Source organism: Alkaliphilus serpentinus, from assembly GCF_009017255.1.
GTDB classification, from domain to species: domain Bacteria; phylum Bacillota; class Clostridia; order Peptostreptococcales; family Natronincolaceae; genus Alkaliphilus_D; species Alkaliphilus_D serpentinus.
In genome coordinates this window covers 57,672-115,342 of record NZ_WBZB01000014.1, presented here as the reverse complement: position 1 = coordinate 115,342, position 57,671 = coordinate 57,672, and the positions used below count along the sequence as shown (strand labels likewise).

The 57,671-nt window shown below is 37.1% G+C and carries 48 protein-coding genes, 1 pseudogene and 3 riboswitches (2 of these 52 cut by a window edge); of the genes and pseudogenes, 13 read left to right on the top strand and 36 right to left on the bottom strand.

Annotated elements, in window-relative coordinates; all coding sequences use genetic code 11:
- Positions 1-321: the final stretch of an aminotransferase class V-fold PLP-dependent enzyme gene (locus F8153_RS05815; RefSeq protein WP_151865427.1), read on the top strand. Its footprint begins 1,026 nt before the window's first position; 321 of the gene's 1,347 nt are visible here — the last part of the coding sequence; its start codon lies off the left edge, out of view; its stop codon occupies positions 319-321.
- Between the two features lie 73 nt (positions 322-394).
- A complete protein-coding gene (locus F8153_RS05810; RefSeq protein ID WP_151865426.1) occupies positions 395-871 on the top strand; it encodes a DsrE/DsrF/DrsH-like family protein in 477 nt (158 codons plus the stop codon).
- Between the two features lie 135 nt (positions 872-1,006).
- A riboswitch (SAM riboswitch) is annotated at positions 1,007-1,096 on the bottom strand.
- A 69-nt stretch (positions 1,097-1,165) separates the two neighbouring features.
- Here F8153_RS05810 and F8153_RS05805 read toward each other — a convergent pair.
- On the bottom strand, positions 1,166-1,975 hold the full coding sequence (locus F8153_RS05805; RefSeq protein WP_151865425.1) for an alpha/beta fold hydrolase: 810 nt from the start codon (positions 1,973-1,975) through the stop codon (positions 1,166-1,168).
- A gap of 1 nt (position 1,976) precedes the next feature.
- Positions 1,977-2,606 carry a TetR/AcrR family transcriptional regulator gene (locus F8153_RS05800; RefSeq protein WP_192929681.1) on the bottom strand — a complete coding sequence of 210 codons (630 nt, stop codon included), beginning with the start codon at positions 2,604-2,606 and terminating at the stop codon, positions 1,977-1,979.
- Between the two features lie 905 nt (positions 2,607-3,511).
- Here F8153_RS05800 and F8153_RS05795 point away from each other — a divergent pair.
- From F8153_RS05795 to F8153_RS16025, 4 genes are all read left to right on the top strand, one after another.
- The gene (locus F8153_RS05795) at positions 3,512-3,694 is read left to right on the top strand and encodes a hypothetical protein (RefSeq protein WP_151865423.1); all 183 of its coding nucleotides are present in this window, start codon (positions 3,512-3,514) and stop codon (positions 3,692-3,694) included.
- A 63-nt stretch (positions 3,695-3,757) separates the two neighbouring features.
- Complete coding sequence (locus F8153_RS05790; RefSeq protein WP_151865422.1) at positions 3,758-3,943, top strand: hypothetical protein; 186 nt, start codon at positions 3,758-3,760, stop codon at positions 3,941-3,943.
- Positions 3,944-3,970: 27 nt separating this feature from the next.
- A complete protein-coding gene (locus F8153_RS16030) occupies positions 3,971-4,138 on the top strand; it encodes a hypothetical protein (protein WP_192929680.1) in 168 nt (55 codons plus the stop codon).
- 100 nt (positions 4,139-4,238) lie between these two features.
- A complete protein-coding gene (locus F8153_RS16025) occupies positions 4,239-4,412 on the top strand; it encodes a hypothetical protein (protein WP_192929679.1) in 174 nt (57 codons plus the stop codon).
- A gap of 85 nt (positions 4,413-4,497) precedes the next feature.
- On the opposite strand, the gene F8153_RS05785 is transcribed toward F8153_RS16025, so the two are convergent.
- Positions 4,498-4,647, bottom strand: a complete 150-nt coding sequence (locus F8153_RS05785) for a helix-turn-helix domain-containing protein (RefSeq protein WP_243136907.1) — start codon at positions 4,645-4,647, stop codon at positions 4,498-4,500.
- Positions 4,648-4,837: 190 nt separating this feature from the next.
- On the bottom strand, positions 4,838-7,171 hold the full coding sequence (locus F8153_RS05780; protein WP_207707694.1) for an ATP-dependent DNA helicase: 2,334 nt from the start codon (positions 7,169-7,171) through the stop codon (positions 4,838-4,840).
- Between the two features lie 376 nt (positions 7,172-7,547).
- Here F8153_RS05780 and F8153_RS05775 point away from each other — a divergent pair, with 376 nt between their 5' ends.
- Positions 7,548-8,780 carry an aminopeptidase gene (locus F8153_RS05775; RefSeq protein ID WP_151865420.1) on the top strand — a complete coding sequence of 411 codons (1,233 nt, stop codon included), beginning with the start codon at positions 7,548-7,550 and terminating at the stop codon, positions 8,778-8,780.
- Positions 8,781-8,825: 45 nt separating this feature from the next.
- On the opposite strand, the gene F8153_RS05770 is transcribed toward F8153_RS05775, so the two are convergent.
- The 12 genes from F8153_RS05770 to F8153_RS05715 all read right to left on the bottom strand — a co-directional run bounded on the left by F8153_RS05770 (position 8,826) and on the right by F8153_RS05715 (position 25,342).
- Entirely contained in the window at positions 8,826-10,589 is a 1,764-nt protein-coding gene (locus F8153_RS05770; RefSeq protein WP_151865419.1) for a lytic transglycosylase domain-containing protein, read from the bottom strand.
- Between the two features lie 407 nt (positions 10,590-10,996).
- Positions 10,997-11,479 (bottom strand): peptide-methionine (S)-S-oxide reductase MsrA, encoded by a 483-nt coding sequence (gene msrA, locus F8153_RS05765; RefSeq protein WP_151865418.1) that lies wholly within the window; start codon positions 11,477-11,479, stop codon positions 10,997-10,999.
- Between the two features lie 282 nt (positions 11,480-11,761).
- Entirely contained in the window at positions 11,762-12,619 is an 858-nt protein-coding gene (gene lipA / locus F8153_RS05760) for a lipoyl synthase (RefSeq protein ID WP_151865417.1), read from the bottom strand.
- The gene (gene lipB / locus F8153_RS05755; RefSeq protein WP_151865416.1) at positions 12,619-13,302 is read right to left on the bottom strand and encodes a lipoyl(octanoyl) transferase LipB; all 684 of its coding nucleotides are present in this window, start codon (positions 13,300-13,302) and stop codon (positions 12,619-12,621) included. The genes lipA and lipB overlap by 1 nt, the downstream gene beginning before the upstream one ends.
- Positions 13,303-13,731: 429 nt before the next feature.
- Positions 13,732-15,186, bottom strand: coding sequence for an aminomethyl-transferring glycine dehydrogenase subunit GcvPB (gcvPB, locus tag F8153_RS05750; RefSeq protein WP_151865415.1), 1,455 nt, complete (start codon positions 15,184-15,186; stop codon positions 13,732-13,734).
- Positions 15,186-16,526, bottom strand: a complete 1,341-nt coding sequence (gene gcvPA, locus F8153_RS05745) for an aminomethyl-transferring glycine dehydrogenase subunit GcvPA (protein ID WP_151865414.1) — start codon at positions 16,524-16,526, stop codon at positions 15,186-15,188. Before gcvPA ends, gcvPB begins: the two co-directional genes overlap by 1 nt.
- Before the next feature lies 1 nt (position 16,527).
- Positions 16,528-16,917, bottom strand: coding sequence for a glycine cleavage system protein GcvH (gene gcvH / locus F8153_RS05740; protein WP_151865413.1), 390 nt, complete (start codon positions 16,915-16,917; stop codon positions 16,528-16,530).
- A 26-nt stretch (positions 16,918-16,943) separates the two neighbouring features.
- Positions 16,944-18,050: a glycine cleavage system aminomethyltransferase GcvT gene (gcvT, locus tag F8153_RS05735; RefSeq protein ID WP_151865412.1), complete on the bottom strand. Its 1,107-nt coding sequence runs from the start codon at positions 18,048-18,050 to the stop codon at positions 16,944-16,946.
- Positions 18,051-18,156: 106 nt separating this feature from the next.
- Positions 18,157-18,229, bottom strand: a riboswitch (glycine riboswitch).
- Between the two features lie 3 nt (positions 18,230-18,232).
- Positions 18,233-18,330: riboswitch (glycine riboswitch) on the bottom strand.
- Between the two features lie 251 nt (positions 18,331-18,581).
- Entirely contained in the window at positions 18,582-20,114 is a 1,533-nt protein-coding gene (locus F8153_RS05730) for a M14 family metallopeptidase (RefSeq protein ID WP_151865411.1), read from the bottom strand.
- A gap of 79 nt (positions 20,115-20,193) precedes the next feature.
- A complete protein-coding gene (asnB, locus tag F8153_RS05725; RefSeq protein ID WP_151865410.1) occupies positions 20,194-22,077 on the bottom strand; it encodes an asparagine synthase (glutamine-hydrolyzing) in 1,884 nt (627 codons plus the stop codon).
- Between the two features lie 82 nt (positions 22,078-22,159).
- A complete protein-coding gene (locus tag F8153_RS05720) occupies positions 22,160-23,314 on the bottom strand; it encodes a C39 family peptidase (protein WP_207707693.1) in 1,155 nt (384 codons plus the stop codon).
- 36 nt (positions 23,315-23,350) lie between these two features.
- On the bottom strand, positions 23,351-25,342 hold the full coding sequence (locus F8153_RS05715) for an amidohydrolase family protein (RefSeq protein ID WP_151865409.1): 1,992 nt from the start codon (positions 25,340-25,342) through the stop codon (positions 23,351-23,353).
- Between the two features lie 277 nt (positions 25,343-25,619).
- Here F8153_RS05715 and F8153_RS05710 point away from each other — a divergent pair, with 277 nt between their 5' ends.
- On the top strand, positions 25,620-26,675 hold the full coding sequence (locus F8153_RS05710) for a branched-chain amino acid aminotransferase (RefSeq protein WP_330577753.1): 1,056 nt from the start codon (positions 25,620-25,622) through the stop codon (positions 26,673-26,675).
- A 344-nt stretch (positions 26,676-27,019) separates the two neighbouring features.
- A complete protein-coding gene (locus tag F8153_RS05705; RefSeq protein ID WP_151865407.1) occupies positions 27,020-27,631 on the top strand; it encodes a superoxide dismutase in 612 nt (203 codons plus the stop codon).
- A gap of 111 nt (positions 27,632-27,742) precedes the next feature.
- Here F8153_RS05705 and F8153_RS05700 read toward each other — a convergent pair whose 3' ends face one another.
- The 9 genes from F8153_RS05700 to iadA form a co-directional block, all read right to left on the bottom strand.
- On the bottom strand, positions 27,743-29,425 hold the full coding sequence (locus F8153_RS05700; protein ID WP_151865406.1) for an ABC transporter permease: 1,683 nt from the start codon (positions 29,423-29,425) through the stop codon (positions 27,743-27,745).
- A 3-nt stretch (positions 29,426-29,428) separates the two neighbouring features.
- Positions 29,429-30,217 (bottom strand): ABC transporter ATP-binding protein, encoded by a 789-nt coding sequence (locus F8153_RS05695; protein WP_151865405.1) that lies wholly within the window; start codon positions 30,215-30,217, stop codon positions 29,429-29,431.
- Between the two features lie 159 nt (positions 30,218-30,376).
- Positions 30,377-31,582 carry a sugar ABC transporter permease gene (locus F8153_RS05690; RefSeq protein WP_207707692.1) on the bottom strand — a complete coding sequence of 402 codons (1,206 nt, stop codon included), beginning with the start codon at positions 31,580-31,582 and terminating at the stop codon, positions 30,377-30,379.
- A gap of 13 nt (positions 31,583-31,595) precedes the next feature.
- Entirely contained in the window at positions 31,596-33,134 is a 1,539-nt protein-coding gene (locus F8153_RS05685) for a xylose ABC transporter ATP-binding protein (RefSeq protein WP_151865404.1), read from the bottom strand.
- Between the two features lie 76 nt (positions 33,135-33,210).
- On the bottom strand, positions 33,211-34,266 hold the full coding sequence (locus F8153_RS05680; RefSeq protein ID WP_151865403.1) for a sugar ABC transporter substrate-binding protein: 1,056 nt from the start codon (positions 34,264-34,266) through the stop codon (positions 33,211-33,213).
- Positions 34,267-34,571: 305 nt separating this feature from the next.
- Positions 34,572-34,958 (bottom strand): hypothetical protein, encoded by a 387-nt coding sequence (locus F8153_RS05675; RefSeq protein ID WP_151865402.1) that lies wholly within the window; start codon positions 34,956-34,958, stop codon positions 34,572-34,574.
- A 204-nt stretch (positions 34,959-35,162) separates the two neighbouring features.
- Positions 35,163-36,827, bottom strand: coding sequence for a putative basic amino acid antiporter YfcC (yfcC, locus tag F8153_RS05670; RefSeq protein ID WP_207707691.1), 1,665 nt, complete (start codon positions 36,825-36,827; stop codon positions 35,163-35,165).
- Between the two features lie 130 nt (positions 36,828-36,957).
- Positions 36,958-39,021, bottom strand: coding sequence for a sigma-54 interaction domain-containing protein (locus tag F8153_RS05665; protein ID WP_151865401.1), 2,064 nt, complete (start codon positions 39,019-39,021; stop codon positions 36,958-36,960).
- A gap of 137 nt (positions 39,022-39,158) precedes the next feature.
- On the bottom strand, positions 39,159-40,340 hold the full coding sequence (gene iadA, locus F8153_RS05660; RefSeq protein WP_151865400.1) for a beta-aspartyl-peptidase: 1,182 nt from the start codon (positions 40,338-40,340) through the stop codon (positions 39,159-39,161).
- A gap of 216 nt (positions 40,341-40,556) precedes the next feature.
- Here iadA and F8153_RS05655 point away from each other — a divergent pair, with 216 nt between their 5' ends.
- A complete protein-coding gene (locus tag F8153_RS05655; protein ID WP_151865399.1) occupies positions 40,557-41,489 on the top strand; it encodes an EamA family transporter in 933 nt (310 codons plus the stop codon).
- A 67-nt stretch (positions 41,490-41,556) separates the two neighbouring features.
- Here F8153_RS05655 and F8153_RS05650 read toward each other — a convergent pair whose 3' ends face one another.
- The 7 genes from F8153_RS05650 to F8153_RS05620 form a co-directional block, all read right to left on the bottom strand.
- Positions 41,557-42,315, bottom strand: coding sequence for a transposase (locus F8153_RS05650; protein WP_151865398.1), 759 nt, complete (start codon positions 42,313-42,315; stop codon positions 41,557-41,559).
- A gap of 186 nt (positions 42,316-42,501) precedes the next feature.
- A complete protein-coding gene (locus tag F8153_RS05645) occupies positions 42,502-43,581 on the bottom strand; it encodes a sugar ABC transporter substrate-binding protein (protein ID WP_151865397.1) in 1,080 nt (359 codons plus the stop codon).
- A complete protein-coding gene (locus F8153_RS05640) occupies positions 43,582-45,183 on the bottom strand; it encodes a response regulator transcription factor (protein ID WP_151865396.1) in 1,602 nt (533 codons plus the stop codon).
- A complete protein-coding gene (locus F8153_RS05635) occupies positions 45,176-46,684 on the bottom strand; it encodes a sensor histidine kinase (protein ID WP_151865395.1) in 1,509 nt (502 codons plus the stop codon). The genes F8153_RS05640 and F8153_RS05635 overlap by 8 nt, the downstream gene beginning before the upstream one ends.
- 19 nt (positions 46,685-46,703) lie before the next feature.
- Entirely contained in the window at positions 46,704-47,705 is a 1,002-nt protein-coding gene (locus F8153_RS05630) for a sugar-binding protein (protein WP_151865394.1), read from the bottom strand.
- Positions 47,706-48,208: 503 nt separating this feature from the next.
- Entirely contained in the window at positions 48,209-49,267 is a 1,059-nt protein-coding gene (locus tag F8153_RS05625) for an oxidoreductase (RefSeq protein WP_151865393.1), read from the bottom strand.
- A 14-nt stretch (positions 49,268-49,281) separates the two neighbouring features.
- Positions 49,282-50,247, bottom strand: a complete 966-nt coding sequence (locus F8153_RS05620) for an ROK family protein (RefSeq protein WP_151865392.1) — start codon at positions 50,245-50,247, stop codon at positions 49,282-49,284.
- Positions 50,248-50,406: 159 nt separating this feature from the next.
- On the opposite strand from F8153_RS05620, the gene F8153_RS05615 reads away from it, so the two are divergent.
- The 3 genes from F8153_RS05615 to F8153_RS05605 all read left to right on the top strand — a co-directional run bounded on the left by F8153_RS05615 (position 50,407) and on the right by F8153_RS05605 (position 53,977).
- Positions 50,407-51,483: a M24 family metallopeptidase gene (locus F8153_RS05615; protein WP_151865391.1), complete on the top strand. Its 1,077-nt coding sequence runs from the start codon at positions 50,407-50,409 to the stop codon at positions 51,481-51,483.
- A 170-nt stretch (positions 51,484-51,653) separates the two neighbouring features.
- The gene (locus tag F8153_RS05610; protein ID WP_151865390.1) at positions 51,654-53,210 is read left to right on the top strand and encodes an ABC-F family ATP-binding cassette domain-containing protein; all 1,557 of its coding nucleotides are present in this window, start codon (positions 51,654-51,656) and stop codon (positions 53,208-53,210) included.
- Between the two features lie 143 nt (positions 53,211-53,353).
- Positions 53,354-53,977, top strand: coding sequence for a glycerol-3-phosphate acyltransferase (locus F8153_RS05605; RefSeq protein WP_151865389.1), 624 nt, complete (start codon positions 53,354-53,356; stop codon positions 53,975-53,977).
- A gap of 1 nt (position 53,978) precedes the next feature.
- Here F8153_RS05605 and F8153_RS05600 read toward each other — a convergent pair whose 3' ends face one another.
- From F8153_RS05600 to F8153_RS05585, 4 genes and pseudogenes are all read right to left on the bottom strand, one after another.
- Entirely contained in the window at positions 53,979-55,265 is a 1,287-nt protein-coding gene (locus tag F8153_RS05600; protein ID WP_151865388.1) for a class 1 isoprenoid biosynthesis enzyme, read from the bottom strand.
- A 107-nt stretch (positions 55,266-55,372) separates the two neighbouring features.
- Entirely contained in the window at positions 55,373-55,819 is a 447-nt protein-coding gene (locus tag F8153_RS05595; RefSeq protein ID WP_151865441.1) for a CBS domain-containing protein, read from the bottom strand.
- A gap of 254 nt (positions 55,820-56,073) precedes the next feature.
- Positions 56,074-56,202, bottom strand: a pseudogene (locus F8153_RS16720) (DUF2087 domain-containing protein); the annotation flags it as partial.
- 60 nt (positions 56,203-56,262) lie between these two features.
- Positions 56,263-57,671, bottom strand: partial view of a bifunctional GNAT family N-acetyltransferase/carbon-nitrogen hydrolase family protein gene (locus F8153_RS05585; protein WP_151865386.1) — the 3' portion only. It continues 136 nt past the right edge of the window; the window shows 1,409 of its 1,545 coding nt (coding positions 137-1,545); the start codon falls outside the window, past its right edge; it ends in the stop codon at positions 56,263-56,265.

The window sequence follows — 57,671 nt, the reverse complement described above, 5'->3', positions numbered from 1 at the left end:
CCCTTTAATATTCAAGGATTGCCCCATGAAGTTACAGCCAAGATATTGTCCTATGAAGGGGGAATAGCCGTAAGGAGTGGTTGTTTCTGCGCCCATCCATATGTTCAAAGGCTGTTGGAAATCCCTACAGCTGAAATGGAGAGAAGGATTCAATACCCCCACATGCCCCATCCTGGGATGGTGCGAATCTCCTTTGGGTTTTACAATACCCATCGTGAAGTTGATCAATTGACTGAAATGATTCATAAAATTGCCGAAAATAAGGGATATTATTATAACCTCTATAAGGATGCAGAGGATTTGTATTTTCCATCCCATTAGAAATAAAAGACCTAATAAATCCTTTAATATTTACAGATAATAAAGGTATAAAATTATGAAGGGATTGTTGGTCTTGAAAAAAAAGTTGAATCTAATTCTGTTTAGTGGCGAGTACGATAAGGCTATTGCCGCTTTAATTCTTGCAAATAGTGCTAAAGAAATAGATATTGATGTTACCATATTTTTTGCCTTCTGGGGATTGATGTTGGTTAGAGATCCAGAAAAAATGAGCCTTGAAGATAAAACCCTATTTGAAAAGATGTTTTGTGTAATGACACCAAAGGGCCCAGAAGACCTTCCCCTTTCAAGGATGAACTTCGCCGGTATGGGAAAGGAAATGCTTAAGGTTATGATGACAGATGATGATGCACCTACCCTTCCAGCCTTCCTAAAGGGAGCTAGAAATAAGGGCGTAAAGTTTTATGGATGCAAGCTATCAATGGAGGTAATGGGCTTTAAAAAAGAGGAGTTTATCCCAGAGCTAGAGATTGTAGATGCAAAGGACTATTTACAGGATGCCTTAACATCGGATGTACAATTATTTATTTAGAAATAAAAGACTGATTTACCCTCCACCTCTCTTGATAAGAATTTTATATAGTTTTTAGTGTAAAGGTAAAATAAGCAATAAAAAAACCTTCTTAACATCGCTAAGAAGGTTTTATTACAATAGAATTACGATTTCTTCTTATCGTTGTTAGCAGGACCACCTTACTATTTAGTAGGTTGGTATAGGATCACAGAGCCAACTCTCTCCCCTAGTTCTTGATAAGTTTTTATTAAATTAAATGCATTCTATCCTATTATTTTCTAGTGTAAATAGGTTTTTTAGTTAATGAAATTTTTAATCTTCCTTCAACAAAAACTTAAGAACTCTCTCGTTAAATTTTTTATCTTCTTCATATGCTCCATGGCCTAGGCCCTTAAGAAGAATCAGCTTACTGTCGCGAATCATATCTGCCATTTCTTCTGATGTGTTAGGGCCCACTACATAATCTTCATCTCCACCAATAATCAAAGTGGGAGCTTTGATTTTAGAGAGCTCTCCATAAGAATTATGCTCTATACATGCATTGGCTTGAACAATAAAGCTTACCAAAGACAAAGGCTTACCCATCCTTTTGATAATTGGATAAAAGGGCCGATACTTTCGTAAATGCTTTTGAGTAAAGGTTTTTTCCATAGTATCAAGGGTTAAAGCACCATAATCATCTTCTATGGCATATCGTATCCACTTACCAACCACCTTTTTAAGGGTTTCATTTGGCTTAGAAATAGAAATACCTATAACCAATTTTTTCACCCTTTCTGGGTAATCTATAGCAACATATTGAGCAATCATACCCCCCATGGAAAATCCCACAATGCTGGCTGCATTTTTATCCAGTTTATCCATTGCATATATAATATCCTTAGCCATATCCTTGGTGGTATAGCCTTGGGGGGTAGGCCTAAGTCTGCTGATAACATACACCCTATAATGTTCTGCATAAACCTTATAATACCAGGATAGTAAAAGACCTTTGTTCTTAACGGTTTGAATTCCATCTGATAGGCCAGGAATAATGAATAAAGCTTCCTTCCCTTTACCGAAGGCTACATAAGCCATCTCCCCTGTAGAACTTTCTATGGATCCATTATTAATTCCAAACATTCTAATCTCCTCCCTCACTATAAATTCCCCTTCTTAATACCTTCAAATACTCCTCTAAGCCCTTTATGTATTCTTCTTTTAGGCTTTCTATAGGCTTATTCATATTAAATGACTTAGCAAACTCCTTATTATATCCTTCAAGGATCCATTGAAGGGCCTTTATAGCTGTGGCTTTGTCTACCTTTAGAATAGAAAAGTCACAGCCCTCCATTAAACACATAAAGGTATCCTCTGCTCTAACTGAATATTTTGAGAGGAGTTTTTTTGACAGCTCTGAATTATTATCCATAAAGGCATCTTTAAAAATCTTGAAAAGATTAGGCTCTTTAATATAAGCATCTAACTCAACAGCAGCTAATAATACAACCCTTTCTATAAGATCAAGGGGAAGCTTCTTGATATCTACCTTTATTGTATTTAAAACTTCTTGTATGGCTAGATCTACTATGAATAAGTATAAATCTTCCTTGGTTTTAAAATATTTGAATAGACTTCCTTTAGAGATCCCCATTTCTTCTACCATTCTGTTTGTTGAACTATTTTCATAGCCATATTCAGCAAACTCCTTTATAGCCACCTGAATGATTCGATTTCTTTTGCTCTCCTTTATATTTAGGAATACATCATTCATTGAAATCATCTCCCTTTTCAACTTAATGACCACATGGTCATTTTAGTATACTTTATAGAATATGTCAACGGTTATTATTACATGCCAGATGATTCCAAATAATCTAAAAATTACAGTATTATTACAAATGCTTTTTAGGGGTTGCTAAAAAATCTATTACCAATTATAATGAAAAAGTAGTAAAAATTAGAAATTAAATTTCCGAAGGGAGGTCGTGCACAGATGATTATGTTAATGAGTAAGGGAAGAGATTTCTACGGTTGCCAATTAAATATTGATGCACGGCTTGTGTTTCTGACATAATATACAAGATAGTTTTGTTGTTGGAACCATGGGTCGTATCACTATGAACCTATGGTTTTGTTATGTTTTTGAGGAATTACCTTCAATACATACTTATTAATGGTGCTTTTGAAGCCATGGGTTCAACCCTGGCTTCTTTTTATTTGAATTTCTAAGTATAACAAACTGTTTTAAGGGAGATGATAGCATGGTGTTTCAAATAATGGCTTTAAGTAAAGGATTAAAAATAATAATTTAGTTAGGTTAATACATATTTTATCTAGGGGATTTTACCAAAAAATTAATAGAAATTAATAATCATTTAACCTTTCTAGTTATTAAATGTTGGATAATCATAGTATGTTATCTAAATAAGAGGAGGCTGATGAATGTGTCAGTAAAGAATTTTAGATTAAAAATGAGTTCAATTCATATAGATCTCGATATAAAGAAAAGCTTGAAGGCTGATATATGAAAAGACAAAAAGCTATTAAGGCTGGAGCATTGATAGGGGAAGCTCTAGAAAGAAAAGAAAGCTATATTTTAGATTCATCTATAAACCAAATATTGTAGTTTTCAGGGCCAAAGAAGTTTGAAAAAGGGTTATGGGAGGTAGATATAAAATGTCATTAGAAATAAAAATTCGTTCCTATAGTATAAGCTTAGACATTAAGAAGTATTTAAGGGAAAGTAGTTTAAGATTGAAGAGGGCCATCCAGGCTGAAGCTAGAGTAGATGAAGACTCTAGAAGAAAAGATGCTTACCTCAATGAGTTTACAATAAATTTTATTTCAGTAGCAAAATAGAACTTGAGGTAATATGCTGTAATTGGCCCAAGGGGTAGGGTGTAATAGAGGAGGTAGATATAAATGACAGCAATGAACTTATCATTAAAAATTAGCTCTTTTCATATGAACCTTGATATTAATAAATCTGTAGCAGAAAATCATACCAAGCAACAAAGAGCAATAGAAGCAGAAATCAATATCAATGAAGCTTTGAAAAGACAGGAAAGTTATTTAAAAGATTTTTCAATGGATTTTGTCAGAATGTAAAAATTAAAATAATGGAGGTAGATATAAATGTCTGTAATCAATTTATCATTAGGGATTATAAATTTAGATATAAAAAGAAATATAACTGAGAGAAATATGAAGCTGCAAAAATCCTTACAAACAGAGGAAAGAATAACTGAAGCCCTTAGAAAAAAGGATGAATATCATAGAAATATTGCTATGAATCTATTTTAATTACGGGAAAGGGTAAATACCATGAAGAAGAAAAGATTGAAAAATTATAAAACAAGACTCACATTTTTTAATGAGGATTTAATAATAGGAGGTTTTAATAATGAGAAATTTAAAATTTAAAATAGGATCTTATAACTTTAATATTAAGATTAATACTGCAACTAGTTATGACGAAGCTGCATTAGTAAAAGAACGGTTGCTTCACGAAGTTGAAGAAAGCCGACAAAAGGCCTTAGACAGCTATACTTCATTTAATCTGTCTAGGGTAATGTAAATAAAACTGTGCTTAAGCAAAAAAATTAGTTCTTTTCTATGCAAGAATTAAGTGCTTACCATAATGGTAAGCACTTGTTTTGTTTTTATTCTGCCTTTAGTATCAACTCATCGATCTTTGCTCCTAGCACCTCTGCGATGGATATCACTTTGTTTAAAGAAGGATTTATTTTGGTTCCCCTTTCCAGCTCTTCTATATAGCTTTTGGATATCTGTGTGAACTTCGAGACATCCAATGTGGTTTAACCTTTCATTCTTCGTAGTTCTCTAATCTTTAAACCATTTAGCATAATAACATCCCTCCGTAAATTTTAATAACCTGCGGGTAGTCAATCTTAAGGAGCAAATTTATTATATTAATTATATTGTATAACAAAAATCAATATGATTCATTACACAAATGTTAACAATTTTTTCTTTTTAACACTACACCTTCCAAAATTCCATAACATCCTTATTTACATTTGAAATATTAACTTCCTTCCTTCGTCTCCAGGCCTTAGGAAATAAGTTGTAATATCCCGGAGATATATACCGATCGTCTATTAATAAAACCATCCCCCGATCCTCTTCTGTCCGAATAACCCTACCGGCAGCCTGTAAAACCTTATTCATTCCTGGAAACTTATAGGCATAATCAAAGCCGCATCCCCTAGTATCATCAAAGTACTTCTTTATCAGATTGGTTTCAAAGGATAGCTGGGGCAATCCTACTCCCACCACCATTGCACCTATAAGCCGATCTCCCACCAAATCTATACCCTCTGAAAAAATCCCCCCTAGTACGGAAAACCCGATAAGAACCTCATGATTTCGGGGTTTAAATACCTCTAGAAAGGCCTCCCTTTCTTCTTCCTTCATCTCTGTTTCTTGCTTTATAATTTTATAATTGGGATACTTATTAACGAAAACCTCCATAACGGAATGCATGTATTTATAAGATGGGAAGAAGACAAGATAATTACCCATTCTTTCCTTTACCATATGATGAATGTATTCTGCAATTCCTTCATAACTTTCATGACGATGATAATATCTTGTAGAAATATCCTTTGCAACCAAGAGGCATAGATTCTCTTCCTTGAAGGGAGATTCTAGCATAAGGATGTTGTCCTCCTCCCTTCCACCCAATATATATTTAAAATAAGCCATAGGAGTTAAGGTTGCTGAGAAGAATACTCCACTACTTACACGTTTTAAAACGGATGCCAAAAGCTTTGAGGGATCCATGGCAAAAAGCTTTAGCTTCATGTCCTTATCCTCTGTAGAATAATAAGTAACATAACCCTCATGATAGAACTCTGCGATTCTTAAAAATGCCAAAATATCAAAATACAACTGAAGAAAATCCTCCTCAACTTCAATATCCTTAAGCTCTCCAAACCAAGTGTCACACTCTGTAATGAATTTCTTCATCAAAGGATAGAAGGCCACCGGCTCTTCCTTTTCTGCAACTTCTATTGTTGCCATGGATTTCTTTTTGTCTAGCATCAATGAATTAAGCTTATTTAGACTCTTAGCAATTTCTTTGTTTTTGGTTTTGATATACCTATTCCCTTCCAAGATCTTCCCTTTATAAATTTCAGCCGAATACATCATCCTAGCTCTATCCACTAGATTATGGGCTTCATCCACCAATAAAGTATATTTATTCCCTATAGGGTCCTCGAAGAAACGTTTTAGATATACTCTAGGGTCAAATACATAATTATAGTCACAAATAATACAGTCAGACCACAGTGTCAACTCTAAAGAAAATTCAAAGGGGCAAATGGAGTGTTTTCTAGCATATTCTTCGATTGTACCTCTGTCGTAGCTTTCTCTTTGGAAGATTTCCTTTAAAGCATCCTTTAATCGATTGTAATAGCCCTTTGCAAAGCTGCAATCCTGAGGATTACAGTTACTTTCCTTTTCAAAGCATATTTTATCCTTGGCAGTTAAGGTAACGAATTTAAGCCGTAAGCCCTTTTTAACCATTTTATATATGGCTTCCTCCGCCACCTGTCTTGTTATGGTCTTAGCAGTTAAGTAGAAGATTTTAGTCACCCTACCCTCAGCCATTGCCTTTACAGTCGGAAAAATACTGGAGATGGTTTTTCCTATTCCTGTGGGAGCTTGAATAAATACCCGCTTCTTCTCCTTAATGGTCTTATAAACGGCTACAGCCATTTTTCGTTGACCTTTTCTATAGCTTTCGAAGGGGAATTCTAGGTTTAATATGGATTCATCTCTAACTGTTTCCCATTGCTTAATGGTATCAGCCCAGTAAAAGTACTCTTCTAATAGCGAAAAAAAGAAGGTTTCCAGTTCTATTAATGTGTAGAGCCTCTTATATCTTTTTATTTCTTCAGTTTTAATATGATAATAAGTAAGCTGTATATTCATTTCAATGAGATTGTTTTGCAACGCATAAATATAGCCATAACATTTCCCTTGGGCCCAATGGAGTTGGTTATAGTTCTCATGAAGATCTTCTACAGGGATGGTGATGGTTTTGATTTCATCTATCACTAGACCCTCATCTCTCTTTAGTACACCATCTATACGTCCGGTTAAATTAAAAATGATGTTCTTATAATCAACACTATGCTTTATATAAACCTCTGCTTCATCCTGAGGTAGATAACATTTTTGTAGCTTTTGATGACCCCGTGTTCCCTCTTGGCCTCGATTGGGACCTTGGAAGGTTAAGTCCAAGTCTCCCCCCATGAGGACAAACTCCACTAGCTCTCTTATGGCGATGTTGATTTCTTTATTCATATCTATAGCCATTCCCTTCTAGGAATTAATTGAATAGGATCTTTTGTAGATTAATGAATCAGAGATTTGGTTATCTGCTTATTTTTCTCAATCCTTGAATTTGTTTTAGAGCTTCGAGGAATCGTAGCATCCATAATTCAACATTCAACATTTAACATTTAACATTCATTTTTTGTATATGAAAGCTTCCAATTTTTCAATTTTCAACTTTCAACTTGCAATTTCTATACTCCTTTAAAGTATATCAAACAAGTCTGTGTCGAACAAGTGTTTCTATAGCAGGGTAAATCCATGATTCGTATGGGTAATATTTGTTTTCTTATATAAACATGATACAATATATACAAATAAATTTTTTTATATGGAGGGAATAGAAATGGAAAATTTTAAGGCCATGCTAAAAAAGTATGCCCATTTAGCCGTGAAGGTGGGAGTTAATATTCAAGAGGGTCAAACTCTTATTCTACAAACCCCAACAGCTGCTACAGAATTTGCCAGAGAAGTAACCAGGGCTGCCTATGAAGCTGGGGCTAAAAACGTACATATAGAGTGGAACGATGAGGATTGTACATTAATAAGATATCTTTTAGCTCCTGAAGAAACCTTAAAGACGGTACCCCAATGGAAGATCAATGGATTATTAGAAATGGTTAAGGAGGGGGCTGCTTATTTATCTATTTCTGCTACCAACCCTGACCTTTTAAAGGAAGTGGATCCTGAAAGGGTAGCAATGGTAAATAAAGCATCTGCAGTTGCATCTAAGGAACTAAGAAGTTACATACAATCTGGCAATACATGCTGGGGAGTTGTATCAGTACCCACCAATGAATGGGCTTCGAAGGTTTTCCCAGAGGTTAACCCTCAGGATAGGGTTGATTTATTATGGGAAAAGATTTTTAAGATTACCCGAGTTAATCAGGAGGATCCCATTAAGGCTTGGCAGGATCATTTGGGGCTCCTTAAGGAAAGGCTAGAATACCTAAACGATAAATCCTTTAAGAAGCTCTATCTAAAGGCGCCAGGAACAGATTTAATCATTGAGCTTCCGGAAGACCATATATGGATAGGCGGAGGAATGCATAGCAACAATGACATAGAATTTGTACCAAATATGCCAACTGAAGAGGTATTTACAATGCCTTTGAAGGAAGGTGTTCATGGTGTCGTAACCAGTACAAAGCCTCTAAACTATGGTGGTAAGCTAATTGATCAATTCTCAATCACCTTTGAAAAGGGTAGAATTGTTGATTTCACAGCTGAAATAGGCTATGAAACCCTTAAAAAGATGATCGAAACCGATGAGGGCTCCCATTATCTAGGAGAAATAGCCCTTGTCCCTCATAATTCACCGGTTTCAAACTCAAATATTATATTCTACAATACTTTGTTTGATGAAAATGCTTCTAATCATCTAGCCATTGGTATGGCCTATCCCCTAAGCATTAAGGATGGCGGAAAGCTTAGCCATGAGGAATTAGAAAAGAAGGGGGCCAATACAAGTTTGATTCATGTAGACTTTATGATTGGTTCCCCAGATATGGATATAGATGGAGAAACCTCCGATGGAAGCAAATTACCTATTTTTAGAAGGGGTAATTGGGCAATATAATAAACTAAAAGCTACTGAATTAATTTCATTTCAGTAGCTTTTTTTCTACTCTTGATATAACCACTTATATGTGTAATAGGAGTTCTTTACCTTTGTTATATACCTTCTGGTTTCCAGGAAGGTTATTGCCGTCGGAAAGCCCTCTTTAGTTGAACCAAGATGGGTTCTACTCCACTTCCTAACATTACCCGGTCCACCATTGTAGGCAGCCAGAGCTCTATCCATGTCTCCCTCAAAGGAGTTTAACATTAATTTTATATAATAGGCCCCAAAACGTATATTAATTTCTGGGTTCAACAGGTGACTATCATTGAAATCTACCTTTAGCCTAGAAGCAATATCTTCTCCAGTTGCAGGCATAATTTGCATGAGGCCAACTGCTCCTACCCTCGAAAAGACCTCTGGTCTATAGTGGCTTTCCTCCCTCATAACAGCCCAAATAAGATAAGGATCTATTTGAAATTCCTCTGCAGCCTTCATAACCAATTCTTCAAAGGGTCTTTGGTAAGCTAATTGATATCCTTCAAGGGTGGGTTCCTCCCTTATGGCTCTAATTCCCCATATTACCCCTCTATAATACTGAGCTCTCTCTACATTTTCTCTTCCAAGGTATAGCTTTTCTTGATTAGTTGCAAATTTTTCTCCAATAGAATGTTCTATGTTTGCCATCTCCAATAAGCCCTCATCCAAATAATCTTCATAGCGTTGAAGGAATTCAGGTCTCCTGAAGGCAGAAGGCTGTAGACTTGGCCATTGTGGCTCCACTCCAATGGCAGCTGACCATGCTGGGGATTTCTTGAGAAGGTTTACAATCTCTTCATCTACGGGCTTCTGTAATTCCTTTTGGAGGATATAAGCCCTATAGGCCGAATCCTCGTGATAGGAACCTTCCATATAGGCTAGCCTTTTATATACCTCTAGGGCTTCCTCTTTACGATTTAGTTCATCTAGTAGTCTAGCTCCCCGCCAAAGAGAAACATCTGAATCACTGGTAACATATGCATTGGCAGCCTCTAAGTTTCTATTCAACCCTTCTAGGAGTAAACCAAAGCGATAGCTTCCCTTCCCATCAAGGTCTTCATATACAGCCATTGCCTCCTCCAGCTTACCAACTGTCTCCAAAGCCCTGCCGTACCACCAATAAATTTCTTTATCAGATATAATCACTTCCTTAATATCTTGAAAAATCTCTAGACCGGCATCATAATCTCCACTGGATGTCAATAGCAAGGCATACAAGCTTTTATACAAGGGATCATTCTCTGAATCCTGAAGCTCCTCTTGAAGGTATTCGGTAGCTGCAGTAAAGTGCTTAGCAACTATCAATTGTCTAGCAATTTCCCATTTATTCTTTCCCAATTGCAGCAGAGAACCAATGGCATCTTCAGCTGGCAAGAGGTTTATATAAGCCTCTATTGCTTCTTGGGTATATTCCCATTCCATTAAGCCTTCAGCTAAACTAAATTGAAGGTCCTGATTTACAAATAAATCCAAAGCCCTTTTGTAGTGTGATGTGTAATCCTCACCCCTACCTTTAAGCTTTTCTGCAAGGATGATATTAGCCCGGTAACCAGTGGCATTCTTTAAATCAACAAGGCTTTTTAGTTTTTCTATTGCTGCTTCACTGTTATCCTCCCTTAGCTTTTCTAGAAGCTGATATTCCTCAACTGCCCCCTTCACATCGTAGGAGTAGGGATCAGCCTGTACCTCTATGATATTTACACTTTGGATCCTATCTCTAAAAACCATAACAGCCAATACTATCACAATAATCAATAGGCATATGATCCCAGCCTTTAATAATTTCATAATTGAACATTCCCCTTTAATTGCTTTTTTATCACTAATTCTACATTCTTCATTCCTAATTCTTCATCGTTCTTTAACACTACTTTTTTTCACTACTTCTTCATTCTTCATTTTTCATTCTTCATTCTTAATTCATTCTTAATTCTTAATTCTTAATTCTTAATTCTTAATTCTTAATTGTTCTTTAATACTTATTCTACAAATAGTTTTACATCCCTTGCTTTTTAGACTTAAAAAAACAGGGAATAGTTCCCTGTTCAGATTGAAGACAAAATGTTCAAGATGTAGACTGATCAAAAACTGTCAGATGGGAGGCGTAAAAAAAGTCAGCGATTGCAGCGTATACAGAAATACGTAAGATTGCTGACTTTTTGCAACAACAAAGCAGATGATAGTTTTTCATCAGTCTAATCAAATTTGCTTAAATCTATATGACAATACCCACCAGGATTCTTTTCAAGATATTTTTGATGGTACTCCTCTGCAGGGTAGTAACTCTTTAAGGCCTCTACCTCTGTTACTATATCATCTTGATACTTCTGTGCCTCTTCTTCTTTAGACTTCATGATGGTGTCTAAATCCTGTTCATCAACATAGAATATACCACTTCTGTATTGATGGCCCACATCTGGCCCTTGCCTATTGATGGCGGTGGGGTCGATAATTTTCCAAAAACGATTTAAAAGCTCCTTAAGGGATATAACTCCTTCGTCGTATTTTATTTTGCATACCTCAGCATGACCTGTAAAGGATGTACAAACCTCTTTATAGGTGGGATTCTCCACATGACCATTGGCATAACCCACCTCAGTGTCTACTACTCCATTAATTCTTTTGAAGTATGCCTCCACACCCCAAAAACACCCTCCAGCCAACACAATTTCCTTCATATAGATTCCCTCCAGACTTAAAATTTTAATCAGAATTAATATAATTGAAAATAAAAGCAATGGATTAATTATTTTCCTTAGCATACTGATTAATAAAGTTAAGGAAATAAGCAATCTTGTAATTCAACTATATTATATAATGATTAGAATGAATTGTCGACTCCAATAAAGGAACTATAAATAGTATATTTCTATTCTACAGAATCTATAAATGCTTCGTTATCGAAGCTACAATAATTCAACATTCAACATTTAACATTCAACATTAATCTTCATATACTACTATTTCCCCTCCATCATCTCAGCGGCATTATAGGAGCTTCTAACAAGGGGACTTGAGGCAACAGCTGAAAAACCCAGTTTTATGCCTATTTCCTTATACCTTTCAAAGGTCTCGGGGGTTACATATTCTACCAGTGGATAGTAGTCTCTCCCAGGGGGAAGATATTGTCCAACGGTAAGAAAGTCGCAGCCCACCTCTCTTAAATCCTTCATTACCTTTGTAACCTCTTTTTCAGTTTCTCCCATACCTACCATAATTCCTGACTTTGTATAAATCCTATTATTAATTTCCTTCACCTGCTTTATGAGATTTAAAGACTGCTTGTAATCTGCCATTGGCCGAACATCGTCATATAATCGGGGAACGGTTTCAACATTATGATTGATTATGTGGGGCTGTGCCAGTACAACCTTTTTTAAGGCTTCCTCACTTCCTCTGAAATCAGGTATTAATACCTCTATAATCATATTAGCATCTTTTAGTTTTATGGCATTTATTACAGCAGCAAAATGACTGGCACCTCCATCGGGAAGGTCATCCCTCGTTACAGAGGTAACCACTACATGCTTTAACCCTAGCTTAACTGAAGCCTCAGCTACATTATTGGCCTCCATTTCATCTACAGGTTGAAGCTCTCCATGGGAAATATTGCAAAACCTACAATTTCTCGAGCATTCCCTACCTAGTATCATAAAGGTGGCGGTTTTTTTGCTGTAACACTCCAGCTTATTAGGACAGTTAGCCTCCTGACAAACGGTATTCAGAGAATAATCCGAAAGAATGGTTTTTACATAGTCTAGGTTTTGACCTTGGGGTACCTTAATCCTAAGCCAAGATGGTTTTCTTTTTAATGTCATTATACATCCCTCCCCAGCAAGCTATCAAGTTGAACCCTCACCAAATCATCATAACCAAACACCTCTAAAAAGTAGGATGAAACTTCATGAGCAGTGATATCAAAGTCTATAGGTCTTCCCATTAGCTTCTCCATAGAGGTTACCCCTTTGTTGGTTATGCCACAGGGAACAATGTAGTTAAAGTGCTGTAGGATGGTATTGATATTAAAGGCAAAACCATGCATGGTTACCCCCCGCTTAACAGCTAAACCAATAGCTGTAATTTTATTGTTTCCTACCCATACTCCAGTATGCTCCTCGTCCCTACCTGCTTCTATTTGATATCCATCCTTTAATAGACGAATAAATACCTCTTCTAGGCCCCTCACAAAGTTCCTTATTGTAATGGGAAGGTTCTTTATATCAACTATAGGATATCCCACCAGCTGTCCTGGTCCGTGATAGGTAACATCTCCTCCACGATTGGTCTCGTACAGTTGGATTCCTTCTTTATCCATTAATTCCTTCGATATTATAATATTGGCTTCCTCAGCCCTTCTCCCCAAAGTAATCACAGATGGGTGCTCAACTAATATTAAAGTATCGTCTATTTCACCCTTTTGCCTTTTTTCCAAAAGCTTATATTGAACTTCCAATGCTCTATCATATTGACACTTTCCCAAATCCAGAAGATTTAGCTTCATACCCTTCTACTCCTTTATAGCAACACCTCCCCTTTCAGGGGAGGTGTTAAAATTATTGCCCTACTATTAGCTGAAATATCTCAACTCTTATCAACTAAAGCTACGCAACCAACTGGTAGCGATAAATCAATATAGCCTTATCATTCTTTTCTTTAATATCTCCCTTTAATATAAGGGCATTTTCACCAGTTTCCAGCTTTACAGAGCTACCCTCTAAGGACTTGATATAGTCCCTTAAACCATTTGCAATACTAGGATCTACTTCCTCCTTGACGCCCCAGGCGACTGCAAGTACACTTGCAAGATTTCAGGTGGAGCAAGCATTGGCTTTTCTTTCCTCAAGGGAGTTTAGAATACTCTCCTCTAGTGCCCTTCCAATGTTTACGTCTCGAGCAAAGGTCATCCTTTTCACCCCCTTCTCTAGTGGTATTATTTAGTGTATTTTAAAATTAAATCTCTAGCTGCTTTAGCTTCATCAACTCTCCTTACATCGGTATCATAAGGAGCATTTTTCAACAAGGATGGTTTTTCAGAAGCTTCTTCGGCTATTTTAATCATTACATCAGCGAAGCCATCAAGGGTTTCTAACCCTTCTGTTTCTGTAGGTTCTATCATTATAGCTCCATCAACAATTAGTGGGAAATAAACCGTTGGTGGATGATAGCCATAATCCAATAATCTCTTAGCAACATCTAAAGTAGACACATCCATGGTATCAGCCTGTAAGCCTCCAAGAACAAATTCATGCTTGCAAACCTGGTCTATTGGAAGATAATAATGCTCCTTTAATCTATGCATTAAATAATTGGCATTTAATACAGCCATTTCGCTTACATTCTTTAATCCCTTACCCATGGTTTTAATATAGGTGTAGGCCCTCACCAGCATACCAAAGTGTCCATAGAAGCCCTTAACCTTTCCAATGGATAAAGGTCTATCGTAATCAAGGTAATAACCCTTTTCATTTTTCTCCACCAATGGTGCCGGTAGGAACTGAACTAAGTCTTCCCTTACACCAATAGGTCCACTGCCAGGACCACCTCCACCGTGGGGAGTTGAAAAGGTTTTATGAAGATTATAGTGAAGTACATCAAAGCCCATATCTCCAGGCCTTGCATAGCCCATAATCGCATTCATATTAGCACCATCATAGTAAAGAAGTCCACCGGCCTCATGAACCAAATCTGCGATTTCTTTAATATTGGTTTCAAATAGACCTAAGGTACTAGGATTTGTTAACATCAAGCCAGCAATCTCATCACTTAAAGCTGCCTTTAGGCTTTCAATATCCACAGCACCATCTTTTGTAGATTTAATTTCAACAATATCATATCCGACTACTGCAGCTGTGGCAGGGTTGGTTCCGTGGGCAGAGTCGGGGACAATTATTTTTGTTCTTTTTGTATCTCCCCTATGTTGATGGTAGGCCTTTATTACCATTAGACCTGCCATTTCCCCATGGGCACCTGCAGCTGGTTGAAGACTCATCCTAGCCATCCCTGCTATTTCGGCAAGCATCTTATCTAGGTTATACATTAACTCCAAGGCTCCTTGAATTGTTTCCTGGGGTTGATATGGATGAAGGGTTGCAAATTCCGCCATAGCAGCCATATCTTCATTTATTTTGGGATTATATTTCATAGTACAGGAACCTAATGGATAGAAGCCTGTATCAACACCATAGTTTTTATTAGATAGTAGGGTATAGTGACGGATTACATCCACCTCACTAACCTCTGGTAGCTCCACATCTTCATTCCTTAAAAAATCTGAAGGAATCAGGGAATCTGTCGATTTATTGTCGGCCTCCCAGCTGGGTAATTGATAACCCTTGTTGCCCTTCTTAGATACTTCAAAAATCAATTTAGTATAGGTCCTTTTCACTATATCACCTCCATTACCTTAATAAGCTTATCGATTTCTTCTTTAGTTCTTTTTTCAGTTACACAGAAAAGCAATCCATTCTTTAATTCTTTATAATCTTTATCTAACTGATAGCCACCAAGGATCTTATTTTTAATTAGCTCCTCATTAACCTTGTCTCCAGCTATATCACTGGTTACTGCAAATTCCTTAAAGAAGGGCTTATTAAACAATGGCTTATATTTTCCTGATTTAATCATTTCATTGTAGGTGTAGTGAGCCTTCTGAAGACTTTGCTCAGCTACCTCCTTTAAACCCTTTTTCCCCATAGTTACAAGATATATAGCTGCCATTAATGCAACCAAGCCTTGGTTAGAGCATATGTTAGAGGTTGCTTTATATCTTCTGATATGCTGCTCCCTTGCTTGAAGGGTTAGAACAAAGGCTCTTTTACCATCCACATCTGTAGATTGACCCACAATCCTACCGGGCATTTTTCTCATCAGCTTACTGGTTGCTGCTAGTATTCCTAGGTGGGGTCCACCATAATTCATATTATTACCCAGAGATTGACCTTCACCTGCTACGATATCCGCACCTAAATCTGCTGGGCTCTTTAATATTCCTAAAGAAATAGGATCAACGTACATAATTAGGTTGGCTTTATTTTCATGGGTGATCCTTTCAACATCTGTCATATCTTCTATAATTCCGAAGAAGTTTGGACTCTGAAGGATGACTGCCGCAGTGTCTTTATCTACTAAGGATTTAAGAGAATCGGTATCCGTTACTCCATCCCTCATTCCCACCTCTACTAGTTCAATATCTCGAAAGTGGAGATAGGTTTTAAGAACCCTTCTTACCTCTGGATGAAGGGTTATTGAAGCAATTACCTTCTTTCTTCTGGTACTATCACAGGCCATTATGGCTCCTTCTGCACAAGCGGTGGGTCCATCATACATGGATGCATTGGTGACATCCATACCAGTAAGGCTACAAATCATGGTCTGATATTCGAATATAGCCTGTAGGGTACCTTGACTAATTTCTGGCTGATAAGGGGTATAGGCTGTATAAAACTCAGACCTTCCAGCTAAATGCTTTACAATGGAAGGAATGTAATGATCATAGGCACCTGCTCCTAAGAAACAGGCAAAATCATTAGCAGCCTTATTTTTTGAAGCTAATTCCTTCATATGGGCAACAATCTCCAATTCAGACATTGGCGGGTCAAGGGCTAAATCCCTCTTGAGTTTAATTCCATCTGGTATGTCGATAAACAAATCTTCTATTCGACTTATGCCTATTTTATCCATCATAAGAAGAATATCAGCCTTTGTATTTGGTATATACCTAGACATATTACTCCTCCTTATCGCAGAATTCTTGATATTCCTTGGCATTCATTAGGTTTTCAAGCTGGCTCTCATCACTTAGTTCAACTTTTATAATCCAGCTTTCATAAGGCTCTCTATTTACCATATAGGGAGAATCCTCCAGCTCTGTATTGGTTTCAAGGATTTTACCACCGACAGGCATTAAAGCATCGGAGGCAGCCTTAACGGATTCTATAACACCAAAGGTTTCCCCTTCTGTGAATTCATCCCCCACCTCTGGCAACTCTACATAAACAATTTCTCCTAATGCATGCTGAGCATGGTCAGTAATTCCGATATAGGCATTACTACCCTCCACCTTTACCCACTCATGATCCTTTGAATAAAACAAACCCTCAACAACCTTTGACTTCATTATAAATTCCTCCTTATTTTAATTTTTTATTTTTTATATTGCTTTGTATAAAATTTTCTACTAACAACCTTCCCTTTAGAAGGTTTATTTCTAAGTAGGATTTCTATCGTAGTTCCTAGCTCTGCATATTTGATTTCAACCATTGCTAAGCCAATGGCTTTCTTTAGGGTTGGCGATAAATAACCTGTGGTTACAAAACCAATCTTTTTATCCCCATCCAATACATCATATCCATGTCTAGGAATTCCTTTATCCTCCATCTCGAAGCCCACAATCTTTCTTGTTAGCCCCTCAGCCTTCTGCTTTACTAAGGCGTCCTTCCCTATAAAGTGATCTTTATTTAGTTTTACAAAGTATCCTAAACCCGCTTCTAAGGGAGTAATGTCCTCCGTCATTTCATTTCCATATAAGGGCAGATTTGCTTCGAACCTTAGGGTATCCCTTGCTCCCAAGCCGGCTGCCTTAATACCTAAATCCCCACCGGCCTTCATGATGGCATCCCAAACCTTTTCGGCATCTTCATTTTTTAGGTAGATTTCAAAGCCATCCTCTCCGGTGTAGCCAGTCCTCGAGACTAAGCATTCTGCTCCCTCAATGTTAACCTTTTCATTAAAGTAAAAGAAACCAATTTGAGATAAGTCTACATCTGCAAGCCTTTGAAGAAGCTCCTCTGCCTTAGGTCCTTGAAGGGCCATTTCAGCTGTAATGCTTGATATATCAGAAATATCTACATTATAGCCTTCCCTATTCTTGAATATCCAGTCGAGGTCCTTTTGGATGTTCCCGGCATTAATAACCAATAGGTAATGGTTTTTATGATACTTATACACCAGTAAGTCATCCACAATGCCCCCATGGGGATAGCACATTAATGTATAAAGGATTTGAAAATCCGCAAGAACCCCTATGTCATTGGTAACCAGGTTTTGTACAAAGGCCGTGGCATCCTGACCTTTGATCTCTACTTCTCCCATATGGGATACATCAAAAATTCCAACATGATTTCTGACAGCTTCATGCTCTCCAGATATACCCTCATATTGTATAGGTAATTCCCATCCGGCGAAATCCACCAGCTTTCCACCATGTTTTTTATGACTTTCGTATAAGGGTGTTCTTTTTAATTCTGCCATTGCATCTACCTCCTTTAATATTTCCTTATATTTGTTAATTTTCCAACTATTTTGTTGTATTAAAAAAGGAATATAATAGCATTATAATTTGTTTGCCATTATACTCCTCTGTATTTAGCCTGAGAGCTTCTACATAAATTATGTATTTCTCCTATGGCGCCTATTAGGACTCTCCAGAGCTCCATCCAGAAGCGGTATTTTTGCCTGAAAGTTTCTATAAGAGCTGGCACTCTTATATTGCATCTTCGGCTATCCTTAGGATATCTCCCGCCACCATCATTTGGATTTATATGAACTTATGCTATACCATTCTCACTTACTATTATAATTTAATTTTAGAAATATTTCAACAATTGATAAAATGTTAACATCTCCTTTCATAATTTTTGAAATCGTCTAAATATTATAATAAATGTTGTTTATGAACTTTTATTTAATAATACCTATAAATGAACTAAAAAATCTGCTTATAGTTTACCCACAAAAATAAAAATACCACACATTTTATGTGTGGTTTGGCTACTATGTTAATTATTTATTGTCAATATCGACTGTTACATGAAAAATTTCTTCTACTAATTCTACGGATATATATCCCTTTTCCTGAAATTCCATTACTGAGGCTTCATTACCAATCAGCTGGTGATTGAAATAGGCCAATCCCTCATGAAGGCTTAGTAATAACAAATCAGCATCCCTTTGACCTACTATAACTTTAATTTCATCGTAATAATTGGTGTCATAATTAAAGGCCTTCAGAATATCTGTTGCCATAAGATATTGATCACCCTTATACCTTAATATAGTTGGGCTACCATTATATTCTACCATATCTCCATTCTTCTTATGGTGAACTTTGATGGTGGCTTCCTCTAAGAATGGCCTACCCTTCTCTTGAAATACAATATTCTCGCCATTAAGAATGGTTATATCTCGATCCTTGGATAAATGCTTATTTATAAAGGCCATAGCATCCTCTTGCCTTTTAAAGTATTGATAGGTTTTACCATCCACCATAACCTCTAGTGAATATTCAGCCTTAACCTCTATGGCTTCTTGAGCAAGCAATAGGGGTAAAGCCCTTGCCGGTAAATAGATTCTATCAAAATCCTCTTCGGTATATGCTCTATAGGCAAACTCCATGGTAAAGGAGGGCTTTTTTAGCTCTACTGCAGTCCAATCTGCATAACCTGAATAGCTCCTAAATCCTTCTGGGATATGATTAATGACAGGCACTGGTCTAAAAAAGGTTAAATTTGCAATTTTACTTGTTAAATCCTTCACTTCTTCCAAATCTTCTCCCTCTTGATACTTATACCAATAGATTTCCAGACCCTGGGTGTGGTAGGCTGTAAAGTTCATAAAGGGGTTCTCTATCGATAGCTTCTCTAAAGCCTTTACCTCCGGCTCTGAGTGGGGGCTAAAACCCTTAAAATGGGCATCTGCCGGACCATCAATGTCGAACTTAGAGGGTTCATTCCAGCCAAAATCCCATTGTCGATTTAAATCCACCCCTCTAATGTTGGACTTCCACCTTAAATTGGGAACAAACCATTCTGAAGCGGGATGCTCCTTAATTTCCTTAAGATTTTCAGCTACCTCAGGGTTCCTTATGGAGTCTACTCCATCAATGGTGTAATCTACCCCATCAGGGTTCACCATAGGTACAAAATAGATTGTTACCTGATTTAACAGCTCCTTTACATTATAGCCATCAATTTTTGACTCCTTTTCATAGGCTATAGATAAGTCCTCTATATTTTTAAGAATCATATTGGTGGTAATTCTTTCTCTAGCATGAAAGCTGCCATTTATATGGATTAGGGTGTCGCCCTTTCCCAACTTGGCTAGGAGGATGTCTCGCTTATCCACTGATTTACCGATGGTTTCTACCTCAATTAATTCAGGATACTGCTTCTCTAGCTCCTGTAGGTTGTTGACCATTATTTCATAGGTGATGGCTTCATAGGGATTCACTATGTTATAGGATTTTGATGAGATTGCAAAGGTGTTAATCATTAGGAGTATAACAATCAAAACGGATAGGATTACTATTCTTTTCATTTTTTTCCCCCTTTTGCTTCAAAGCAACAATTGACAGACTATAAATTCATACATTAGTCTGCCAATTAGTATTTTAATATTAACTTACAGAGATTTCATCATGAAAGGAATCTACCTCAACAGGCGTTTCTTCAAAGTACTCTTTATGCCATATTAGGAACATGTAGACCGTCCAGATCTTTCTGCTATTATCTACCTTACCATTATAGTGGTCATCCAGAAGCTTTATTAGTTCATCAATGTTAAAGAATTTTGCTGCAGCTGAAGAAGCAAATGCATCCCCAACCACCTTATAGTATTTCTCTTCCTTTAGCCATACCCTTATGGGTACTGGGAAGCCTAGCTTTGGTCTATTGGCCACCTCTTTAGGAATCTTTCTTAATGCTGCCTTTCTTAAAGCAACCTTGGTGGTTTCCTTGTTAATTCTGTATTCTAAGGGCAGCTGAGATGCAACCCGCCAGACCTCTTTATCCAGATAAGGTACCCTTAACTCAAGGGAATGGGCCATACTCATTTTATCTGCCTTCAATAGAATATCACCGGTTAACCACATATGCAAATCCAAAAATTGCATCTTTGTTATATCATCCTTGTCTGCAACCTTATCATAAACAGGGCCTGTTACCTCCTGGGGAGAATATTGATTAAAGGCCTTTTCCTTCATAATTTTATTTCGCTCATCCTCTGTAAACATATAAGCATTCCCAATGAATCTCTCCCTAAGTTCCTTGCTACCTCTAATAAAGTAGTTTCTCCCCTTTATGTTAAAGGGAACAGCAGCAGCCATTTTACCAAGAACAGTTCTTATAGGCTTTGGCATAATGGTTAGGGGTTTTAAGCTTAAAGGCTCTTGATAAATTCTGTAGCCACCAAACAGCTCATCGGCTCCTTCGCCGGACAGAACTACCTTAACATGCTGGCTTGCTATCTGACTTACAAAGTATAGGGCTACAGCTGCTGGGTCTGCCAAGGGCTCATCCATGTGATATTGAACCTTTGGTAAGGTTTCCCAGTACTCTTCGGGAGTTATGATTTTATAATAGCTTTCTATTCCAATTTTATCTGCCATTTCTAAAGCATCATCCACCTCATTGTAGGAGGAATGGCCAAAGCCAACGGTAAAGGTTTTGTCGCCATTAAAGGATGCTGCAACATAGCTGGAATCTATACCACTGGATAAAAATGAACCCACTTCTACATCACTTACCATATGGGCCTTAATAGAGTCTTGAACAATCCTTTCAACCTCGTCAACGGTCTCTTCAAAGGAAAGCTTTTTAGAAGGATTACTAAATTCTGCTTGCCAGTATCTTTTGATTTCTAACTTCCCATCCTTTAGAATAAAGTAATGGGCTGGTGGTAGTTTATAAACCCCTTCAAAGAAGGTCTCCGCCAATGGAGAGTATTGAAAGGTAAGATAGCTTTGCAGGGCAGTTAAATTAACCTTCTTATCTATGGAGGGATGTTCTATAATACTCTTTATTTCAGAGCCAAATACAAAGCTTCCATTTACATTTCCATAGTAAAAGGGCTTAATCCCGAAAAAGTCTCTACCACCAAATAGGGTATCGGTATTTTTATCCCATATCACAAAGGCAAACATTCCCCTTAGATATTGAAATAGCTCTGCACCATATTCCTCATAGCCATGGAGTAATACCTCTGAATCGGTTTTAGTCCTAAATTGATGACCCTTCTCCAATAGATCCTTCTTTATATCCATATAATTGTATATTTCACCATTAAATATTAAAGCTTTGGTTTCATCTTCATTAAAGATGGGTTGTTGTCCCTCTGCCAAATCGATGATGCTTAATCTTCTAAAACCTAGGGCAACCCCTTTATCAACATAGCTTCCAGCCTCATCTGGCCCTCTATGAATAATCTTGTCCATCATCCTATTTATAATAACTTCTTTGTCCTCTACCTGCAGTTTATCTGCGAAGCCACATATACCGCACATAAATAATCCTCCTATATATGAAATTGGTCTTTTTCTTCACAAATACAGTATAACACTTTTATCTAGTAAAAGCATTTTGTTTTTATTGTTCTTCAGGAGGTAGAATGCTATGCAATTCCTCTCCTTCTGGTATATAGGATACAGCTTGCTGTCCCATTTGTATCCAAGCCGCCTCAAAATTGCTTCTATTAATTTTTCTATTTGCCCCATTATATAAGGGATCATTTATATAAATATATTTCTCATCGTATCCAGTAATAATAACAGCGTGCTGTCTATAGGTAATTTTAACTGGGCCTGTTGGAGTTTCCCATACTTGAAACTGATTGTTTTCTAGCTCTTTATAGCGGGTATTGGTTATGACCCAGACGGGAATTTCCTTATTCACAAAGTATAACAAATCCCCAAAGCTCCTCCCTGTTAGATTAACCGTTTGCCCAGGCATATATTCCTCAAGGAGCTTTAAAATTGGACCATGATAAACTCCATAGCCAGGGTTTTTGAGGGAGTACATGTCTCCAACAAAGCCATCATTGGGATTTCCAAAATAGGTTTTACCGTTGATTCTTTTGAAGGGGGTTGGGTCTTTTAGGATTTCCCTTGCAAGGGTCATCTTATCTACATCTATTCCTGCATACTGTAATAGCATAGCTAGGCTTGTAACCTCACAGCCCCTTGGCAACTGAGGATATTGTTGTATTAGAGGAACCTCAAAGTTGACTTTTCCCTTCAATTTATTATCAAAAATCCTTGTCTGTGGTTTTTCCATTACCGTATTGATACCACTGACATCTGTAACTGCTCTGTTCTTATAAAAGCCCTTAATATAAACTGTGGCAAAGGCGCCTTGTCCCATTATTAGTAACAGGCATATAAAAATTACTGCCCTCTTTAAATTGGTTGATGTGGTTTTAGCCTCTGGCACCTCTAATATAGGATCTAAATAGTCAGTTACCATTATATCCCTTTTTAGATCTTCTATTCGATTTTTCTTTTCGGCAAGGGTTTTTTTGTTTAAATAACTGGCCTTATCCCGAGGTTGTTTTTTCATATGGAGGAAGTTTTCCTGCAGAGTAGACAATACCGGATGCTGATGGCCTAGCTTTTTACTGGCTATAAGCAGCAAATTATTGGCTTCCTTTACTGCTTCATTATGATAACCTAAATAATAAAGCCTGAAAACCTCATCGTTAAGCTTATTTAATTCCTGCAGAATAACAGCTTCTGTATTTTTCATGGCCTTCCCCTCTTAAAAAGGTCTATTATAATTGAACTACTTTCCTTTATTTTTAAAGCGGTTATAGGGAATAATTGCTACCCCTAACAATAATATAGCAATGGCAATCATGAAGAAATAAGAAGGTCTACCATCTTCCCCTATATCTTCTTTGTTCTCTTCCTGTTCTTCTTTTTCTTCTGTATCAGCTTCATCCTTATCGACAGCAGGAGTCCTGTCTGTTGTTGATAAAAATAGATTGTTTTCTTCTGCTTCAACATCGTAATCTAAGGATAAAACCTCCATTAAGGCCTTTAAGGATACATAAACCTGACCCTTGTAAAGGATTGGTTCATGACTTAAGCTCATTAAAACCTCTCCGTCATAGGCAGATCCATTTCCTACCTCCAACTTGATGTTTTCATCAATAAATATCTCCCCATTGGCCTCTACCCTTAAGGACTTTTTGATAGGCTTCAGTGCCGTAATTGGTAGATATACAATATCATTAAGCTGGTAAGCATCTTGTGTACCAATTAATTCTGTGGCATCTAAGATAATATTATAGGGTATTGGCTGGTTTTCTTCTGATTTATCAACAAAATAGGACTTAATAGGTTGGCCTGGCTTTACATTTTTAACAAGGCCATCTAGGTTTTTAACGATGGTTCCATTTACAATTACATATTCCACACCTTCAGAGGGTAGGCTTGGCTGACTAACCGTACTTTTGTCGATAATAGTCTCTGGATTAAATATGGTAATATCTGCATCAGCTCCAACCTCCAAACGGCCCTTCCTCCTCATGGCAGGAGCAACACTTTCCAACCTCTGGGCAGGCATTAGGGAGGTCTTCTTAATAGCCTCCATCATGGTTATCGCCTTTTGCTGTCTAACATATCTACCAAAAAGTCTTGCATAGTTTCCTGCCCCCCTTGGATGATCGTTCCCACCAGAAATAATGGTATCACTACCGATCATTACATAGGGACTCTTTAGAGCCATCAATAATTCCTCTTCCGGCATTGAACCATGGGCATAGGCCAACACCCCAGCTATTGCTCGATATTTAGTGAAGCTTTCCTTTGTTAGCCGCTCTTCAGTTCCTGCTATTTGTAGGTCATTGTAGGTAATTCTAAATCTTTCCTGCCACCCCTCATTAAATCTTGCAGAGGATAAATAGGTGGCCCATCCATCATATACATATATATCAGTGGTGATATCCAAACCATTGGCAACACCATCCTCTATCATCTGTAGAGCTTCGTCCATATAAAAGGTACCTCCGGTGCTGTTGATGTGCATTATATGAATGGCTGCTCCCGTTTCTTCAGCATAATAGATAACCTCTTCAATCCCCTTAGGGCCATGATTTGGTGGCTCTGAGCTTGAATACCTTAAATGATAAAAGGTGGGAACATCATATTCCTTTGCAAGATGTAGCAAAGAAATAACCTCTTCCCTCTGAATACCAGGGACATATTCAAAGCTAAAGGATATTCCCAAAGCTCCTGCCTCTATATTTTTTCGTGCAGCGGCTATTAGCTTCTCTATGTCACTTTCGTTGGTCATGGTGGCATATATGCTACTACCTACAATGGGCCAACGCATTCTGGTAATAAAGGAGGAAGCTCCATAGTTAACCGCTAAGCCCCTACTCTCCCAATTCTTATACCATGCCTCAGCATTCTCTGTTCCACCATGCATTAATAGATTACTTGTTACCCCATCCAAAATTTTAAGAGGTATACCAACGGAGTTGGGCTCATAGGAAATTAAATCTATAAAGCCCGGGGCTACAATTAATCCCGTTGCATCTATTACTTTTTTACCTTTTATTTCATCCTTGGTGATTCTTACAATAGAACCATCCTCTATGGCAAGATTATATCCCTCCAGCTGGTGCTCAGTGGACGGATTCATAATGGTACCATTGTTAATTACAATATCGTATTCCTCTCCGGTTACTGCTTCTGCATACTCTGTAGGGATTAAAATACCCGCAAATAGTAATAACATTAATATAATTGCTCGAATCCTTCTCTTCATCTAACGAAACCCCCTTGAATAGTTCATAATCTTCTATATTGAACATATATCGTAAATATAGTTTTTACTGCTATTATTTATTTTACCATAATTCTATCTTTTTCGCTTTATTTTGATGCATTATGTCGATAAGAGGTTGGACATTTATTAAGGATATTTGATATCAACAGCTTAGTCATTTATTATTCACAATTTTGTAAATATTACAACTTTTTAATAAGGGTCTATAATTTATATTCTCACAAATCTTCTTATGATATAATGAGTTTATAGATATATCGGCATAGACAAAAAATATGTTAATTGGAGGGATTCCATGAGTAAGAATATCGAGTGGGGAAAGCTGGGCTTTGCCTATATGAAAACAGATTTCCGATATGTTTCAAGATGGAAGGATGGCAGCTGGGATGAGGGTAAGCTTGTTGAGGATAATAACTTAACCATCAGCGAGTCTTCAACAGCCCTACACTATGGACAACAATGTTTTGAAGGCTTAAAGGCCTACAGAACGAAGGATGGAAAAATTCAACTATTTAGACCTGATGAAAATGCTAAAAGATTAATTAATAGCTGTACTAGAGTAATGATGCCCGAAGTACCGGTTGAAAAGTTCATCGATGCATGTAAGCAGGTGGTTAAGGCCAACGAGGACTTTGTTCCTCCTTACGGATCAGGGGCTACCCTATACTTAAGACCCTTTGTCATTGGTGTTGGGGATAACCTAGGAGTTAAGCCTGCTCCAGAATATATTTTCTGTGTATTCTGTGTGCCAGTAGGCCCATATTTCAAAGGAGGAATGGCTCCTGTTAACTTCATTACATCAGATTTTGATAGAGCTGCGCCCTATGGAACTGGAGCTGCCAAGGTTGGTGGAAACTATGCTGGAAGCTTATACCCCCATCAATTAGCCGTTAAGAAGGGTTTTGCAGATTGTATTTATCTAGACCCAATGACCCATACCAAAATCGAAGAGGTTGGAGCTGCCAATTTCTTTGGAATCACTAAGAACGATAAGTTTGTTACCCCTAAATCCCCTTCTATTTTACCAAGTATTACGAAATATTCTTTAATGCACATTGCTAAGGAATACCTTGAAATGGAAGTTGAAGAAAGGGATGTATTGGTTGATCATTTAGATGAATTCAAAGAAGCAGGTGCATGTGGAACAGCTGCTGTAATAACTCCAATTGGTGGGATACAGCATAAGGATAAATTCCATGTTTTCCATAGCGAAAAAGAGGTTGGGCCCGTTACTAAAAAGCTTTACAACACCCTTTACGGAATTCAATTTGGAGATGTAGAAGCTCCAGAGGGATGGATTGTAGAAGTATAATTGTTTTTATGAAAGCTGCCATTAAAATTGGCAGCTTTTTTTATTTAATAGTTGTTCATTTGGTACAAACAAAATGACAAAATATTCGTATGTATAGGTGAAGCATTGAAAAAAGACTGAGGGGGTACCCTATGAAAAGAAAATTAAAGACCTTAACAATCTTGTTGATGTTGATTACTTTGCTACATGGTTGTGGAACATACAAAACAGATAAAACCGAATGTGTCTAAATATTTAAACTTTAGTTGATAATGATTATTAATATCTTTAAAGGGTATATCCATAATAAGAAAATTTACCGTAGTAGTACGGATCAATAAAACCATAATAAGGAGGAAATATTTATGACTTACAAATTACCTAAATTAGATTATTCATATGATGCTTTAGAACCCTATATTGACAAGGAAACCATGGAAATACACCATTCAAAACACCATCAGGGCTATATAAACAATTTAAATGCTGCCCTAGAGGCCCATGAATCCTTTAAGAATATGGAGATTGAAGAGCTTTTGCAATCTTTAGATAAATTGCCTAAGGAAATTTATTGGGCCGTTAGGAATAATGGTGGTGGCTATTATAACCACGATATTTTCTGGAAGGCAATGTCACCCAATGGTGGTGGAGAACCAAAGGGGGAGCTTTTAGAAGAAATTAAGAAGGTTTTCGGTAGCTTTGAGGAATTCAAAGACAGCTTTACCAAAGCTGCTGCAACACGCTTTGGTAGTGGTTGGGCATGGTTGATTATCAATAAAGAAAACAAGCTAGAGGTGGTTTCTACCCCTAATCAAGATAGCCCTATCATGGAAGGTAAAAAGGTTCTAATGGGAATTGATGTTTGGGAGCATGCCTATTATTTAAAGTTTCAAAATAGACGACCAGATTATATCAAGTACTGGTGGATGGTAGTGAATTGGGATTATGTTAGTCAGCGGTATAACACTTTAAAATAGTGTTGCCTATACACAGCTCCTTTCTATCAAACTAATATGAAGAGACCTCGCCCCCCGAGGTCTCTTCAGTCTATTAAAAACCCATCATATTCCACTGATACATCGAAAAACCTATTCCTCTATTGCTATTGTTTCTTCTTCCCTTTTTATTCTAAGCTTATTCATCCCAACCATCCATGCAAATAAAATCGATGATATGGATACGAGGATATAAATCCATAAAGGTATGCCCCTGGATACAAAAAACCAGTGAACTAAGGTCATTATTCCACATAGGAGGCTAGTACCCATAAATACACCCATACTATTATGCTTTATTGCATCAAAGTTTTGACTAAAGGGCATAGCCTTATTTCCCATTATTAAAATAATGATCATCATTAGAATGGTATTCAATAAAATTAAGAGTATATCAGGTAGTATCCTTAATCCATAGATGGCGGTAAAAATTACAGTGATCACTAGATATATAGGGATAATTAGCTTCATAATAAAGGCCTTTAGGGCCCCCTTATAGATTTCTACGGGTTTGTTGATGGGGAGCATATTGTATATCCAAGCTGCTTGATATTTTTCTGTGGTACTGATCATTGCTGATGATGTTGCCAGTATAGCAGCAGAGAAATATATGTATAAGAAGGTGTTCCCCCCATTTATTGCGGCTAAACTTTCCCGCAGACCTTTAGTGAAGCTGATACTCCTCATTAAAAACACTAAAGGCATTAGGGCCGCCATAGCGATGCTCGGATAAAGCTTTAGTTTTAATGCCCTCTCATTTGTCAGCATATCGTGGGTAAATTTATAGAAAATTTTTTCTTCTCTACCCCTACAAATGATGTTGGCAATGATATTCTGTCTTTTACGTCTACTAGCTACTACCTTTTTCTTTTTGGTTGTACTGGCATTTAACTTCTGGAGCTTTTCCTCAAAAAATTTGGCCACTTTACCATAATAGATGCTTAGTAAAATGATTGGGATAATGATGCCGAAAGCTCCAACAACCAAGAAATAGCCCTCTCTGTTGCCCTCTAAAATAATACTGTAGGGTGCAGCAAACCAAGAGGATGGAAGGAAGTAGCTCCACCAGGTAGGGGTGAAATTGATATTAAGATCAAAGATTTCAAAGGCCTTTCCTATTAGCTGATAGATCATAAAGGATACTGCTGCGAGGAAGATTTGAAAATAATTAATAATATCCTTTAGCCTTTCTCCATCAAAAAAGTGAAGGATTATGTAATATAGAATAGAAGTAGAGAAAATTACAAAAGCTGCCATTAATAGCATTTGTGGAGGATAAAGAATTGCAAAAATCAATCCATGCTTAAAGCTACCAATTAATAAACCCGGTAGAGATATTGCAAAAATGATCTTCAATAAATAAATATAGATATGAGTTACTTTAGCAGCATTATAGGTTCTTATATCTATAGGCTTAGGTAGTAGGATATTTTTTTCAACAATATCTAAAAGCACCGATGAGTAGTCAGAAATCATGACAGTCATAATCATAAATATTACCATACCAAAGTATATATTCATTTTAAAAAATAATGGAAAGGGCAGCAAAAGAAATATCGAAATGAAAAAGCCTATCAAAATATACATGAATAAAGACTTTGTAAACATATCATCATTTTCCGGTTTATTATTGCTATTCAGGATGGTTGGCACCCTTCTTTGATCCATAGTCAGCTTAACCTGTAGAATTTTTCGCATAATCCTATAGTCTACCCCAAAGCTTTTATAAATTCCTGAAAAAAGATCTACAACCCTTAAGGTTTTATAATTTTCCATTGGCTACACTCCTTGCAATACTCTAACAAACTCTTCAGCTATTATTTTATGCTGATTAAAGCCCGTTAGTTGATTGAAGATTTCCTCTAAGGAGGCATCAAAGTTCTTTTCCTTAAGCTCTCCAAAGGTGCCATCAGCAACATTTTCACCATTATTTAACAATATGATTCTACTGCTGATTTTTTCAACAACCTCCATTATGTGGGATGAATAAAAAATGGTTTTCCCCCTGGCAGCCAGCTCCGCTAGGATTTCTTTAAAAATCATTACACTGTTGGCATCCAACCCGTTTAGGGGTTCATCTAAAAACAAGATATCGGGATTATGTAAAAGGCTGGCGATAATCAAGAGCTTTTGCTTCATCCCCTTTGAAAAGGAGGTGATTCTATTGTGGTAGGCATCTTTAATCTCAAAGAGTGCCATAAGCCTCTGGGCTTTATCATCTACCTCTTCCTCCGTCAAGCCATAAATCTCCCCAATAAAAGAAAGATACTCTCCAGCCGTAAGGTTATCATAAATTTCAGAGGTTTCAGGAACGTAGCCTATTCTCTTCTTATACTCCATAGACTTTCCATCAATATTTTCTCCAAAAATTCTAATATCCCCTTTATAGCCTCCAACAATCCCCAACAAGATCTTTACCGTTGTACTCTTTCCAGCACCATTGGGCCCTATATAACCGATTATTTCTCCTCTTATTACCTCAAGATTGATGCCCTTTAAAACCTCCTTGGATCCATAATTCATTTTTAGATCCTTTATACTCAGTATGGGCTCCCTTTTTATATCCATGGTTCCATCTCCTTATATGTAAATCTCTGGAATATTATAACATAGATTGATTTTTATAAAAAGGATTAAAAAAAAAATAAAGGCAGCTAACTGTTTCTGACCATCATTGCGATAATCTCAAATCAGCTAACTGCCTCAAAGTGGAGGAATTATTAGTAATTATACTTCCTTTTTACGGGAGGATATATCAATCCAAACTGCAATTAATAAAACCAAACCCCTTACAATTAATCTTTGGGTTGTACCTACATCTAGTAATAGCATTCCATTATTTAAGGTTGACATCACAAGGGCTCCAATTATAGCCCCAATAATGGTTCCCTCTCCACCTAGGGTACTGGTACCCCCTATGATGGCGGCAGCTATAACATCTAACTCCATACCTACTCCTGCAGAGGCAGCTGCTGACCCTACTCTAGCAGTATAAATGATTCCACCAATGGCTCCTAAAATACCAGATGAAATAAAAATCCATAGGGTTCTGTGTTTAATATTGATACCAGATAGCTTAGCTGCTTCTTTATTTCCACCAATTGCATATACATGGCGACCAAAGGTGGTCTTATTGGTAATAAAGGTATAGACACTGCCTATCATCATAAGAATTAAAATTGAGTAGGGAATTCCCAAATAAAAAGCCATTACAGAGAATATGGATGAAATTAAGGATATAACCAGTATAAGCTTTGCGACAAATAGTGATTTAGGTAGAATATCAAAGCCATATTTCTTCCTTTCCTTACGATTGGAGAATTCCATCCAAAGGTATGCTGCAATTACCAGAACCCAAATAATAACCGTTGCATCATGGGGGATCATATCCTTTGGTGTACTTTGTAAAAACAAGTTTGGTAAATAGCCTTGGCCAATCTTATTAAAGTCAATACTTGTGGTTATAGTTTCTCCCTTTGTTACCCCCAGCAGTAATCCATTTAGAATCATCATGCTTGCAAGGGTAACAATGAAGGCAGGAACCTGTCTGTAGGCTACCCAATAACCCTGCCATAGCCCAACTAAAGCTCCCACCCCAATAGTTATAAAGATAGCGGAAAGGATACCCAACCCGTAATGGGCTTGCAAAAGTGCTGCTATCGCCCCAGTGAAACCAACAACTGCCCCTATCGATAGGTCGATATGTCCTGCCACAATAACCAAAACCACTCCACAGGCAAGAACAGCTATATGGGCAGTTTGAAGGAAGAGCGTAGAAAGATTCCTTGGTGTTAAGAAAAACTCACTTAGAGTCGAAAAAATAATCATTATACCAATTAATGCGATAAACATTGTATATTGTCTTATATTATTTCTAAGAGAAAGCTTAATAATTTCCATTGGCTTATTATTAGCTCCTTCTTTGCTAATCATAAAAAACCCTCCTCTAATTGGCCATGCTGCTGGTTTGTTGCCCGGTAGCGTAGTACATAATTTTTTCTTGATCCGCTTCTCTCCAGTTTATTTCAGCAGTTAGCTTTCCTTCATGCATTACAAGGATCCTATCGCTCATACCTAGGATCTCCGGCAGCTCTGAGGAAATCATGATTATGCTAACCCCCTCATCCACCAGCTTATTCATGATATTGTATATCTCAAATTTGGCTCCTACATCAATCCCTCTAGTTGGCTCATCCAATATTAATACCTTTGGGGCAGCCATTAACCACTTGGCGATTACCACCTTTTGTTGATTACCGCCACTGAGATTTTTAACCTTTTGTTCGATGGAAGGAGTCTTTATCTTTAATGCCTCAACATAATCATTGGCAATTTTAATTTCTTCATTTTCATTAATTCCCATCAAATTGGATATTTTATTTAAATTTACAAGGCTAATATTTTCTTTGATGTCCATCATCAAAACCAATCCTGTCTTCTTCCTGTCCTCCGATAGATAGCATAAACCCTTCTCAATTGCATCTCTAGGTTCCTTTATGTTTACCCTCTCACTGTCAATAAATATTTCTCCAGATTTATTTACTCCATAGGCTCCAAATATACTCATCATTAGCTCCGTCCTACCGGAGCCCATTAAACCAGCAATACCTAATATTTCACCTTTTTTAGCTACAAAGCTTACATTGTCTATTGCTCTCTTATCGGGAAGTTCTGGGTTATATACAACCAAATTCTTTGCCTCCAAAACTACCTCACCAGGTATATGCTCTTTCCTTGGAAATAGTTGCTTTAATTCTCTCCCAACCATTCCAGTAATAATTTTTCCTTCATTGATAGAGCTATTGTTAGGATAGGTATCGATGGTTTTTCCGTCCCTTAAAATGGTTATGGTATCTGCAATAGCCTTAACCTCCTTCAGCTTATGGGATATGTATATACAGGATATACCCTCATTTTTTAAAGCTTTTATGATGTTAAGGAGATTCTCGCTGTCGGTTTCATTTAGGGCAGCCGTCGGTTCATCCAATATAAGTAAACGAATATTTTTTGCCAATGCTTTGGCGATTTCTACTAGTTGCTGCTTACCAATACCCAAATTTACAACCTTAGTATCAGGGCTGGAGGATAAGCCCACCTCCTGAAGGAGTCTTTTAGTCTCCGACATTGCCTTATTCCAATCTATTACTCCATATTTTTGAAATTCGCTTCCTAAGTAAATATTCTCACATATATTCATTTGCTTTACTAAGGTAAGCTCTTGATAGATAATTCCTACACCTGCTCCTTCGCTATCCTTTGTATTGCTAAATTTTCTTTCTTCTCCATTAATAATTATGCTGCCGTTATAGCTGCCAAATGGATATACACCACTCAAAACCTTCATAAGGGTGGATTTCCCCGCTCCATTTTCTCCAACCAGAGCATGTATTTCCCCTCGTCTAACCCTTAGGTTTACGTTATCCAGCGCCTTTACACCGGGAAACTCTTTAACAATGTCTTTCATTTCTAAAATGTATTCACTCATTTACTAGCATCCACCTTTCTAAGAAGGGAGGAATAACTAAAGCGCTATTCCTCCTGAAGGGTAAACTAAAGGACTATTATTTTAAGTCAGATTCGTTTATATATCCACTCTCAACTAATACTTCCATAATGTTATCCGCTGTAACTACCTTAGGCTCTAACAATACAGAAGGAACATCAATCTTACCATTTTCAACTGCTCCATTAGTATTGATATCTTTACCACTTGCTAAGTCGATGGCTATTTCGATAGCTGCTTTACCTAAGTCTCTTGTATCCTTAAAGATTGTCATTGACTGAGTTCCCTCAACAATTCTCTTTGCTGCTGCCTTCTCTGCATCTTGTCCTGTAATAGGAACACTTCCTGCTAAGCCTTGAGCAGCCAATGCTTGGATGGCCGCTCCTGCTGTACCATCGTTGGGTGCTAGTATAGCATCTACTTCGTTATTATTTGCCGCTAGTGCAGCTTCAACTATTTTTAGGGCATTTTCTGGTACCCAGTTATCTACTCCCTGCTCTGCAATAACCGTAATTTTACCTTGATCTATTAATGGTTGAATATATTTCATTGCCCCTTCTTTGAATAACTTTGCATTATTATCCGTTGGAGCACCAGACATGATTATATATTTTCCCTCAGGAACTAGTTCTGAAATGAACTTTCCTTGAAGTTCTCCAACTTTAACATTATCAAAGGATAAGTAAATATCCAGCTTATCAGTGTTGGTTATTAATCTATCATAGGATATTACCGGTACCCCTTCTTGCTTGGCCTTCTCAACTAGAGAAGCTGCTGCTGATGCATCGTGGGGTGCTAGAATTAAAACATCAATCCCTTGGGTTAATAAGGCTTCTACCTGAGTTATTTGTTCTTGCATATTGGCATCTGCCACCCTTACCAATAGCTCAACTCCCATTTCTGCTGCAACCTGCTCCATTTTTTCTTTATCCCTAACCCATCTTTCTTCCCTTTGGGTTGGTAAGGATAGACCTACCTTAATCTTTTCTGGAGCCGAAGTTACCGCTTCACCTTCTTCATTAGCTGGTTCATCAGTGGTGGCTGGCTTTGCACATCCAACAAATAAAGAAGCAACCATCATAAGAGCCAATAACAATACGAATAATTTTTTCATTCCATTTCCTCCCTTAATTTTTTTAAATCATCTTTTACACGAACTAAGTTAAGCCCTTAGAAAACGTTTTCTTAACCTTCTTAGTTCAATATATAACTAAAGATTCTTTCATTTATCCCTTTTTGCCTCTAGAGTTTCTTGGGTTATTCTAAAGGATTTTGTTTAGTTTATAAAAGGTATGAAAGTTGGGGTAATAATTTAAGGCAAAAGAAAAAAGCCCTAATTCTAATGAATTATGAGCTTTATATCTACCACTGTTTATAACTAATACAATCCTCCAATTTTTATGCTATTTGAGCTTTTACTTAGTAATTAGCATCGTAGACTTCAAGGCTATCCGCCTTTACCTCTACATATTTCCCCATTGGCAAGTCATCACCCTCTATTTCCAACTGCAGAATACTATTACCAAAGCGCAAATCAACAATCCCATCTTCATAAATTTTTTCTAAGACTCCTGTGATCAATACATCCTCTTCCTTTAAGGTAATTCCATACTGCTTTTCCTTGCTTAAAATAACATCCTTTCCCCAGCTTAAAACATCCGTAATATCCAATTCCACATTGTACTCCTTGCTGGTCTCTGGGTTTCTATTTCCATTCCATACTGCTCTTCCTACGCCAAAATCCGTTGAAAACTCAATAAAGATATCTTCTTCAGCATTAATCACTCTATCAATTAAAATCTTCAAGGCCTTTGCCTCCTCCACAATATTATATTTGCCTATATAGGTTATTACATTATTATTTACCTAATTCTTATCTTTATAAACCTAAATCTATTATTTACTATTTTACGGTGAGGCTACAGTAAGTATACCACTCCATTAAAAGGTAATCAATAAAAGGGTTAGCCCTAAAAGCCAACCCTTTTACTATTATAGTTATTAGTTTGCCTAAAAGCCTATCATCATGGCTCCAAGAACGAATATGGAGGCTATAACAAATAATACTCCTTGGAATTTAATTTGGAACTTAGCCCATTTCATCCAATCAAGTCTAGCAACACCTAAAACACCCATTAAGCTTGCTGATGTAGGAACAATTATATTTGTTAATCCGTCGCCTAGCTGGAAGGCTAGAACAGCCACTTGCCTAGAAACCCCTACTAAATCAGCAAGAGGTGCCATAAGAGGCATTGTAAGGGCTGCTTGCCCTGAACCTGATACAACGAAGAAATTGAATACTGACTGGAATACATACATGATCCATGCTGAGATTGTTGAACCTAATCCACCAATGGTATTACCCATAGCGTAAAGGATGGTATTTAAAACGGTACCACTTGTTGGGTCTGAGCCTCCCAATACAAGGATAATACCCTTAGCCATACCAACAACCATTGCAGCTCCTACCAAATCAGCAGCTCCACCTCTGAAGGCTTCAGCAATACTATTAACCGTCATTCCCCTAAGCTTAAAGATTACTCCTATGATACCAGCCACTAAGCCCATGGTAAAGAATACTGTTGCAATTTCGGGTAGATAGTACTCATATTTCCACACCCCATATAGGATCCACACAACACCAAGTAATACTGTTAATAATACTAAGGAATGTCCTAATCCAAACTGAGTTCTTACATCTTCTACTTCCTTCATGTCATCTCTAAAATATTGATCCGACTCATAGGATAAGGATTTTGAAGGGTCCTTTTTAATTCGAGTGGCATAGATCCATGTAAATACTGTTCCAATTAAGGTAAAGAACACCCACATGAAAATTCTAAACCCAGCTCCAGATCCAACAGGCACCCCTGCCACCCCCTGGGCTATCGCCACACTAAAGGGGTTCATCCAAGAAGTTGCAAATCCAATTTGGGTAGCAACGTAAGTAATCATTATACCGGTTATGGCATCATATCCTAGAGCTACCACCAAGGGTACCAGAATCATAGCAAAGGCTATGGCCTCCTCACCCATACCAAAAACCGCTCCTCCCAAGGAGAACAAGAAGAACATTATTGGAATGATGGCAATTTCATATCCCTTTGTTTTTGATATAAGGGATAAAATACCTTCTTCAACAGCTCCAGTTTTTAAAACGATCCCAAAGGATCCACCAATTATAAGGATGAAGGCTACAACACCTACAGCCGATCCCCATTTGCTACCACTTACCATACCTTCAAATACATAGTTTAGGAAACCGGTGCCGCCCCATTTCTCGAAAACCTTAATACCCTTTGTGATCTTCTCCCCGTTTTCGTCTACCTCAGGGACATAATCTCCAAATTCCTTTACTCCTTTGAATAAGAAATTTCCATTTTCGTCTTGGTATTCAACGGCCTTATCAATAGACACTATTTCCGTTCCTTCACTGTCATAAACAACATTTCCATCTAGCTTAAAGGTCTCTCCCCCTGCTGCAAAGCCTCCTTCTGCATCAACAGCTATAGCTTCTCCTGCTTCATCAACAATTTTGTAATTCATTTCAAAGTAACCTAACGGAATAATGTAGGTTATAAGTGCTGCAAGAAGTACAATGAAAAAAATGATTACATAGGTATCTGGCATATTCCATGCCTTTTGAGTCTTGAATTCCTTACTCTTTACAGACATCAATAATCCCCCTTTAAAATTTTATGTATTTCGTATAAGTATATTTGCAATTTATATGCCAAAGATAAAAGAGGTTTATTTCACAAAAATTATAAATATTCTTGCTTGTAACAGGGTTAATTGGTTACCATTAACCATTTCTTTTAACCATTAACGCCATTAAAGCATCCTTTCCTTGTTGACTCAAAACTGTACCTCGTTTTCCTCGTTCCTTAAGAGTAAAACCCTTTCTTTCTAACCTATTTAACCTTGTTCGCATTTGATAGGAGGTCATTTGGTGCTCCGTTCCTTTAGTCTCATCTGAAAGCTTGTCCCTTCCTACAATTTCCCCTACCTTACATAGGTCATCGATCTTTTTTAGAATAAATAGCTCCTCAGGGTCTAATGCAACATCGATAGCTTTTTGCAGATGATTTTCCTTATTCTCCTCCTTGTGTTGAAAAAAGCTGATGGGTGGCAGATCGTTGAGGGTTATATGATGATTCTCCTTAACAGCCAGTATATAACTTATGGTATTTTTCAACTCCCTTACGTTTCCATACCAATCATATTTGAATAATTTTTCGATCACTTCATCAGCTATGATAATCTTCTCCCTTGTTTCTATATTCATAAAGTAATGTAAAAGCTGAATTACATCCTCTTTTCTCTCCCTAAGGGGAAATAGCTTCACATAGCCCATTTTCAATCTATAATATAAATCCTCTCGAAAGCTTCTTTTATTCACTAAGCTTAAGAGATCCTTGTTGGTGGCAGCAATTATTCGAACATCAATGGTTTTGATTTCTGATCCACCTACTCGCATGATTTCCTTTTCCTGAAGAACCCTTAATAGTCTAGCTTGAACCTTCATGGATACATCCCCTATTTCATCAAGGAATATGGTTCCGCCATCAGCCTGTTCAAAAAGTCCAGCTTTCCCCCCCTTTTTAGCTCCCGTGAAGGCCCCCTCCTCATAACCAAAAAGCTCACTTTCTAATAGCTCATCTGGTAAGGCACTAAAGTTTACTGCTAAAAAAGGCCCCTTTCTTCTTTTAGATTCATTATGGATGGCGCTGGCAAAAAGCTCCTTTCCAGTTCCACTCTCCCCTTCTATCAATATGGTCAAATCAGTATTTGCCAGCTTTTTACATACTTCCTTTACCCTTCTGATTTTTTTGCTATTACCTACTATATCATCAAAGGTATATTTGGCGTAAAAGCCCTTATTAATCAGCTCCCGCTTTAATCTTTCATTACTCTCAATTGCTTCCCTAGCCTTTTTAAAGGTGGCTATCACCGACGTGCTGCCGGGAATCTGAAATTTATTCACCAATACCTCTGTACCGTCTAGATCAAAGACCTTAGATTGATAAGCTTCATTGTCCATAAGAAAGGCTAAGAGGCTTTTATTGTAAATAATATCCTTTAATCCCCTTTCAATAGTTTGGGAATTTCCAACATTCAGAAGCTTTTTTAAGTTTTCATTAAAAACACTGATTTGACCTTTAACGTCATAAACCAATAAGCCATCATTTAGACTATCGATTACCATGGCTAAATGCTGATTCAGCTTGGTTATTTCGTTGGTGGAATGGGCTAATCTTTTGGCCATTCCAATAATTTTTTGAAGATACCTTTGTGAAAAATGGCCTGCCTCATATTCTAAAATATCTAATTTGCTTAAGATGGTTGTTATGGTTGTAAAATCCATCAACCTAGGTCCAATATCATATACCTTTTCTATATATGCTGGAACCTTGTCGATCTCCCCAGGGGTAACCGCTACCTTAATATCTTTATATTCATCACCTTCTTGAATTCCAGGATAATAGGGAAAAAATTCGAGATAGTCTATCCCTAAGTCAACCAAGGTATTTATCCCTTCATGGGTTGTTGGATATACATCATTTACAAAAAGCACCTTTGTTCCTTTAGGCAACAGCACCACCTGATCTATATGGTCATAGCTTATGGTTCTATTGGCCACGACAATCTGACAGCTGGTATCTAAAAGGTTTAACTCTAGAAGCTCCTTTTTCACCAGTTGGCTAGTTAAGAGAACCAATTGATCCTTTATTACCTCTCCAATCCCTTCATCTATGGCATAGCTTTTAATGGTGACCATATCCGAGATATACTCCTTTAGTTGGTTTACTAAAGCAGTTTTCGTATGCTCTGTTCCTGCTACAAGGGTTATATGCTTATTTCTCATATTTCATTCCTCCCGAATAGCTTTACTATATAGAGATATTCTACAAAAATGGTTTTTCCCCTTTCGGTACTCATCTAAAAAAATATATCCCTAAATAGGGATATGTAAATTAGCAATCTCAAACAATATATTAAACTTTATTCAGCAGCCTCAAAGGTTCCCCTTACCTTTATATCTCCATGCAGTATCATGACCCTGCCCCTTGCGATAACCGTATCAATCTTTAAATCCTCCTTATTCAGTAGGACAAGGTCTGCATCCTTTCCTTCCTGGACATGTCCCTTCATAGGAAGCTTTAAGATATTGGCAGGATTAGATGTTATCACCCTGATGGCCTCCTCTATACGAACATCTTCCTGTATAATTGCATCCTTTACTTCATTATAAAGGGAGGCTACCTTACCAAGGGCCAAACCGGTATATCTTCCCTTTTCATCAAAGGCGGGAAGACTTCCTTGAGCATCTGAGCTAAAGGTTATTTGATGGATTGAAACTCCCCTATCCAGAAGGGTTCTTAAGGCGACACTAGCCTTCAGTTCTCCCTCTTCTAAAAACTCCTTAGTGGTGCTGGTTGTAAAATCTATAAAGCCACCCTTCTTGGCGTATTTGATGCCCCCTTCGAAGAGTTCTGGATTTCTACCCATATGGGTGGGGAGAAACTGTGTTATTGGAATTTCCGTTTCCTCTGCTATCTTTTCTAAAAAATCAAGCCTTCTTACCCCATCCCCCACATGAATATTCACTACTCCTGCCTTTCCCGACAGCATACCCCCTACCCTAGCTGCAGCTGCAATCTTTACAATTTCCTCTATCTTTGGTTGGGAGGACCTATGGTCAGAAATTGCCATCTCCCCTACCCCTATAACATTGTCTAATAAAATAATGTCATCCTGTATGTTGCCGGTTATGGTCTTTATCGGAACCTGATAGGATCCTACGTGAATCTTGCAAGTTATACCTTCTTCCTCCAAGGCCTTTGCCTTTGCTAAAAGGTTTGTGATAGTTCTGGTGGTTCCATCTGTACCCAAAACACCAATTACCGTTGTAACACCCCCACTGATTATATCCGTCAGCTGTATTTCAGGGGTCCGAGTCTTAAATCCTCCCTCTCCTCCGCCACCGCATATATGTACATGATTATCTATAAACCCTGGAACAACAATCTTGTTGGTAGCATCAATCACCTCAATTTCTACAAAGTCCTTTGGTATTTCTATATGATCCTTTATATATCCAATTTTATCTGAGGTTATTAATAAATCCTTCTTCCCCAAATATTTTGGCGAATATACCTCTCCATTTTTTATTAGCTTCATCATGACCTTTTCCTCCTTATAGATTTACTTATGTAGATAATTAAAAGCAAAAATCATACCAAATAATGATAATCCTCAAATATATCCTTAATCAAAATCTTAATTAGCGAAGGAAGATCCATAATTTTGCTATAAAATTTTCTTTTTAAAAGGTCCAAATATCATTAAAATAGATTATAATGTATTTATTACTTTAATATTTTAGGGGGACGAATAAATATGGAATTAGTCAATACCAAGGAGGAAAGAAAAAACCTTGCAGCATTTTTATGTGTTTGTATAGTATGGGGTTCTACATATCTAGCTATTAGAATTGGTGTTAGTGCCTTTCCTCCCGCTTTATTTGCAGGCTTCCGTTTTTTATTGGCTGGTTTAGTTATGGTGATTTATGCAAAGCTAAAGGGATTGTCATTCCCAAAAGGAACCGATGTTAGGAGGCTTTCCATTGTAGGCTTACTATTACTTGTGGGGGGCAATGGTTTAGTGGTGTTGGCCAGTCAATGGGTTCATTCTGGTACAACCTCCCTTATAGTAGCTTCAATGCCCATATTTATGGCCTTGATAGAGCTTACAATTCCTGGCAGTACCAAAATAAAGAGCAAGGGCTGGTTGGGTCTTATTCTAGGATTTTCAGGAGTGGTGTTATTGGTGTCCACCAGCTCTGGAACCGGCGCAATAGATGTTAAGGGAGCTATTATTCTGATCTGGGCTACATTTTTTTGGTCGGCTGGCTCTGTATATTCTAAGCAATTTAAAGCTTCAGGTTCCATGGTAACCCACATAGGAGTTCAAATGCTGTCGGGAGGGATTATGTTATCGTTAATTGGTCTATTCCTTGGGGAGGCTTCAATAGTAAATCTAAGCTTAAAGAGTATAGGGGCAATTCTATATTTAGCCCTATTTGGTTCAGTTTTGGCCTATAGCTGCTATATTTATATCCTCACAAGATGGCCAGCGGCCAAAGCCGGAACCTATGCCTATGTTAACCCACTCGTTGCAATATTCCTTGGTTTTATCGTTTTAAAGGAACCGGTTTCTCTAATGGTAATTCTATCAACAGTAATCATATTGATGGGGGTATTCTTGGTTCAAACCTCTAAAATTAAGGAAGTTCCAGCTGTGAAGGTAGAATTATCTCCTACTAATAAATAGGGAAAAAGGATAAGGCAACAGAATTTCTGTTGCCTTGGGACAAGGGGACAGGTTTTCTGTCCCAAAATTATACTCTATCAATTACACTCTTAGAAATACCTAGTATCCTTGATAACTGTCTAACTGATACACCTCTAATTTTCTTAATCCTCTTTATCACATCGTTCCTTTGAGATTTTTCTAGACTTTGAATTCGGGTAATCGAAGGTATTTCTAATGTCTTGAGATATTCCATTAATTCTTTGTCAGTCATATTTGTCTTCCCATTAAATTCTAGACATTCATCAGAGTTGATTTCATTTGCATGTTCTTTAAAGATTTCTATAGCCCTTTTCCTGTCTTTAGAAAAGAAATCTAATGCTAAATCTATATCTATTAGCAAAGCTTGTCTTATATATTCATCATAACTACTCCATAAGTACTCATCTACTTTATTAACAATCAGTGCTTTTACTGGATTCTGATGAATATACCTTAAAACTGTAATGAAATAATTATCATATTCAACAGCTTCACTTTTAAATCTCTCCTGAAATAAATGTCCACATCTCTCATATTTTTGATTGTACCAATTTACATAGCTGCTACTAATTCTTTGAATTATTTTTGATATGCTCTCGTCTGTCTCTTTTATGAGCAGGTGAATATGATTATCCATAAGGCAATAGCCATAGAGTTCAAACTTGCTAATAGTTTTATAGTACTTTAATATTTCCAGTAATTTTTTACAGTCACGGTCCTCTTCAAAAATGTTTTGTCTATTAACTCCTCTAAGAATAACATGATATATTCCAGAACTACTCTTCCCCCTCGCTTGCCTTACCAATCTCCCCACCTCACATCTATTGAATAGAAAAACATATTATATTGTTCCATGATTTAAATTTCGACATATATTTAAATTTTCCTGCAAAATATACACTTATTTCTATATAAGTATCAATATTCCAAAAGGGGACAGTCCCTTGTCCCTTTAAATAAAATGGGACAGTAAACCTGTCCCCTTGTCCCATTAAGGTTTATTCCTATAAACCTCATCATACATATGGAAGCCATCCTTTAATATGGTTTCATCTAGGTTTTCTTTAAATACTGGAATCGGTTCCAGAACATAATAGGGTACATCATACCGTCCATCGTTTATGGTGTTTTTTATGTTGGTAAGCTCTTCTCCCTTAGCCATTTGAATAGCCATTCTAGCAGTTGCATCCGCCAGCTTTTCAATGGGCTTATATACCGTCATTAGCTGAGTCCCTTCAACGATTCTTTGACAGGCAGCCAAATCTGCGTCCTGTCCCACCACCAGAGTTTCACCTGCTAATCGGTGCTGAGACAAGGCTTCAATAATTCCATCAGCCAAGCCATCGTTTCCAGCAATAATGGCATCGATTTTAGTTTTGCTTTGAAGGAACTTATCCGTTTCACTAAAGGCGTACTCCTTCATCCACAGGGGTGCCCACTCCTCTGCCACAAGGTTGATACTACCATCTACAATTTTATCATTTAAAACTCTATTGTAGCCTACTTTAAGCTGCTTGGTGTTGTTATCACTGGTGGCACCATTGATGATTAATAAATTCCCCTTCGACAACCTTTCTGCAATAGCTTCAGCCATTAGCTCCCCTACCCTTTCATTATCAAAGGATATATATAAATCCACATTAGAGTTTAATACCAATCTATCATAGGAAATAACCTTAACCCCTTGCTTTTTTGCCAATTCTACAGCCTCTGCTGCTTTATGCAAATCATTGGGTACGATAATTAAGACATCTATGCTTTGGTTTAAAAGGGCTTTTACTTGCTTCAACTGATCTTGGTCATCATTGTTGGCGTTAAGAACAATTATATCTGCCCCCATCTCTTTTACCTTTGCCATAACAATGTCTCTATCCTTAATCCATCTCTCTTCCTTGAGGGTTCCCAGGGAAAAGCCTATTTTAATCCGTTTATGATGGTTATCCTCCTCTTGATGAGTGGGCTTGTCTAAATAGATTATCCTAACCTGATTGACGGTCATCAAGGCCAATACTACAAGGACGGCAGATAACATAATCGTTATTAAGGTTTTTACCATTACCTTTTCTTTCATTTATATCACCTCTTGTGGCAATGCATGATTTCGATAATCGGTGGGGGTAATACCTGTAATCTTTTTGAAGATCTTACTAAAATAGTTGGGATCATTATATCCCACCTCAAAGCAAACTTCCTTTATATTGATGCTTGAGTCCCTTAGGATTTGTTTGGATTTTTCAATCCTTAATTCCGTTAGATAATCCACAAAATTTTTACCCGTGGAATCCTTAAAGAATTTACTAAAGTAGTGATAGCTCATGTTGATTTCCTTAGCAACATCATCTAGGCTTATATTTTGTTTATAGTGATCATCAATATATTTAATAGCCTTAGCTATTAAGCCCCTCAACTCTCTTTTTCTATATTCATCTAGTCTTCTAACAGTATTCTTTAAATAATTAATGTAGGCCAGCTTTAATTCCTGTAGGTCTTCTATTTCTAAAATCAAATGCAAATAGCTATTATAATAATCCTTACCCTCATCGGAATAATTGGGTAGAATTCTTTGGGTTAAAATAAAAAGTTCTATTAATTTCGATTTTATATAGTTTTTATCCCCTCTACCATTGGTAGTTAGCCATAAAAATATTTCTTCGAAGGCCTCCACCGTACCATTCATATCTCCCATCTGTAGGTTATGTAGCAGGTATTTCTCTCTCTTTTGAGGATAAGAATCAACAAATGGGGTGGTCCAGTCAATATCTTTATAATGGATAATTTTTTCCTCAGATGGGTAAGTAGCCGCTACATAGGCCTCATTATAGGATTCTGATAACAGCTCTATATCATAGCTTCTACCAAGGCCGATTCGATAGTCTAAGGTTATTTTTTTATCTATAGCCTTAGAAACCTTTTTAGCATAATCTATTCCGCGATTTCTGGTTTCGTACTCCTCTGATTCTTCGTTGGAGGATATAAAAGCTACGATCCTGTCCAGTAAGGGGGGCGCTACTAAGGAGGTACAATGGTTTTTAAGCTCCATTCTAAGAATTTCATAAAGCTGCTGCTTTTCTAAGCTCCTTTTTATGTTTTCTTCCTTCCCTTCTGCCACAGTCGAGTCTATGCTAACAACCATTATATACCCCTGTTGTAGATTAAGTCCTAAAACATTCTCATAAAACATAACATCCTTACTACTGCTGTTAAAGAGCTGGGAGTAGAGAAATTGCCCCTCTAAATGGGGGAGGATACGGTTTAGCTTCTCCATCAATTCCATTTCCCTCTCCATCGCCCTTCTTTTACCTTCAATAACCTGGGTTAAATTCTTTAATGTTTCAATTACTTTATTTTTGTTTATGGGCTTCAGAAGGTATTCATGAACTCCTAAGTTTACAGCCTCCTTTGCATATTGAAAATATTCATAGGCAGAAATGATGACAAATATGGCTTCCTTATTAAAGTCTTTGATATGACGAATAGCTTCCATCCCATTTATTCCTGGCATATGGATATCCATAAAGACTATATCAGGTTTTAGGATCAAAGCCTTTTCTATGGCCTCTCTACCAGACTTTGCAGAACCTACAACCTCAATTCCATCCACGAATTTTTCCACAATAAATTTAATTGATTCGATTACTATATGCTCATCATCAGCTATCATCAGCTTAATCATCTAAATCCCCCCTCCCATAAGGTATTTTCAACACAACTTTTGTTCCCTTTCCAATCCTACTGCTGATTTCTATAATCTCCCTGGTGTCGGTTATGTTATAAAAGAGCTTTAGCCTCTCAATAACATTATAGATGCCTATTCCTGAAGCATGTTTATTTTGCTTATGCGTATTGGTTTCTCCTGAAAGAAGCTCCTGAATTTTTTCCTCTGTCATGCCAATTCCATTATCGGTAACCTCAATAAGGATAGAGTTGTTATGGCCCCTTACCTCTAGCCTGATAATCCCTTGGGAATCGAGATTTTCTAAGCCGTGGATAAAGGCATTTTCTACTATTGGTTGAATAATAATGCAAGGCACCTTAACATCGATAATGGCTTCATCTATACTGGTTACGAATTCTATCCTACTACCGAATCTAGCCTTTAAGATATACATATACTTTCCAACATAGCTGATTTCCTCCTGCAGGGTTATTGGTTCATCTAACTTCCGGAGATTATATCTATATAAATCGGCGATATTTTCAATGAACTCTGAGGACTTATCAGCTCCCTCCAGCATAGTAAGCTGCGATGCAGTGTTGAGGGTATTAAACAGAAAATGGGGATTAATCTGAGATTGTAGGGACTTTAATTCTGCCTCCTTTAAAAGGCTTTTCATTTTGAGATTTTCTACTTCTTGTTCCTTTAATTTATTCTCAAATAGGGCTTGCTTCTTTATTTCATTGATATAGGTTTTGATACTAATCACCATATTGTGGAAGGCCTTAGCCAGCACATCTACTTCATCATTGGTTTTAAACTCTACGGGTGGAATGCTAAAGTCTCCTGTAGAAATTTTCTCTGCAGAATCTGCCAGCTGAATGATGGGTTTGATTAATCTATAGGTAAAAAATATGGCCAGCATTGTATTGATTAGTATAGATAAAATAATAACAAAAACATTAAAATAGCTTAAATAAGTCATATTTTTATTAATTAGTTCATATTTTTCTGAACCCTCCTGCAGTTTTAGCTTCAATAAATCATTATTGTAGCCCTTTATATACTCTGCAACCTCGTAGGCTCTGGAAAAATGGGTTATATATTCACTACTAATCCTCCCCCGCTTGGCCTTTACAGCATGATCCGTCTCTAGCAAAAAGGCATCTATCATATTTCCAATGTTCTTTAGCATAATGCTTTCTTCTTCATAAGTGACATCCCTAGAGATATTATGGGATTTCCTCTCTAGGGCATTATAGAGGGTATAATAATTTAATAAAGCTTCAGAGGATTTAGTAGAAAGATATTTTTCAACCTCCATTACCATTGTATCAACATCATTATTTAAATCGTTTAGGTAAACGTGATCGCTGATAATAGCTTTAAACTTTGTTAGTACCACCTTTGTATTGTAATAAGAATACACACTGGTTACTCCTAAAATAAGGGTGGTTATTAAATAATACATAAATAGCTTTTTTCTAATTCCTGTAAATCTAAATATTGGTTTTATCATGATTTCACCATTAATCTCCTCATTTTTGGCTCTTTTGATAGGCTTCTAAATTGCTTCTTTTAATAACCTTCACACCTGTATCTATAAAGGTTGAAGGATTATTGGTTTCCGTAATGTCAACTAGGGCCCTTAAGCTTTCATATCCCATTCTATATGGGTCACTCATTACAGTACCATAGATAATTCCCCTTTGGATATACCTCAAAATATTATGGATATTGCCATGTCCAACTAGGGTTATTTCTCCTACCCTATTATGATCCACAATAAGCTGGGCAGCACCTAAGGTATCTACCGAATTGGTGGTAAAAATCGAATCAATCTCTGGATAGTCACTTAAAATTGTTTGAGTGATTTCTTCAGCACTTAAAATGCCAAGGCTAGAGGTAAAAACCTCTACAACCCTCATGTTCGGGAATTCCTTTATGGTACTTAAGAATCCATTAATTTTAAGGTTTTGGCTGGCGGTATCTAAGTCGTAATCGTTACTAACCACTATGGCAATATTGGCTTTGCCATTGGTGGCTTCAGCCATTAATTGGGCCGCCTCCTTTCCCAGTAAAAAGCTGTTGGTTCCCACAAAGGTGCTTCTATTACTGAGCTTATTATCATTTTCAATGGTAACCACAGGAATCCCTTTGTTATATGCTTCATTGATTAAATCCTTTGAGTTTTCCTCATTGGAAACATGGGTTATAATGCCATCTACCTTTGAAATAATGGCCATATCAAGATATTTAATTTCTTCATCTGGATTATTAAACCTAGGAGCTTTGAACTCCACCACAACATTCCTTTCCTTGGCAGCTGCTACAACTCCCCTTCTAACTTCCCTCCAAAAAGGGTCTACAGAATTTTGGCCTATAAAGTAAAAATGATATTTAGGTGGATTTATTTGCTGGGGGGTATTTTCTATAGCCTTTAGCTGATATAAGGAATATCCCGTTGCAATTATAAGGAATATCAGTATGTGAATTATGTATTTTTTAGCCAACTCAAACACCTTTTCTATCTTTGTCATCTAATACCCTCCTTCTTCATCAAATACATGATACTGTTTGATATTCGTTAATATTCTATTATTCTAAAGACTTCTCCTTCTAGTAATCTTTTACACTCCATCAATATTTACCACATAGTATATAGGGTAGGAAAGGAACAAAAGCATTTCATGCGTTAATTTTCTATGGTTAAAATGCTTTTGTTTTCCAGAGAACCCATGCGTTCTCTAGGACACTTCCTTGTACTCTCCTTATTTTTATAAGGGGAGGGGCCCCTTAAAATCCCCCATTTAATAGGAAAAAAGAACTTTCCTATTAAATAAAAAACTACCCCTATTGAATATGGTTATTATATGACTTCAACAGGGATAGCTTTTCTGTATTATTTAGTTTCTACCAAAGTCCAGCTTAAGCCTCTAGACTATTTTGCAGTTATTAGCTTTTCTTTATGGCGGCCTTCAATTAAAGGACAGAGTAATAGTAAATTTTTATGACAAATAATTGCTATATATTTACAACAGTCTTATCTAAAGGCTACTGTCCTTTTAGAACTGCTGCTTTCCATAGCCAATTCTATAATTCTTATTACATTTCTTCCATCCTGGGCCTTCACCTTCAGGTCCTCTAAACCATTTATTGCCTTATAAATGTTTCTATAATATTCTCTGTAATCTCCCTTTTCACTCTCTACCTTGCCTCTAATTTTGATGTCATGAATCTCAGTATTAAGGGTTCCCCAAATATCTTCATCTTCTGCTCCCCATTCTGGAGTCCCATGGGGGAACTCCCCTTTCTTTAATAAATCCTCTTGAGGATCCAGACCATATTTAATAAAGGAGCCCTTATCCCCCAACAGAACAAATCTTGGCAGGGGTTCTTTAACCAGCATTCCCGACTTTAGAACCACCTTTAATTTTTCATAATTAAGGATTATTTCAAAGGCATCATCAACCTTGGCATTTTCTCTTTGTATTCTGATGTCAGCGAAAATATCCTTTGGTAGTCCGAATAAGGATAGGGCTTGATCTATTAAATGGCTTCCTAAGTCATAGAGGATTCCACCACCAGCCTTAACCTCTTCCCTCCAGCCCACCTTAATACGATTTCTAAAACGATGATAATAGGCCTCATATTCTACTAAGTTTCCCAACAGCTTATTGGAAAGTATCCTTTTTACCGTAAGAAAATCACTATCCCATCTCCGATTTTGGTGAATTGAAAGGAGCTTCCCCTTCGATTTAGCCACTTCAATTAGCTCGTCAGCCTCTTGGGAGGTTACAGTAAAGGGTTTGTCAACCACAACATCTTTGCCTGCCAATAATGACCTTTTAGCGTAATCAAAATGAGTGGTGTTTGGTGTGGCCACCACAATTAAATGAATTTCTTCATCCTTTATTATATCATCAGGGCTTGACGCCACTTCTACATTAGGATATGTGCTGTTTATATGCTTGATGGCTTCATGATTACTCGTATAAATTTGGGTTAGCTCTAAACCTGCAACATCCTCTATTATTGGAGCATGAAAAACCTTACCCGCTAAACCAAAACCAATAATTCCAACCTTAATAGTCTTATCCATGGACTTCTCCCTTCCTATACTCCCGACTCCTCTAGTCTAAGCTTTGCATACATACTGCCGCCAATGATTCCTGCATCATTTCCCAGCTGAGCTAAAGCGATTTCAGTTAAATTCATGCTCTTTAAATAAATATACTTCTGAATTTCTTCCTTTAGCATATCTAGAAAAAGATGACCACCACCAGCAACCCCGCCTCCTAGGACTATAACCTCAGGATCAAAGATATTTATGAGATTACCAATACCCTTTGCAAGATATTGAACCATTCTTTCAACAACCTCTTTTGCAATAGAATCGCCCTCTTGGTAGCAATCAAAAATTAGCTTGGCACTAATCTCCTTAAGGTCGCCTTCTACTTTGTTATATACAAGACTCCTTTGATCCTCCTCTAGAAGCCTTTGGCAGTATTTAATCATGGCTGTAGCTGAAGAAAAGGTCTCCCAGCATCCATTATTACCACAGTTGCAATCATAGAAGTTTTCACCGATAACCATATGTCCCATTTCAGTACCGATTCCATGACTTCCACTATAGACCTTACCGTCGATAATTAATCCACCTCCTAGACCTGTACCTAAGGTTAGAAAGATGGAGTTCTGTGTGCCAGAAGAGGCTCCCTTTACATACTCAGCAACAGCCGCAACAGTTGCATCATTTTCTATAAAGACCTTTATTCCAGTAGCATTCTCAAGATTTTTTCCCAGCGGAAAATCCTTCATAAAAAGGTTGGTGGCAAAATATACAAAACCCTCTTTATTGGCTACTCCTGGTATTCCCAGTCCTATTGCCTTAACATCTCCCTTTACAGCTCCGTAGCCTTCAATCACCTCATTGATTAAAGATTGGATCTTATTTACGATTTCATCGCAACCCTCTTTTACTGGGGTTCTTCCCCTTGAACTATGAAGAATTCTTCCATCCTCAGATACCAATCCCACCTTAATAGTGGTACCTCCTACATCAACCCCTATATAATACATCTAATCGCCTCCAAAATATTAAAAGAATAATGAATTAACATTCGATATTAGGGTCTTATATCCTCTAAAAAAATTTACCATAAATATTTAAAGGATTATTTTATAACCTATAGAAAAATATAGTAGAGTTTCTAAATATATTCTAGGAGCGTGATTCAATTGAAGGATAATCGTATAAAAAGCATATTAAAGAAGATGGAAGCAGAAGATATAGGCCAAATGCTGGTTACTGATCCAGCTGCAATTTATTATTTATTGGATAGATGGATTCATCCAGGAGAAAGATTATTAGCCCTTTATCTTGGCCTTAATAAAAAGCCTCTCTTTTTCATCAATGAGTTATTTCCCCTTGATGATGAAGTTCCTGTAGATAAGGCTTGGCTCAAGGACACCGATGATGGCATTAAGGTGATTTCCAACTATTTGTTGGATGAAGGCAACATCGGTATTGATAAAAATTGGCCTGCTGGCTTTCTTCTAGAGCTTATGAAGGGCTACGTAAACTGTAAATTTGTCAACGCATCCTACATATTGGACAAAAATCGCTCTATTAAGGATGGCGACGAGATCCAGTTAATGAGGGAAGCTTCAAGCCTCAACGATAAAGCCATCAAAACCCTAATTGAGAACTTCAACCCAGATCTTTCTGAAAAGCAAATGGCTAAGACCCTTTTAGAGGTTTATGATACTTTAGGCACTTCTGGACCCTCCTTTGATCCCATCATAGCCTATGGCAAAAATGCAGCTGATCCCCACCATAGTCCTGATGAGACAGAGCTAAAGGTTGGAGATAGCATTATTATTGACATTGGATGTAGTCATAAGAGCTATTCATCTGATATGACTAGAACCATCTTTTATAAGTCTGTGTCTGAAGAGGATAGAAGGGTTTATGATATTGTCAAAACAGCCAATCAACGAGCCATTGATATGATAAGGCCAGGGGTAAGGTTCTGTGATATAGATGCTGCTGCACGTAATTATATTGAAGAAAAGGGCTATGGTAAATACTTTAACCATAGAACCGGTCACTCCATTGGAATAGAGGTTCATGAGGCTGGTGATGTTTCGGCTACCAACACCTCTAGGGTGGAGGCAGGAATGATTTTTTCCATTGAACCCGGCATCTACCTTCCTAATAAAGTAGGGGTTCGGATTGAAGATTTGGTTCTGGTAACAGAGGACGGCTGTGAGGTTTTAAATAACTATACTAAGGAGCTTACAATTATTGACTAATAAAGAGAATCCTTTTCTTCCCCATAAGTTTCCTAACTGCTCGATAAAATATCTCTTTCATACTTTTAAAATCTAATATATAATCTATTATGTGTGTGTTTTATGCCAAAGGGCTTTATATAGATTTTTAGAGGATTCTTATAGGAAACAGCGGGTGAAAGGAGATATACATGAGTATTTTAACTGTAAAGAATTTGAGTCATGGCTTTGGTGACAGAGCAATTTTTAATAACGTATCCTTTCGTTTATTAAAGGGGGAGCATATTGGCCTCATTGGTGCCAATGGCGAAGGAAAGTCTACCTTTATGAACATTGTTACAGGTAAGTTTGAGCCAGACGAGGGTCAAATTGAATGGGCTAAGAATGTAAGGGTTGGTTATTTAGATCAGCATACCAGTCTGGAAAAGGGTATGACCATTAGGGATGCCTTGAAAACTGCCTTTAAATATCTCTTTGATATGGAGGCTGAAATGAATCATATTTGTGAAAGGATGGCTGAAGCCTCTCCAGAAGAGCTAGAGGTTCTATTAGAGGATATGGGCACTATTCAGGATACCTTAACAAATAATGATTTCTATGTTATTGATGCTAAGGTTGAAGAGGTGGCAAAGGGTCTAGGCCTGGATGAAATAGGCTTAGAAAAGGATGTTCACGACCTAAGTGGTGGTCAGAGAACAAAAATACTACTGGCAAAGCTGCTATTGGAAAAACCCGATATCCTATTACTGGATGAGCCTACCAACTACTTGGATGAGCAGCATATTGAATGGTTGAAGCGTTACCTTCAAGGCTACGAAAATGCTTTTATTTTAATATCCCATGACATACCCTTCTTAAACAGCGTAATAAACTTAATATACCACATGGAAAATCAAGAGCTTAATCGGTATGTGGGGGATTATGATAATTTTCTAAATGTTTATGATGCTAAGAAGCAGCAGTTGGAATCTGCCTATAGAAAACAGCAGCAGGAAATTGAAGAGCTAAAGGATTTTGTTGCTAGAAATAAAGCTAGAGTGGCTACCCGGAATATGGCCATGTCTCGACAAAAGAAGCTTGATAAAATGGATGTAATAGAGCTTGCTAAAGAAAAGCCGAAGCCAGAGTTTAATTTTAAAGAAGCAAGGGTATCTGGCAAGCTGGTGTTTCAGACTAAGGACCTTGTAATCGGTTATGAGGAGCCTTTATCTAAGCCCCTAAACCTTACTATGGAGAGGGGACAAAAGATTGCATTGGTAGGAGCCAATGGTCTTGGTAAAACAACCCTCCTAAGAAGTATTTTAGGTGAGATTACTGGTCTTGGTGGTTCGGTAGAGCTTGGAGACTATCTTCACATCGGATATTTTCAGCAGGAGGTTACGGAGGCCAATTATAAAACCTGTATTGAAGAGGTTTGGCAGGACTTCCCATCCTATACCCAATATCAAGTAAGGGCGGCTTTAGCTAAATGTGGTTTAACCACCAAGCATATAGAAAGTAAAGTTGTCGTTTTAAGTGGTGGAGAGCAATCGAAGGTGCGATTATGTAAATTAATCAATAAAGAAACCAATCTCCTTGTACTGGATGAGCCCACCAACCATTTAGATGTGGATGCAAAGGATGAATTGAAAAGGGCACTAAAGGAGTATAAGGGTAGTATCTTATTAATTTGTCATGAGCCTGAATTCTATATAGACATTGTATCGGATGTATGGAACTGTGAAAACTGGACCACTAAAATAGTATGATTTACAAAAGCAAGGATTAAGAATACTCTCCTATCCTTGCTTTTTGATTATCCATTGTATCGACATCCTACTCCCATTTTAGTATAATCAAGAAAAGATGTTAATAAGAATTTTATTAAATAAGTAGAAGGAAGGAAGCATATATGTTAACTGCCATTATATTTGCTATAGCCAGCGGCTATTTTATTGGTTCCCTTCAGCCCGCCTATATTTTGGGTAAAGTAATCAAAAACATTGATATCAGAAAGGGGGGCAGTGGCAATTCCGGAGCATCAAACGCAGTAATATTGCTGGGATGGAAGTTTGGAGTTGTAGTAGCTTTAATTGATATTGGAAAGGGGTTTTTTTCCCTATTTTTAATTAAAAGCCTTTTTAGTGATGTTCTAGGGGATCAGCTTCCCTTCTTTCTCCTTTTCAATGGACTTTTTGTTATTCTGGGCCACAATCATCCCTTTTACATGGAGTTTAAGGGTGGTAAAGGTACTGCCTCTTTGGTGGGCCTTCTTCTTGCCCTGGACTATAGAATTGCCATAATTGGGATACTGGCTATATTAGTAGTAACAATCCTTACCGATTATATAGCATTGGGAACAATAGCTCTAGTATTGAGTTTTTTCTTTTCTGCAATATACTACAAATATGATGCAGGGGTAGTTACTATAACCCTCTTATTGGCTTGTATGTCCATCTATAAACATATCCCTAATATAGAAAAAATTAGGCTAGGAAAAGAAACAGGCCTAAGGAAAACCTTTAAAAAAATCTAGTTTATCTGTTATTGCCTAAGGCTTGACATATATGGTTTATATCCTTTGATGAAAAGCTTTTGCTAAACTTCTTCTTTAGTTTTCTAAAATAAGTTAATCTTAGCATAGAATATTCTTCAATATCTTTGAGATACTTTTTTGAAAAGAACCTTTTATTCGTGGAGATTGCCTCCATAATCATAGTCCTACAGCTTTCTCTAATCACATTCTTTAGCATTTCCTTATCTTTTCCTTCATTGATATAAAAGGAACCCAGAACCTTCTCTATATACCAAAATAATTTATTTACCAGAGGATCTAGGGGCCATTTCCCTGCTACCTGAGAAAAGATGGTCATATGACCATTTTTCATATCCTCCTCTACATCCTGTAAATCATCAATGATCTGAAGAAAGGTTCCATAGGCAAAGGTAAAGATTTCTTCTTCCCTTGTGAGACTTCCTTTGACTAAATAACCATCGGCAAGGACGGAAGAACCACCCTTTTCGAAGCTAATACCCATAATATCCCTTTCATAGGGAAGGGATAAACTCTTCTGCTGAATAAGGCTTTTTTCTTGGCCGGTATGAATGGCCAACAGGCTATTATAAACCCCTTCAAATCTACGTCTAGGAAACTGCTCCTCAATTTTTTCTACCAGCCTAAAGATACATCCTTCAAGATCATTATTGGCACATAGCTTATCTCCTGTTAAAACCTGTCGAAACCGATTGTTAAACTCTACCTTATCCTCTTTTTTTATGACTTCATTATCTAGGTAATTATCGCTGTAGGGGTACAACATGCTATATCCAAAAATAGCAGGGGTTAGTCTAACCTCTAGATCAAAAAGAATTTGTATACTATTCATAATCCATACATTTCTTATAGCTTGAAATATATCCATGGGATTTATTCGATTATCAAATTCTTTAACTGCGTTAAGGAAGTCCTCTGTTACCTCGGAATAGCCCCTTCGAGAAAAAAAGTCAATACAGCTATTTTCATAGCCTATTATGGAGACTTCTAGTTCTTTAATTAGTTGTATAATTTCCTTGCTCCATTCTTCATTTTTCTTTTTCTCTTCCGTTAGAGCCTCTAGTCGTTTCTCTAACTTTTTTCTAAATTCCTCAACCCTTTTCTCATTGTTCCTTTTATCCTTTAAGGATATTTTTTTTATAAAGGTTGGATATTCCGTTACTGATTGCCACCATAATTTTAAGCTTATCTCCTTTAAGTCTTCTATATCAAATTCAGGATCTGCCTGCCACTGAATGATATTTTCTCTATCTTCAATCATCGCCTTCACGAAGATCACCTTCCCTACCCTCTATTGAATATATTAATCTCACCTATGTATACGTTAATAAATGAGAAAAGTTTAAAGGAATTTATGAAACAAAAAAGCAGAGGTTTTTACGCCCCTGCCCTTAATGATGTTTTTTTACCCATCAAGCCTTGACCTTCAATTAATTGATAGCAATAGGTAATTATGTCACTTCTTTTAATAATTCCTATAAATATTCCTTGATCATCCACTACAGGGACGAAATTTTGAGTAGTTGATGCAAGTATTAAATCCTCAATGTTTGCCTCTATGGATACTGGAACATTTGTTATATGTCTAGGTACATCCCTTAAGGATATATTCTCGAGTTTTTTTGAATCATAGCAGTTATCTGCCTTTAACTTCCAGAGTAAATCCCCCTCTGTTATAGTTCCAACATATTTACCTTCCTCATCTAATAAGGGTATAGCCGTATATCTGTGATATTCCATTTTCTCAATAATCTGTCTCATAGTTGAAGTTACCAATCCACAAACTACATCTTTTTTAGGCGTAAGAAAAAAAGAGATATTCATCATGATGCTCCCTTCCTATTGTTTACTATATTCCTTATGTCACCTCTTTAAGTGGAAATCTCCTCATGTTTATCATAATATTTATCGTCAATCTTATCAATAGGAAATTAGAAACAAACTAAAAAATCCATTATCACCTCCTGCTTCAACAGGTTGTTAATGCCCCCTTAGTCTACTATTATGCAGGGTTATACCACATGTTTCCATCCTAAAAGAAAAAAGCTGGCCAGCTGCCAGCTAAAGTTTTACAAAATTTATAATGTGCTTGATCGTATTTTATAAAAGCCACTATCTCTTTCAAAAATCTTTTTTGCCACCATTTCCCTTCTTATGGTACAAAAATCATCATGAAAATCTGCAATAATTAAGTTCACTTCTTTTTCGGAATAAACCCTTTATGGATTTTTAAGTTTACTCTAGGTGGTTAGCATCTCGACTCACACCTAACAATTTGTAGGCTTTTCAACAATGTCATATAAATCCTTTCTTCTATTCTTTAGAAGGGTTACTGTTCCAGCCCTTCTTGAACGTCTTAGAATCTCTAAGTCTAGGTCTCCCACTACCACCATCTCAATATTGGGGCTACACTCTCCCATAATTCCGTCTCTGGGGAAGGAAAAGTCTGATGGTGTAAATATTGCAGATTGAGCATATTGAACGTCCATATTTTCTACCTGAGTTAAATTTCCCACGGTTCCGGCAATTACTGTATAAATTTGATTTTCTATGGCCCTTGCCTGAGCACAATATCTTACCCTTAGATAACCTTGTCTTTCATCAGTACAGAAAGGAGTAAAAATGATATTGGCACCCTTTTCAGCTACAATCCTAGAAACCTCCGGGAATTCAATATCATAGCAGATAAGGATGGCTACTTTACCGCAGTCAGTATCGAAAACTCTTATTTCATTACCCTCAGAGATCCCCCACCATTTTTTCTCATTGGGGGTTATGTGAAGCTTATACTGCTTTTCTATGGTACCATCCCTTCTAAAAAGATAGGCTATATTATAAATTTTGTCCTTCTCTTCAACAAAATGAGATCCACCAACTATATTTACATTGTACTTAACAGCGAATTCTGTGAATATCTTTATGTAATCCTCTGTAAAATCCGTTAACCTTCGTATTGCCCTGCTTGGGGTTTTCTCATCTAAAAAGGACAGCAGCTGAGTAGTAAAAATTTCTGGAAAAACCACAAAATCCGATTTATAATTGGAGGCCACATCTACAAAATACTCACATTGATTAGCAAATTCTTGAAAGGAGGATATCGCCTTCATCATATATTGTATTACCGATATTCTAACGGGAAAAGCCGTTTTAAAATGCCTTTTTGATGAGGGTTGATAATCTATGTTATACCATTCCATTAGAGTGGCATATTGTAGGGATGCTTTATCTTCCGGTAAATACTTTTTATTTATTCGTTTTAAGATAAAGCCGTTTCTCCTCTGGAAGGTTATGATAGGATCATAAATATTATGATTTACAACCTCCTTTACATACTCCTCTGGAGTTAGCTCTTGGGCATGTTTATGATAATTGGGTATTCTACCCCCTATAATAATACTTTTTAAATTAAGCCTTTGAGCAATCTCCTTGCGGGCCTCATATAATCTCCTTCCAATTTTCATGTTCCGAAACTTTGGATGAACCATCACCTCTATACCGTATAGATTATAGCCTTCTGGATCATGATTGGTTATATATCCTCCATCTGTTATCTCTTCCCAGGTATGTTGATCATCATACTCGTCAAAATTAATAACCAAACTGGATGCAGATCCGATAATTTCACCATCATATTCAATACATATTTGTCCTTGAGGAAATATGTTTATATGACTTT

Coding starts and splice junctions, on each gene's coding strand:
- F8153_RS05805 (WP_151865425.1), bottom strand. CDS start 1,975: ATGTTTGGAATTAATAATGGATCCATAGAAAGTTCTACAGGGGAGATG.
- F8153_RS05800 (WP_192929681.1), bottom strand. CDS start 2,606: ATGAATGATGTATTCCTAAATATAAAGGAGAGCAAAAGAAATCGAATC.
- F8153_RS05795 (WP_151865423.1), top strand. CDS start 3,512: ATGTCATTAGAAATAAAAATTCGTTCCTATAGTATAAGCTTAGACATT.
- F8153_RS05790 (WP_151865422.1), top strand. CDS start 3,758: ATGACAGCAATGAACTTATCATTAAAAATTAGCTCTTTTCATATGAAC.
- F8153_RS16030 (WP_192929680.1), top strand. CDS start 3,971: ATGTCTGTAATCAATTTATCATTAGGGATTATAAATTTAGATATAAAA.
- F8153_RS16025 (WP_192929679.1), top strand. CDS start 4,239: ATGAGAAATTTAAAATTTAAAATAGGATCTTATAACTTTAATATTAAG.
- F8153_RS05780 (WP_207707694.1), bottom strand. CDS start 7,171: ATGAATAAAGAAATCAACATCGCCATAAGAGAGCTAGTGGAGTTTGTC.
- F8153_RS05775 (WP_151865420.1), top strand. CDS start 7,548: ATGGAAAATTTTAAGGCCATGCTAAAAAAGTATGCCCATTTAGCCGTG.
- F8153_RS05770 (WP_151865419.1), bottom strand. CDS start 10,589: ATGAAATTATTAAAGGCTGGGATCATATGCCTATTGATTATTGTGATA.
- msrA (WP_151865418.1), bottom strand. CDS start 11,479: ATGAAGGAAATTGTGTTGGCTGGAGGGTGTTTTTGGGGTGTGGAGGCA.
- lipA (WP_151865417.1), bottom strand. CDS start 12,619: ATGACATTAAAAAGAAAACCATCTTGGCTTAGGATTAAGGTACCCCAA.
- lipB (WP_151865416.1), bottom strand. CDS start 13,302: ATGAAGCTAAATCTTCTGGATTTGGGAAAGTGTCAATATGATAGAGCA.
- gcvPA (WP_151865414.1), bottom strand. CDS start 16,526: ATGTCTAGGTATATACCAAATACAAAGGCTGATATTCTTCTTATGATG.
- gcvH (WP_151865413.1), bottom strand. CDS start 16,917: ATGAAGTCAAAGGTTGTTGAGGGTTTGTTTTATTCAAAGGATCATGAG.
- gcvT (WP_151865412.1), bottom strand. CDS start 18,050: ATGGCAGAATTAAAAAGAACACCCTTATACGAAAGTCATAAAAAACAT.
- F8153_RS05730 (WP_151865411.1), bottom strand. CDS start 20,114: ATGAAAAGAATAGTAATCCTATCCGTTTTGATTGTTATACTCCTAATG.
- asnB (WP_151865410.1), bottom strand. CDS start 22,077: ATGTGCGGTATATGTGGCTTCGCAGATAAACTGCAGGTAGAGGACAAA.
- F8153_RS05720 (WP_207707693.1), bottom strand. CDS start 23,314: ATGAAAAATACAGAAGCTGTTATTCTGCAGGAATTAAATAAGCTTAAC.
- F8153_RS05715 (WP_151865409.1), bottom strand. CDS start 25,342: ATGAAGAGAAGGATTCGAGCAATTATATTAATGTTATTACTATTTGCG.
- F8153_RS05705 (WP_151865407.1), top strand. CDS start 27,020: ATGACTTACAAATTACCTAAATTAGATTATTCATATGATGCTTTAGAA.
- F8153_RS05700 (WP_151865406.1), bottom strand. CDS start 29,425: ATGGAAAATTATAAAACCTTAAGGGTTGTAGATCTTTTTTCAGGAATT.
- F8153_RS05695 (WP_151865405.1), bottom strand. CDS start 30,217: ATGGATATAAAAAGGGAGCCCATACTGAGTATAAAGGATCTAAAAATG.
- F8153_RS05690 (WP_207707692.1), bottom strand. CDS start 31,582: ATGATTAGCAAAGAAGGAGCTAATAATAAGCCAATGGAAATTATTAAG.
- F8153_RS05685 (WP_151865404.1), bottom strand. CDS start 33,134: ATGAGTGAATACATTTTAGAAATGAAAGACATTGTTAAAGAGTTTCCC.
- F8153_RS05680 (WP_151865403.1), bottom strand. CDS start 34,266: ATGAAAAAATTATTCGTATTGTTATTGGCTCTTATGATGGTTGCTTCT.
- yfcC (WP_207707691.1), bottom strand. CDS start 36,827: ATGTCTGTAAAGAGTAAGGAATTCAAGACTCAAAAGGCATGGAATATG.
- F8153_RS05665 (WP_151865401.1), bottom strand. CDS start 39,021: ATGAGAAATAAGCATATAACCCTTGTAGCAGGAACAGAGCATACGAAA.
- iadA (WP_151865400.1), bottom strand. CDS start 40,340: ATGATGAAGCTAATAAAAAATGGAGAGGTATATTCGCCAAAATATTTG.
- F8153_RS05655 (WP_151865399.1), top strand. CDS start 40,557: ATGGAATTAGTCAATACCAAGGAGGAAAGAAAAAACCTTGCAGCATTT.
- F8153_RS05645 (WP_151865397.1), bottom strand. CDS start 43,581: ATGAAAGAAAAGGTAATGGTAAAAACCTTAATAACGATTATGTTATCT.
- F8153_RS05640 (WP_151865396.1), bottom strand. CDS start 45,183: ATGATTAAGCTGATGATAGCTGATGATGAGCATATAGTAATCGAATCA.
- F8153_RS05635 (WP_151865395.1), bottom strand. CDS start 46,684: ATGATAAAACCAATATTTAGATTTACAGGAATTAGAAAAAAGCTATTT.
- F8153_RS05630 (WP_151865394.1), bottom strand. CDS start 47,705: ATGACAAAGATAGAAAAGGTGTTTGAGTTGGCTAAAAAATACATAATT.
- F8153_RS05625 (WP_151865393.1), bottom strand. CDS start 49,267: ATGGATAAGACTATTAAGGTTGGAATTATTGGTTTTGGTTTAGCGGGT.
- F8153_RS05620 (WP_151865392.1), bottom strand. CDS start 50,247: ATGTATTATATAGGGGTTGATGTAGGAGGTACCACTATTAAGGTGGGA.
- F8153_RS05610 (WP_151865390.1), top strand. CDS start 51,654: ATGAGTATTTTAACTGTAAAGAATTTGAGTCATGGCTTTGGTGACAGA.
- F8153_RS05605 (WP_151865389.1), top strand. CDS start 53,354: ATGTTAACTGCCATTATATTTGCTATAGCCAGCGGCTATTTTATTGGT.
- F8153_RS05595 (WP_151865441.1), bottom strand. CDS start 55,819: ATGAATATCTCTTTTTTTCTTACGCCTAAAAAAGATGTAGTTTGTGGA.